Here is a 51,125-nt window from a genome sequence, read left to right on the forward strand (position 1 = left end):
CGCGGTCACGGCCGCCGGTGGCGTACGACTGCCCCGGCGGCGTGGGCGGGCCGACCGCCCGGCGAGGCCGACCGGCGACCGGGTCATGCCCGCCCCGCGGCGGCGACCGGACCGCCGCGACGCCCTCCTGACTCCCGTGTCCACCTCACCGACAGAAGAACGATGACAGGCCTCATATCCCGCGTCCTGGCCCGCCGGTCCGCCCGTACGTCCAGCGACGAGACACCCGACGGCGGGACGCCCGAGAGCACCTGGCGGCTCTGGCAGGACCTGTCCCCGCTGCTGCGGCTGCTGATCCTGACCCAACTCGCCTTCAACATCGGCTTCTACGCCGTGCTGCCGTTCCTCGCCGAGCACCTCGGCACCGCCATCGGCATGGCGGGCTGGCTGGTCGGGTTCGTGCTCGGGCTGCGCACCTTCAGCCAGCAGGGGCTGTTCGTGGTCGGCGGCTGGCTCGTCGACCGGTGGGGAGTGCGCCCGGTCGTGCTGGCCGGCTGCGTGCTGCGGATCGCCGGGTTCGCGTGGCTCGGGTACGCGCAGGCGAGCTGGGCCGTGATCGGCGCCGTGGTGGTGATCGGTTTCGCCGCCGCCCTGTTCTCCCCCGCCGTGGAGTCCGAGGTGGCCCGCCAGGCCGTGCTCTGGGAGGAGGCCGGGCACGGCTCGCGCACCCGTGTCCTGGCCCTGTTCAGCGTGGCGGGCCAGGTCGGGGCCTTCGCCGGACCGCTGCTCGGCGGACTGCTGCTGGCCGTCGACTTCCGAACGGCGTGCCTCGCGGGTGCCGCGGTGTTCGTGCTCGTCCTCGCCGGGCACCTGTGGCTGATGCCGCAGCACATCCCCGGCAGAGTCCGGACCCTGGAGAAGGGCGGGGCGCGCGTGCTGCTGCGCAACCGCCGTTTCCTCGCCCTGTGCTGTGCGTACGGCACGTACCTGCTCGCCTACAACCAGCTGTATCTGGCCCTGCCGGACGAGGTGCGGCGAGCGGCGGGTTCCCAGGCGCCGCTGTCCTGGCTGTTCGCCCTGTCCTCGGTGCTGGTGGTGTGCGCGCAGCTGCCGGTGACCCGCTGGGCGGGCGACCGGCTCGACCTGCGCCGCTCCATGGCCGCCGGGCTGCTGCTGATCGCGTCCGGTTTCGCGGTGGTGGCGGCGGCGCGCCCCGCCGGCTGGACGGGTGCCGCCGGGCTGCTGCCGGCCGCGGGTTTCGTCGTGCTGCTCACCGTGGGGCAGATGCTGGTCGTGCCCGCCGCCCGCGCCTGGGTGCCCGACCTCGCCGAGGAGGGCCGGATCGGCCTCTACATGGGCGCGCTGTCGTCGGTCTCGGGCCTGATCGTCCTCGCCGGCAGCGCGGCCACCGGCTCCCTGCTCGACACGGGCCTCCCGGCCGCCGTGCCCTGGCTGGTCCTCGCGGCCGTACCCGCCCTGGCGGTGGCACTGCTGCCGCGCCGTGAGGAACGGCCGCAGGGGACGCAAGCGGCGGCCTGACGGCACGCGGAGGCACAAGGGGCGGGCGCGCTGACCGCAAGCGCAGACACGGGGAGGAGGCAGCGGCGGCCCGACCCGGCGGCTGAAGGCGCCGGGGAGAGCCGCGGCAACCACACGCGCCGCACCGTCACCCCGGCGGGACACTCGCCCGCTCCCCGATTTCCGGGACCGTACCGTCCCGCGACACCGCACCGGGGAACGGTGGTCACGCGGCGCCAGTATCCTGGGTCGGCTGCGGCACCCCCCACCAACCCCCGCTCGGACGCGGGGAGTTACGGCCTGCGGCGAGGACCTTCCCACGAGCATAGGACGAGGACGAGTGCTGCTAGCGGGCCGCTACCGGCTGGACGTTGAGATCGGGCGCGGCGGAATGGGAGAGGTCTGGCGTGCGTACGACGAGACGCTCGCCAGAGCGGTGGCCGTCAAATTGCTGCTGCCCCAGGACACCGACGCCACGGCGGCCTCCCGGTTCCGTCTGGAGGCCCAGACGGCCGGGCGTCTGAACCACCCCAATCTGGTGGGGGTCCTGGACTTCGGCGAGTACGACAACCGGCTGTACCTGGTGATGGAGCTGGTCGAGGGCGACAGCCTCGCCGGGGTGCTGTCCGTCTCCGGCGCGCTCCCCGCCGAGCGGGTGGCACAACTCGCCGCGCAGGCCGCCGCGGGACTCGCCGCCGCGCACCAGCAGGGCATCGTGCACCGCGACATCAAGCCCGCCAACCTCCTGCTGGACGCGGGCGGCACGCTGAAGATCGGCGACTTCGGCATCGCGCGCTTCCTCGACGACCCGGGCGCCGCGCTCACCGCGACCGGCCAGATCGTCGGCACCGGCCTCTACCTCGCACCCGAACGGGCCCTGGGCCGGCCCGCGGGCCCCGCCTCCGACATGTACTCCCTGGGGTGCGTGCTCTACCAGCTCCTCAGCGGCCGCCCGCCGTTCCAGGCCGACACCGCCGTCGCGCTCCTCCACCAGCATCTCGACAACGCCCCCGTGCCGCCCCGCGAGCTCGGTGTCGCCGGTCTGCCGCCGGCCTTCGAGAGCTACCTCCTCGCCCTGCTCGCCAAGCAGCCCGAGGACCGGCCCACGGCGCAGCAGGCCGCCGAGTGGTTCGCCGGCGGCGCCTGGCGGGGGCTGCCCGAGCCGCTGCCGGAGGCGGCGTCCCCGATGCCGTCCGCCGGGCCGGGGCCATATGCGGCAGCCGGATCCGGCTCCCCGACCACTTACGGGCTGCCCACGGGGTCTCGCACCGCCCCGGGCGGGCGTGCACGTCGCGCCGCGCCCCGCAGCGGTTTCGGCGACCACCGGAGAACGGCCGCGGTGGTGGCCGCGGCGGCCGTCTTCCTCGCCGCGATGCTCGCCGGCGTGCTGTGGTTCTCGCCCGACAACACCGCGACGGAGGGCACCGAACCCGACGCGTCCCCGTCCGCGAGCAGCCCGGCCGCCTCGCCGACCGCCGGCTCCGCCGACCCTCTGGCCTCCGCCCCGGCGGCCGCCACCACGCCGACCGCCGGCACAGTGGCCGATGTCACCCCCTCCACCACGGCACCCGGTTCCCCGGCCCCCGACGCAACGACGCCCGGCCCCACGGGCCCGGCGCAGGAGACGAGCGACAGTTCGCCGGAGAAGGCGGACAAGCCCAAGCAGGAACAGCCTCCCGGGTCCTGGGGGAACGGGGAGGACGAGGACGACGAGGGTGACGACTGAGCCGTACTGCGCCGGTGTGCGAGCGGTCGCCCCCTCACGCGCCCCCGTGCGCGCCCCCTCGGCTGGCTTGTCATGGCCCTTATCTCGGCATTACTGTCACCACGCCTTGGTGAACGGGAAATCCGGTGTGATGCCGGTGCGGCCCTCGCCACTGTGATCGGGAAGTCCGGCTCCGGCCCTAGCGGGCAGCCACTGGGTCCTCATGGACCCGGGAAGGCGGAGTACGGGCGGTGGGACCCGTGAGCCAGGAGACCGGCCAAGGCGCGTCAACCATCCACGAGGTGCTGGAGAGGGTCTGCTGAGCCATGCACATTGCCGAGGGTTTCCTGCCTCCGGCGCACGCGGTCGCCTGGGGCGTCGCGTCTGCGCCGTTCGTCCTCCACGGAGTCCGGTCGCTCACCCGTGAGGTGCGCGAGCACCCCGAGAGCACCCTGCTCCTCGGCGCCTCCGGCGCCTTCACGTTCGTCCTGTCCGCCCTGAAACTGCCGTCCGTCACCGGCAGCTGCTCCCACCCCACCGGCACGGGCCTGGGCGCCATCCTGTTCCGGCCGCCCGCCATGGCGGTGCTGGGCACCATCACCCTGCTCTTCCAGGCGCTGCTGCTCGCGCACGGCGGTCTGACGACGCTCGGCGCCAACGTCTTCTCCATGGCGATCGTCGGGCCCTGGGCGGGCTACGCGGTGTACCGGCTGCTGCGCCGCTACGACGTGCCGCTGATGGTCGCCGTGTTCTTCGCCGCGTTCGTCGCCGACCTGTCCACGTACTGCGTCACCAGCGTGCAGCTGGCGCTCGCGTTCCCCGACCCGGGCAGCGGGTTCCTGGGCGCGCTCGGCAAGTTCGGCTCCATCTTCGCCGTCACCCAGATCCCGCTCGCGGTGAGCGAGGGGCTGCTGACGGTGCTCGTGATGCGGCTGCTGGCGCAGTCCAGCAAGGGCGAACTGACCCGGCTGGGTGTGCTCCTCGACAAGGAGGAGTCGCGCAGCGAGACCGAGGCGGTGGCCCGATGAGCAGGAACACGAAGATCAACCTTCTGCTGCTGCTCGCCGTGGCCGCGCTGGCCGTGCTGCCGCTCGCGCTCGGCCTCGGCGACCACAAGGAGCAGCCGTTCACGGGCTCCGACGGTGAGGCGGAGACGGCGATCACCGAGATCGAGCCGGACTACAAGCCCTGGTTCTCCCCCCTGTACGAACCGCCGTCCGGTGAGATCGAGTCGGCGCTGTTCTCCCTCCAGGCGGCCCTCGGCGCCGGTGTCCTCGCCTACTACTTCGGCCTGCGCCGGGGCAGGCGGCAGGGTGAGCAGCGGGCGCGCGAGCGGGACTCGGAGAACCCGGCGGCCGGCACCGCCGAGGAGTCCACGGCCGAAGGGGCCTGAGCCGGGTGCTGCCGATCGACGCGGCGGCGCACAGCAGTCGCTGGCGCCGCCGCCATCCCGTGGACAAGGCCGTGCTCGGGCTGGGTCTGACCCTGCTGGCGATCTCGCTGCCGCCCTGGCCGGGCGCGGCCCTGGTGCTGCTGACCGCCCTGGTGGTGCTGCTGGGTCCGGCGGGCGTCCCCGGGGGCCGGCTGTGGCGGGCCTACCGGGTGCCGCTCGGTTTCTGCGTGACCGGCGCACTGACGCTGCTCGTGCGGGTCGGCGGGCCGGGCGGCTTCGTCTCCCTGGCCGGTGACGGGCCGGTCCGGGCCGGGGAGTTGCTGCTGCGCACCTCGGCGGCCTCCCTGGGGGTGCTGCTGTTCGCGTTCACCACGCCCATGTCCGACCTGTTGCCGCGGCTGGTCCGGGCCGGGGTGCCGGCGCCGGTCGTCGACGTCGCGCTCGTGACGTACCGGATGAGCTTCCTGCTGCTGGACTCCGTGCGCCGGGTCCGTGACGCGCAGGCCGCCCGGCTCGGGCACACCACGCGGGCCGCCGCCTGGCGTTCCCTGGGCGGTCTCGGCGCCACCGCGTTCGTCCGGGCCTTCGACCGGGCGGTCCGCCTCCAGGCCGGTCTCGCCGGGCGCGGTTACGACGGCACCCTGCGCGTCCTGGTGCCCGAGGCCCGTGTCTCCGTCCGCTTCACGACGGCCAGTTGCGTACTCCTCGCGGCGCTGGCCGTCCTCACCTTCGTACTGGAAAGGCCGCTGACATGAGCGAGCCCGCCCTCGTCGCCCTGCGGGGCGCGTCCTTCGCCTACGAGGACGGCCCGGCCGTGCTCAGCGGCCTCGACTTCGAGATCCGCGAGGGGCGCGCGCTCGCGCTGCTCGGCCGCAACGGCAGCGGCAAGACCACGCTGATGCGGCTCCTCAGCGGCGGACTGCGGCCCCACGAGGGCCGGTTGACGGTCGACGGGCAGCCGGTGACGTACGACCGCAAGGGCCTCACCCGGTTGCGGACGACCGTCCAGCTGGTGGTGCAGGACCCGGACGACCAGCTCTTCGCGGCGTCCGTCGAGCAGGACGTGTCGTTCGGGCCGCTGAACCTCGGTCTGGACGACACGGAGGTGCGGGCGCGGGTGGCGGAGGCGCTCGCCGCCCTGGACATCACCGCCCTCGCCGACCGGCCCACCCATCTGCTCTCCTACGGGCAGCGCAAGCGCACGGCCATCGCGGGCGCGATCGCCATGCGGCCCCGTGTCCTCATCCTCGACGAGCCGACGGCCGGACTCGACCCCGACGGCCAGGAACGGCTCCTCACCACGCTCGACGGACTCCGTGAGGCCGGCACCACGGTGGTGATGGCCACCCACGACGTCGACCTCGCCCTGCGCTGGGCCGACGACGCGGCGCTCCTCACCCCGTCCGGGGTCCGCACCGGGCCCGCCCCCACGGCCCTGGCCCGCACCGACCTCCTCCGGGAGGCGGGCCTGCGACTGCCGTGGGGAGCCGCCGCGGCGGAACTCCTCCGCGCGCAGGGGCTGCTGACCGGCACGGAGCCGGGGCCGCGTACTCCTACGGAACTCGCCGCCCTCGCGACCGGACGGCCGGGCACGCCCGGAGGCTGAGGGGCGCCCTCTCCGTCGCTGCCGTCAGCGCAGGACCGGCGGTGTCCCGTCGGCATGCCGCAGGATGGTGCGGACGGTCGCGCGTGAGGGGGCCGGCCGGAGCGCGGTGTTCCGCACGGCGACGGCAAGGGGGAGCTGCTGCCGCGACCGGGCGCTCGGTGATGGCGCGCAGCACGGTCGATCCGCTGCAGGCCGGGCCGGGGTGCTGGGAACGCAGTCGGCTGCCCGCTCCGTCGGCGGCCACGGCCGGATCCGCGGCGGCGGCACTCCGACGGTCCACGCCCGCCGGCACCGCCCGCAGCGGGAGTTGGCGGGGGGACGCCGGTCAGCAGGAGGGGTAAACGCTTGTCCGCCCTCGCGGCGCGGCACTACGTTGCCGGTGTGGATCTCTTCTCACGCTCCTGGACGGCGTTGCGCGCGGCGGTCGCCGAGTTGGCCGACGAGGACTTCGCCCGGCCGTCCGGCTGTACCGGCTGGCTGGTGCGGGACCTGGTGTGCCATCTGGTCATCGACGCGCAGGACGTCCTGATCACCCTCGCCACCCCCGCCGACGGGGAACCGACCCGTGACGCGCTGACCTACTGGGAGATCTCCGACACGCCGCCGACCGGAGACGACCCGCTCGACGCGCTGACCGTCCGGCTGGCCGCCGCGTACGAGGATCCGCACCTGCTCACGTTCCACCTGGACGACGTCGGCTCCGCCGCGGGCCGTGCCGCGGAGCTCGCCGACCCGGGGCTCCGGGTCGGCACGCGCGACGAGGTTCTCACCGTGGGCGACTACCTCTCGACGTACGTCATGGAGTGGACGCTGCACCATCTCGACCTGATCGCCCACCTCCCGGACGCCGCGCCGCCCCCCGCGGAAGCACTCGCCCGGTCCCGCGAGATGCTGGAGCAGATCGCCGGGAGCGCGTTCCCCCCGTCGTTCTCCGACCGGGACGCGCTCCTCGTGGGCACGGGGCGGCGGGCACCGACCGCGGCAGAGCGGGCCGAACTGGGCAGACCCGGCTCCAGGTTCCCGCTCTACCTGGGCTGAGCGGGTAACCGGCGGGTGGCGCTGCGATACGTGGAGATGCCCAGCGCGAGCAGCCAGTAGCTGAGGATCGCGCCCATCGACGCGGTGGTGCCCCAGCCGTTCGCCGCGTAGAAGTGCGCCGGGTCGTTGCCGAAGAACAAGGACGGCACGAAGAGCAGATTGACACCAGCCAGGACGTAGGCGGAGCGGCCGGTCCAGCGCGGCAGCAGGTGCGTGCGGGAGATGCCGAAGCCCACCGTGGCCAGGAACAGCGCCAGCAGCACCCGGCCGATCGACCCGTAGAGGATGTAGGTGCCGCTGACGGTGATGGTCGGATCGATCGGCCGGTCCGCGGCGATGACCGCGCCGGCTTCCAGCCCGCTGGAGACCAGGGTGACCGTCCCGTAGACCAGACCGGTGGCGAAGGCCATCGAACCCACCCACTCGTAGGCCGGGTTCACCCGTTTGACCAGCTCACGGAAGGCCGTCACGAACACGATCAGGAACACCAGCGCGAAGATGCCGAGCAGCAGCCTGGTGAGGACGTTCGCGTCCGGCGGCGGGCCGGAGTAGATGAAGTACAGCGGCACCTCGATGATCAGGGCGGCCGCGGCGGCGATGCCGGCGAGGCCCGTCAGGCGCCTGGCGAAGGTCTCGTTCATGGGTCCCCCGAAATCCGGTGGCGGATCGCTCGTCGGCCGGTCGCCGACGACACACATGCTGCCGCCCCCGGCACGGCCGGTCCCTGGGCCTGGACACCCGATGCGGGGGTGGCTCTACCGACACCCCCGTGCACTCACGTCCGGCACTGCCCGGCCGGCCCCGCACCACCGCCCCGTACCGCCCCGAGTCCGCCGACCGTGCCTCTTGGCGCTCCCTGCGCACCACCGCCCGGCCGGAAAACTCTTGGACGCCGCGGTCGCCGTCGCGGGACACTTCCGGACTCGACCCGAATCTCCACACATCCGTTGCGGCGATGGCCCCTGCCCGCACCAGCGCGTGGCGGGCGGCCACAGAACGACACAGGGGTGGGATGGAAACGCCTGGAACGCGCAGGGTTCAGCCGGGCAAACGCTCGGTACTTCTCGCACTTCGTTACTACGGACGGGAGTTGGCCCGGCTCCGCCGGCTGACGGCACCCGCGATGCTGCTCATGGCGCTGGGCAACATCGGAATCAACTACGTCGCGCCGCTGATCGTCGCCAAGCTCGTCGGCGACATCGCCGACGACAGGGACGTCACCGTCGACTCGACGCTGCCGTACGTCCTCGGCTTCGCCGGGGTCCTGCTGTTCGCCGAGGCACTGTGGCGCGTCGCCCTGCACTGCCTCAACCGCCTCGACGCCCTCGGCATCGAGCACCTGTACGTGATCGGGATGGACGAGCTGTTCGCCAAGGACGCCGCGTTCTTCCACGACAACTTCGCCGGTTCGCTGACCAAGCGAGTCCTGAGCTTCGCCTCGCGTTTCGAGCAGTTCGTGGACACGCTGACGTTCCAGATCGTGGGCAGCTTCGTGCCACTGGCGTTCGGGGCGGTGGTGCTGTGGCGCTACGAACCCCTGCTCGTGGTCGGTCTGCTGGTGATGATCGCGCTGACCGGGGTCCTGGTCGTGCCCCTCGTCCGGCGCCGCCAGGCGCTGGTCGACCAACGTGAGGAGGCGATCGCCCGGGTGTCGGGCCACGTCGCCGACAGCCTGATGAACATGGACACGGTGCGGGCGTTCGCCGCGGAGGAGCGCGAGGCCGCCGAGCACCGCTCCCGGGTCGCCACCTCACGCCGGCTCACGCTGCGGTCGTGGGACTACGGCAACCTCCGCATCGACACGCTGGTCGCGCCGATGTCGGTGCTGACCAACGCGCTGGGCCTGCTGCTCGCCCTCACGCTCGCCGGGGACGGGAACGGCGTGGAGGCGATCGTGGTGGCCTTCACCTACTACAGCAACGCGACACGGATCATGTTCGAGTTCAACCAGATCTACCGCCGGCTGGAGAGCTCGATGACGGAGGCCGCGCAGTTCACCGAGCTGCTCCTGACGCCTCCCACCGTGCTCGACCCGCCGTCGCCGGAACCGCTGCGACCCCGGTCCGCCGGCATCCGCTTCGAGAAGGTGACCTTCGCGCACCGGGGCGGACGGCCGTTGTTCGAGGGTCTCGACCTGGACGTGCCGAGCGGGGCGAGGGTCGGCCTGGTCGGCCGGTCCGGCGGCGGCAAGACCTCCCTCACCCGGCTGCTGCTGCGGATGACGGACATCGACGGCGGCCGCATCCTCGTCGGTGGTCAGGACATCAGCCGGCTGCGCCAGGCAGACCTGCGCGGCCAGATCGCGTACGTGCCGCAGGACCCGGCGATGTTCCACCGCACCCTGCGGGACAACATCGCGTTCGCCCGGCCGGACGCCACCGAGGCCGAGGTCCGCCGCGCGGCCGAGGCGGCCCATGTCACGGAGTTCGCCGACGCGCTGCCGGACGGCTTCGACACCATGGTGGGCGAGCGCGGCATCAAGCTGTCCGGCGGTCAGCGCCAGCGCGTCGCCCTCGCCCGGGCGATCCTGCGCGACGCGCCGATCCTGCTGCTCGACGAGGCGACCAGCGCGCTGGACTCGGAGAGCGAAATCCTCGTGCAGGAGGCGCTGTGGCGGCTCATGGACGGGCGGACCGCGCTGGTGGTGGCGCACCGGCTGAGCACGGTCGCCTCCATGGACCAGCTCGTCGTCCTCGACCGCGGACGGATCGTCGAGCAGGGTACGCACCAGGAGCTGCTGGCGCTCGACGGCGCGTACGCGAAGCTGTGGCAGCACCAGTCGGGCGGGTTCCTCGACGACACCACGGGGCGGGCCGAGGTGCTCTGAACGCGGCGCTGGTCCGGAGGCCGTCTCTCCTCGCCCGAGCGGAGACGACCTTCGCACGCGCCCTCGTCAGTGGGCGAAGGGCGGCTCGAAGCAGCCGGTCTCCGGGTACGGCCCGTTGGCCCGGGCCTCGAAGTTCGACTTCTGCACGAACGCCGTGACGCAGGCGTCGTCATGAACGCGCAGCGCCACCCGTGCCCCCTCGGGCGTCACGTAACCGTCGTCCTTCCAGCGCGGGGACATCCCGGTGACGGTGAGCGTCCCGCCGAGCCGCTTGCCGTCCTTGGTGACGCGCTCCTCCTCGTAGCCGAGCCGGAGCAGGGCCGCCCGCACCGTCGCGGGGTCCCATTTCCGCTGCCTCCAGAGCCTTTCGAGCACCGGCCTGATGCGGCCGGCCTCCCGCTCGGCGTCCTTCGCGTGGGCGGGAGACATCTCACGCGACCGGCGGGACGCGTTGTTCTCGTTGTAGTGCGGGGCCCCGTCACCGGCTCCGGGCTCCACGTACGGCGAGGCGGCACCCTCGGCCACGCTGGGAGTGGCGGCCCGGGCCGTCGGGTCCGAGGCGTGCAGGTCACCGCATGCGCAGAGGGCGGCGACGAGAACCAGGGCGACAGCGGCAAGCGGACCCCGGCCGAGGGGTGTTGAGGCGGACATGGAGGGACCTTCTCATGGCGGCCGACCATTCGAATCGGTAGGTGCGCGGACGCGACTGGGTACGCGTACTCAGACATGGGGCCGGGAAGGCGACTGTGTGCCATGGCGTCCGACGATCCCCTGGCCCGGCGCTGCTCCGTGAGACTCGCGGACATCGGCGGGCGTGCGCTGTGCTCACGACGCTGTACGGCACGGGCTGACCCGGCACGCTCGTCGTGCGCCCACCTTGGGCATCGAGGATCCTGGACACAGCAGGCAACCGCCGGATCCAGCCCGGCCGACGACAGGGCAGCAGCGCCATGACGATCGACGTGTCCGCGGAGCGCGTGATCCCGCTCCCGCCCGAACGGGTGGCCGAGTACGCCATGGACTGGCGCCATGACGCCGAGTGGACCCAGGGCATCCGCACCGCGGAGCTGACCCGGGAGGCGGATGAAGGCGGCTTCGGCGTGAACGCCGAGATCACCCGGACGGCATACTTCCTCGGCCGCCGCATCCACTACGTGCTGCGCGTGGCCGCGTACGAACCGCCCCGCCTGCTGGACATGATTTCCGTGGCCGGACCGATGCCCATGCACGTGACGTACGCCTTCGAGCCGGACGCACGCGGCACCCGCGCCCGCATTCGCGTCCGGGGCGGCGAAGGCGGCTTCTACCGGCTGGCCGCGCCACTCATGGCCCGGCAGGTCCGCTCCTCCCTCCGCAAGGACCTGCGCGACCTCGAACAGCGGCTCATCGGACGGTAGCGGTGTCCGGACGCTCCGGCGCCCGGGACGCAGGACGGGGCGGGACCCCGCGAGGAGGTCCCGCCCCGTCGTCAAGGGGTCATGCTGCAAGGGGCCGTGCGATCAGAAGCGGTCCGGGGCACGCTCCGGGAGAGGAGACCCGGGGAGCACGTCCCGCTTCTGGTTCTTCCGTGCCTCCGCGTTCGAGTCGGCCGTCGCCTCGCAGGTCACGTCCTTGGCCGGGAGCCTGCCGGTGAGCAGGTAGGCGGTGACCGTGCCGTCCGTGCACGCGTTGCCGCTCGGGTAGACGCCATGGCCCTCGCCGCCGCGGACGGTGACCATCTTCGAGCCCTTCAGGTCGGCGTGCAGGGCCTGACCGCTGGGCAGGGGGGTCTGCGAGTCCCACTCGTTCTGGACGACCAGGGACCCGACCCTGTTGTGCACCTTGGTCGCCGGTTCCACGGACTTGTCCCAGAACGCACAGGGCTTGATGCTGGACGCGAAGTCACCGAAGAGCGGGTAACGGCCCTTGTCCTCGATGGCGTCCCGCCGGTAGCTCTCGGCATCGCGGGACCACGCGGCCGAGTTGTCGCCGCACACCACGGCCCAGAAGCTCGCCGTCATGTTGTCCGTCGGCACCTCGGCGGCATCGGCCGTGGCGCCTGCCGTCCGAGTCCCCTCGGACCCGGTGAACGCCGCGAGCTTCTTCGCTGAGGCGGGCCGGCCGGCCGCGGCCTCCTTCAGCTCCACGAACGCCTCGGTGGCGTACTGCGGGCTGAAGAACGCCGCCCGCAGGCCGCTGCGGATGTCATCACCGGTGATCGGCTGGCCCTCCACCTCGATGGGCTTCTCGTCGGCCTGCGCGACCAGGTCCCAGAAGGTCCGGTCGACCTTTTTCGGGGTGTCACCGAGGCCGTACTGCTCCGAACGCTCGGCGGCCCACTCGGTCCACCGGTCGAACGCGGGCTCTGCGCCCTCCGCCCACCACTGGATCATCCCTCGCCAGGCGCGCGCCGGATCGACCGCGCTGTCCAGCACGAACCGGTCGGCCCGGCCCGGGAAGAGCTGCGTGTAGACGGCGCCAAGGTAGGTGCCGTACGAGTAGCCCACGTACGAGATCTTCTTCTCGCCGAGGACCGCCCGGAGCAGATCCATGTCGCGTGCGGTGTTGCGCGTGGTGATGTGCGGGAGCTTGTCGCCGGCCTTCTCCTCGCACTTGTTCGCGACGTCACGTGCCCAGGCGACGTCCTTGTCGAACGTCTCCTCCTTGTACGGCCGCAGCCAGTTCTCCTCCTCCGGCTCCAGAGCGCAGGAGACCGGGCTGCTCCGCCCCACGCCGCGCGGGTCGAAGCCGATGAGGTCGTACTTCTGCCGTGCGGACTCGGGGAGGCTCTCCCGCATCCCCAGCGGCATGTAGAGCCCCTGCCCCCCTGGGCCGCCGGGGTTGGAGAACAGGACACCGTGGCGCTTGCCGGGTGTGGTGCTCTTGATCCGGGATATGGCTAACTCGATCCGCTTGCCCCCGGGTGCCCGGTAGTCCAGCGGGACCTTGATCGTGGCGCACTGGAACTCCGCCGGGGAGTCGGTGTCGCACCGCTTCCAGCGCGGCTTCTGCTTCATGTACGGGTCCAGCGCGCCCTTGGATGCGGTCGAGGAGGCGGTCGACGGGGTGGCGGCCGGAGCCGCGGTGGCCGTCGAGGTGACGAGCGCGGGAGCCAGCGTTGCCGTGACACTCACGGCCAACAGGGGCGCGAGACGTCGTCTGCGCACGATATCGATCCTTCCTGTCATACGTTCGGACAGGAAAGATCTTTCAGTGGTCGGCCAGGCCTGCGGATCCCTCACCGGGCTGTACTTCGCCTCCACCCCAGGAAGGAGACAACAGCCGTGAGTGGTCCCCGAGTTGTAGGTGACCGGGTGTCAGGGAACCGCCCTGCCGCACCTCTCGTGCGCACCGCCGACGGGCAGTCCCGTCGGCAACGGGCCGTGCCGCTGGTCGAGTGACTGCCGCGGCACCGGTCCGGCGCGGGAGCCGCGGTCCGGCGCCCACGAGGTCAAGCATGGCTGGCGCTCAGCCCCCTCCCGGAGAGTGATCTACCGCTGAGGGGGGACCTGCGTATGCACCATCGACCGCCCCGGAGGCACAGGTGACCTTCAACCCCCTCGAACAACGCGGTATCCCCCTGGACCGCCAGATCAGGAACTGGCGCGAGCTGAACGTGGCTCCCATCGATCCCGATCACTGCGACCCCTACACCCGCTGCCGGATCATCACGATGAACGGCATCGAGGTCGAGGCGATCATGTTCAGTCACCAGCTGGCCCGCAACACCGTCGATCCCGAGGTGAAACGCCGGCTGGCCGAGACGCGCTACATCGAGGCACAGCAGCAGAAGGCGGTGAACTGGCTGCTGCCCGGGGTGTCGTCGGTGCTGGAGACGACCATCGCCTACGAGCAGGTGGCCGTGGACCTGACCGCGTGGGTGGCGCGGATGGAGCCGGACCCGTACCTGAAGCAGGCGTACCAGTTCGGCGTACTGGAGGACTTCGACCATCTGTACCGCTACGCGAACCTGTACGAGATGATCGAGCACCGCAAGGCGGACGCGATCGTCCAAGGCCTGACCGAGGTCATGCCCGGCCGGCCGACGAAGTACCACCACCGCCACCCGGTCGACAACGTCCGCGACCCGTACGCCAAGGACGAGACGAACCCCTTGTCGAAGCTGCACGCGCTGACGATCATGTCGGCGGAACAGCAGACCATGAACTTCTACATGAACACCGGCCCCACCTACATGGAGCCGATCGCCCGTCAGCTCTACCAGGAGATCGGGCTCATCGAGGAGGAGCACGTCACCCACTACGAGTCGCTCGTGGACCCGGGTGAGACGTGGTGGGAGCAGCTGGTCAACCACGAGTACAACGAGTGCTACCTCTACTACTCCTTCATGGAGCAGGAGAGCGATCCCAAGGTGAAGGCGATCTGGGAGCTCCACCTGAACCAGGAGCTGGAGCACCTGCACATCGCCTGTGACCTGATGCGCCGGCACGACGGGCGTGACCCGGAGTCGGTCCTGGCGCCGCGGCTGCCCGACGTCCTGACCTTCGAGCCGAACAAGGCGTACCTGCGGGAGCTGCTCGACACGCAGATCGACCTGACGACGCTCGGAGCCGGATACGTCCGGGAGGCGCACGAGCGGTTCGAGAAGCTGCAGGAGCAGATCCACGGCGGTGAGGCGCCGCCCAGCGAACGGGTGATGACGCAGCACGACGAGATGTTCGGGCGGGAGTACCGCGTCGAAACCGAAGGGGAACACCCCGATCCCGCCCTGCGGGAGAAGTGAGGAGACCGGTCATGGAGCTTCACACGCCGCAGGCCGGCGACGACGCCGTCCCGGACGTCGACGTGGTGGACCTGCTCATGCGCCAGCACGGGGACATCCGCAACCTCTTCGACGAGGTCGAGGCCGCCGAAGGCGACGCCCGGCAGGAAGCCTTCCGCCGCCTGGTGCGGCTCCTCGCCGTCCATGAGACGGCGGAGGAGGAGGTGGTGCACCCGTTCGTCCGCCGCAGCGTCGCCGGCGGTGAGGACGTCGTGGAGGACCGCCTCGCGGAGGAGCGGTCGGCGAAGGAGACGCTGAGCGCCCTGGACGGCCTGGACACAGACGACCCCAAGTTCCTGCCGCAGCTGCTGGCGCTGCGCACCGCGGTCCAGGAACATGCCCGCGCGGAGGAACGCTACGAGTTCATCCACATCAGGCGCAGCGCCGATGCCGGTGCACTGGCGTCACTGGCCAAGGGGGTGAAGGCGGCCGAGGCCATGGCGCCCACTCGGCCTCACCCGGGCGTGGAGTCCGCCGGGGCCAACGTGGCGCTCGGTCCGGTCGCCGCCCTGATGGACCGGACCCGCGACGCCGTTCGCGCGGCCATGGGCCGCGACTGATCGTCTCACCGGCACATCAGCGACCTGGTCCCTGCTTGGGCAGGGACCACGGGGCCACCCGCCGCCTCGCGCGTGGTGCCCGTCACGGGCCGGACCAGCCGCTCTCCCACTCCTCTCGCCCCTCCTGGGGCTTTCTCTGGGGCTCTTCCTCGGGCTTCTCGGTCTCCTCGTCCGCGCGGTCCCCCTCAGCCTGCGACGGGGTGGTCCGTGGCGCGTCGCGACGACCGGCCTCGTCCGGCTCCGGACGCGTCTTTGTGACCTCCTGGCGCTCGCCCTCTGCCTGGGACGGGGTCTGCTCACTCATCGTCGGCCTCCTCGGTGCGAACGCGGTGTGCTACTCCTGGCGTGCCTGTTGATGCTCTTGCCCGGGGCGGAGCGCAGCCAGGCGGCGATCCAACCGGTCTGCATCGCGGCGTCGAGGAGGTACGTGGGCCGGATCCGGCCCTTCGGGACGTAGATGAGATCGATGGCCAGCAAGGTCAACGCGGTGCCGAGACCGATGCGGCGTGCCTGCGCCGGGCCCTGCGGGGACGGCGCGGCCGCGAGCTGGGAGACTCCGGCGGAGACCAGCAGGCCACCCGTCGTCATCTGGAGCCAGACGTCGACCTTCGGGCCGAACACCCACTCGAAGCTGCGCAGGTGCAGCAACGGCCACAACCCGCCCACGACGTTGAACGCGCCGTGCGCCATCGCGACCGTGTGCGCCCGTTCGGGCGCTCTGGCCTCGATCATGTGCCGTCCCTTCGCCTGCGTGGCGACGGCCGGGTACCCGGTCGGCCCGGCAGGAAACGAAGGTGCCTCGGCCGGGCATGCCGAGTCGGCGTGTGCCCCCCGCCGGCGCGCGGCTCGCTGCCCACGGCGGACGTCAGAGTTGATGGGCGCGGGTGCCGCGCAACCGGCCCCGGGTGTCCAGCAGCAGTCGGGCGTGCTCGGGCAGCCGGTCCAGCGGAACGGTGTCGTGGTCCTGCACCAGGATCGTGAGGTCCGCGTCCGCGGCGGCGCCCAGTGCGTCGACGGACCGCTGCACCGGTTCGCCGCCCGGCGACCAGGCGTCGACGAACGGGTCGTGATACGTGACGTCGGCGCCGCTCTCCCGGACCAGCCGGGCGATCGCGGCGGCCGGGGTGGACCGCAGGTCCCTGCTGTTGCGCTTGTAGGTCACCCCGACCAGCAGCACCCGCGCGTCGCGCAGGGCCCTTCCCCGCTCGTCGAGCAGGTGCTCGGCGCGCCGCACGACGTGCGCCGGCATCCCGGCGTTGACCTCCTGCGACAGCTCGACCAGCCGCAGCGGGATCCCGCCGGTGCGCGCCCAGTGCGTGAGATAGACGGGATCGACCGGGATGCAGTGCCCACCCACACCCGGTCCGGGCCGGAACTCCTGGAAACCGAACGGTTTCGTGCGCGCGCAGTCGAGGGCCTCCCACACATCGACTCCCAGTGCCCGGGCGGCGACGGCGAGTTCGTTGACCAGGGCGATGTTCACGTTGCGGTAGGTGTTCTCCAGGAGTTTCGCCAGTTCGGCCTCGCGTGCGGAGCCTGCCTCCACGACTCGGTCGCACAAGTGCCGGAAGAAGTCGGCGGCGACCGCTGTGCACCTTGGGGTGCAGCCACCCACGACGCGCGGGGTGTTCCGCACACCGAAGGTCTCGTTGCCCGGGTCGATGCGCTCGGGTGAGAAGGCGAGGGAGAAGTCCGTTCCGGCACGGAGTCCGGAGGCCTGCTCCACGATGCCACGGACGACGTCGTCCGTGGTGCCCGGGAAGGACGTCGACTCCAGGACGACGAGGGTGCCGGGCTTCAGACGGTCCCCGAGACCGGAGGCGGCGCGCCGCACATGGGAGAGATCGGGTCCGCCCGTGTCGTCCAGAGGTGTGGGGACGCAGATCACGGCGACCGAGGCCTCCGCCGACAGGCTCTCGTCGGCGGACGCCCGGAAACCGGCGTCCAGCATGGCGGCGAGGTCGGCATCGTTGACGTCGGGGACGTGCGAGTGGCCCGCGTTCAGGGATGCGGCGACGGACGGGTTCTCGTCGATCCCTGTGACACGCATGCCGGCGCGGCACGCCTCCCGGGCGAGCGGGAGACCGGTGTAGCCGAGTCCGATGACGGCGACGCTGTTCATCATGGTCTTCGTGTCCCAGTAGCTCGGAGTCAGCGGATGTCGGAGGTCCTACGGGCAGCCAGGAGCGCGAGGGTCCGGCGGCAGGTCTTTCCGCTGGGGCCGAGTGGCATCTCCTGGACCAGCAGCAGGAGTTCGGGGAGTTTTCGGCGCTCCAGTCCGCGCTGGGACTCCAGGAACGTCGTGAGTTCCTCCAGGTCCGGCGCCGGCGCGCCCGGCGCCTTGCGGATGCACGCGCACAGGCGCTCCCCCAGTTCCGGGTCGGGCACACCGACGCAGGCCACCTCGGCCACGGCGGCATGCGCGGCGAGTTCGCGTTCCACCTCCGCCGGGCTGATGTTGTAACCGCCTCTCACGACGATCTGCTTGATGCGGCCCAGTACGTGGAGCCTGCCCTGGTCGTCCAGGAACCCGCGGTCGCCGGTGCGCACCCAGCCGGTCGGGGTGCGGTAGCGGGCGTCGAGGCCGGGGTCGGCGACGTAGCACAGGGGTGTCATGGGGCCTCTGGCGCAGATTTCGCCGGGCTGTCCGGCCGGTACGGGGGCACCGGTGTCGTCGGTGATGCGGATCCGCGCCACGGCCGGGTCGGGACGTCCCGTGCCCGCCTCGGGCCGGAGCCCGGTGGCGGCGGTGTGGCAGTTCACGCCGTCGGATGATCCGTAGACGGTGATGACGGGGCGGCCGAACCGGGCGCGGCACGCCTGTGCGGTGGCGTCCGGGAGGGGCGCGCCGCTGGAGACGACGGCCTGGAGGCCGGTGAAGTCCTCCTGGGGCGTGGGGGGTTGTTCGGCGATGCGGTGCAGCATCGTGGGCACGCCGAAGACGTGGGTGGGACGGTGCTCGACGATCGCGCGGAGTGCCGCGGCCGGGTCGAAGGAATCCTGCACCAGCAGCGTTCCGCCGAGGGCGGCGAGGGTGACGCAGGTGCCGCAGGAGCCGAAGGAGGAGGCCAGCGGGACGAGCACGAGGTTGCGCATCGGGCCGTCCCCGGCGTGCAGGGCACGTACGTAGGTGGCGCGGCCGCCGGCCATCGCGTTGTGGGAGTAGGCCACCATCTTGGGTTCGGCCTCCGAGCCGGAGGAGACCAGAATGCGGGCGGGTGCTTCGGGGTCGACGGGACGCGGCACGAAGGGCCGCTGCGCGGGCGCATTGAGTGACTGCGCGGTCCGGTGGCCCTCCTCGAAGGTGAACACCGTTTGGAGGTAGGGCAGTTGAGCATGTGGCACCGCGTCGGAGGAGTGGGCGACGATGACCGCGCGGGCGCGGGCGCGGGCGAGCAGGCTCGCCGGGCCCCGGCTGCCGGGCCCCGGCGGATAGGGCAGTGCCACCGCTCCGATCGCGGCGACCGCGAGTTCCGCGGCCACCGCGTCGCGCCCGTTCGGCACCCGTACGGCAATGATGTCCCGTTCGCCCAGGCCTTCTTCGGCGAGCCGGGCGGCGATGTGCCGTACCCGGGTGTCGAGTTCGGCGTAGTCCGCCGTGCCCGCCGAGTCGATGACGGCCGTCCGGCCGGGGTGCCGCCGTGCGTGTCCGGAGAAGAGCGTGTACAGGTCACGGTCGGGGCAGTGGCCCTGTTCGGACCAGGCGCGCCGCACCGGGGCGGGCACCAGGTCACGGATCTCGACGCCGGCGTTCGATGTCCATCCGGCCCTCATGAGAACTCCCAGGGTGCGAGGGGGGCCGCGTACTCCCCGACGGTCAGCGCCGGAGCGAACCGCGGGTCGCGGGCCAGGTCCGCGAGGCTGGTGCACACCGGCGTGGCGGCCACGCCCGCTGCCGCCAGGTCGGGCAGCCAGTCGGCGGTGGACCGCGTCCGGGCCCGGGAGGCGACCGCGTCGGCGCCCGCCGAGGCGCCGAGGCCGAGCGCTCGCGCGAGGCGCTCCGGCCGCTCACGGGCCTGCGGTCCCAGCGAGATGTACCCGTCCCGGGTGCGCAGCGGTCGGTCCAGTGCTGCGGGCCGTCTCCGCCCGCGGGGCACGAGGGCGGCGGCGGAGTACAGGGAGGAGTCCACGCGACCGCCCCTTCCGGTACGCAGCCGTGCCAGCAGTGCCGCCAGGACGCCGTGCGCGCAGGTCAGTCCGCCGAGGACGTCGGTGAGCGTCATCAGGGAGGGCGCGGGCGGCTCGTCCGCGGGCCGCACGGCGGCGGCGAGGCCGCTGTGCGCCTGGACCAGGTAGTCGGTCCCCACGGGTGGCTCCGGCCCCAGGGCGTCGCCCCAGCCGGAGGCCCACGCGTACACCAGTCCGGGACGCGCCGCACGCAGGTCTTCGGCGTCCAGCCCGAGCCGGGCCGCCTTGCCCGGCGCCCAGTTGTGCAGGAACACATCGGCCTCGGACACCAGCTCACGGACGGCCCGCCGCCCCGCGTCCGTGGTGAAGTCGATCTCCATGACGGGCTTTCCGGCGCTGAGGGCGCTGAAGCGGGCCGAACACGTGCCTGCCATCGGAGGGATGCCGCGCATCGGGTCACCGCCCGGCGGTTCGATCCGTAGGACGTCGGCGCCCAGGAGCCGCAGGACATGGCCGGCCATGGGCCCCTGGACGCGTCGTGCCGACTCGACGACCCGCAGTCCCTCCAGGGGCGCCGCTGCCGTGCAGGCCCTGTCGATCGCGGTGCCGCCCGGTTCCGGGAACGGTGTGAGGGTCCACGGCGGCGTCACCGTGGGCGGCAGGGGGTCCCGCCGTACGGGCAGCACGGCGGCACCCGACCGGTCCGCCGCCGACCGGACGGCCGTGAACGAGGCACGCCGCACGGTCGCGGACAGTGCGGGAGGCAGCGCGCAGGTGGCGGTGGCGAACCGCTGCTGGAACGACCGCCATCCGCGACCGGTGTCGGCACGGTCCGCGCCGAGCAGCCGCCAGAAGTCCAGCCATCGCTCGGCGTCGAGGGCTTCGAGTTCGAAGCGCACGCCGTCGGCGGAGACGAAGGGGCAGCCGGTTACCAGCTCTTCGCCCGTGCGGGCGAGGCCGTCTTCTGGGTCGTCGCCGTCCGCGGTCGCTGCCGCGAGGTACTGGGCGAGGGCCAGCAGCGCGGCCTGGCCCACCGACGTCCGCACCCGCGTCACGTCGGCTCCGGCGGCCCGCGCGAGGAGTGCCGCGCAGACTCCCTGGGCCGCCAGGACGCCCGCCACCGTGGAGGCGTAGTCGACGGCGAGCGGGGCCGGGCGTCCGGCCACCCGGCCGTGGACGTGCATGATCCCACAGGCCGCCTGGACGGCTCGCTCGTCGGCCAGGGGGACGGAGAGCGGGCCCTGCCAGTCGATCTCCCAGCCGACAGTGGCGGTGGCGGGGTCGCCCACCAGGTCGAGGAGGTGGGCCGCGACCCCGGCGGCCACCGGCGCTGTGGCCGGGGCTGCGGCGCGCGGCACGCAGAGCGTCATCGGGCGTCCTGCGGGAGTGGCCGCAGGCCGTCGTCCGCCTCGTCGGCCTCGTCGGCCCGCGGGCGCCGGCCGTGTACGGAGTAGACGACGCTGGACGCGGCGCAGAACGACGGGTCCCGCATCACCGCCCGTACGTCCGCCAGCTGCGCCTCGGTCAGGCCCGCGGCCAGGAGTTCGTCCCGCAGGTGGTACGTGTGGTTGAGCTGCATGAGCAGGCCCGGCGACCCCGCGGCGCGCAGTTCGATGCGCGGTCGCGGGTCGATGTCGACGAGCCCCGCGGCACGCATCGCGGCCGGCGCGTGCCGGGCCCAGTGGGGGTCTCCCCCGCCGGCCCGCAGGACGGCGCACTTGGCGTCGAGGAAGGCCGCGTAGAGCCGCGCGGACTCCTCGTCCGGGGTGAGCAGGGGCGGTTCGTAGGAGGCGTCGAACTCCTCGATGTGCAGCCACCCTCCGGGCTTGAGGGCGCGCACCAGTTTGGCGAGGACGGCGAGCCGCTCGGGCAGGTGCTGGAGGACGAGCCGGGCGACGACGAGGTCGAAGGCGGCCTCGGGGAGCGGATCGCTCACCACGTCGTGCTCGACCGCGGTCAGGCACGGCCCTTCCTGGAGGTGGTGCGGCTTGACGTCGGTGGCCATGACCTCGCCGGTGGGGGCGACGCGTTCGGCGAGCCACCGGGCCACGCTGCCGCTGCCGGAACCGACGTCCAGGCACCGCCACCCGGTGGTGACTCCGGTCTCGGCGAGCCTTGCGAAGGTCATGGGGTCGTAGGCGTCGGTGAGGCAGCGGTGCAGTTCGTCGCTGTGCACGCTGTCGTTGTCGAAGGCGTAGCCCGGGGCGGGGCCCTGGCTCTCGCGCATGTCGTCTCCCCCTTGTCCGGTGTCAGGTCCACCGGCCGGAGCCGCAGGTGCCGGTACGTCCGGTGAGGTGGTGCAGCAGCTCCCGGCGCCGCACCTTGCCGGTGCCGGTGCGCGGCACCTGGTCCCAGGTGAGTGCGACCGGTTCGCGCAGCGGCGGCAGGTCGCGCACCGCTTCCTTCCAGCGGGCCGGGTCCACACGGCCGTCGGCGGTGACCACGACGGGCAGCGGATCCCGGCCGGGTTCGGCGAGGACGACGCACTCCAGGGCGTTCGGCAGCCGGGCCTCCAGGAGGTCCTCGGTCCGCAGGCAGCTGAGCTGCGGGGTGCGGTCGACCTCTCGGTCGAGGAGTTCGATGCTGCCGTCGCGGTTGCGCGCGCCGATGTCGCCGGTGTTCCACCAACCACCGTGGCGCTTGGCCGACCAGCGGTCCTCCTCTCCGACGTAGCCGAGGGCGCAGGCGGCGGTCCTGGCCAGGACCAGACCCGCGTGCCCCGACGGCAGGGGCCGGAAGGTGTCGGGGTCGACCACCCGCAGCCGTGTCTTCACGGGCACCGGACGTCCGAGGTTCCGGGTTCCGGTCCCGCCCGACGCCCGGCGGACGGACTGCCGGGTGTGGAAGCGGAAGGTCAGGGGGCCCGTCTCGGTCTGCCCCCATCCCTCCATCCACACGGGACTGCGGTGCCGGCTCGCACCGAGGTACGCGCGGACGGTGGGGGGATGCACGGCGTCGTACGTGCTGATGACCATGCGGACGCGCCGGAACGGGTTGTCCAGTCCCTCGGTCAGCGGCTGGAAGCGCACGAACGAGGCGGGCAGCGCCTCCAGGACGGTCGGCGGATGGGCGCGCAGCACGGGGTCGGCGAGGTTCGGGTCCTGCGTGGTGATGATCGAGATCGCGGCGGGGCCCCTGCACAGGGCGCTCGCGGTCCAGCAGAACGTCCTGCCGTGGGCGAAGGCGCTCGCGTTGGCGAGGACATCGGTGCGCCGCAGGCCGATCCGCGGCAACCGCACGCACTCGAACCGCGCCAGCTTCCCGATGATCGTGCGGGTGGAGTGCACCACCAGCTTGGGCACACCGGTGGTGCCGGAGGTGTGGTTGATGATCAAGGGCTCGTCGTCGTGGCGGCGGTGAGGCCCGGGAGCGGTGTGTCCGCGTACGTCGTCCAGGCCCAGCGTCCCCGGCACGGCGCCGTCCAGCACCAGGGTGGCCCGTGCGGTCGAGGCCAGGTCGGTGCCCTCCTTCCGGCCGCGTGCCAGCACCTGTGCCGTCGTGACGAGCAGCGCGGGGCCGAGCCGCGCCAGCAGCGTGCCCAGCGCCTCCCCGGACAGGTGCGCGGACAGCTGCGCGGGTACGGCGCCGACGCGCACGGCGGCGCAGGCCAGCAGGTCGTAGTCCCAGTGGTTGTCCTTGACGATCGCCACCCGGTCGCCGGGACCGGCCCCGGCGGCGGCCAGCCAGCCGGCCGCCTCCCGTACGAGCGCGGCGAGGTGCGGGAGCGTGTGGTGGGTCCGGGCGCCCGCGTCGATGTCGAACGGCCGGTCCAGGTGGACGCGGGTGCCGACCTGTTGCTCGGCGCACTCGTCGAACAGGACGCCCATGTCGTGCGGTTTCACGAGACGTTCTCCTCGGTCGGGCGGGAGGCGGGGCGGGGCCGTCCGGCCGACCGCGGTGGCCGCAGCCGGCTGAGGACGCGAGAGGCGGCGAGCGCGCCCGAGCGCACGGCGCCTTCGCTGGCCGGCCGCAGCATCACCCAGTCCCCGGCGTACTCGACCGGCCGTACGGCACGCCGCATGAACGGCCCGCGTCGGCGCAGGGCGTCGGGAGTGGCCTCCGGCAGGCCGTGGGGGAAGGCGTGCACGAAGTGGCGCCCGGCACTCTTCTCCAGACCGGGGACGTACCAGGTGGCCGCGCGAACGAGCCGCTCGGCGGTCTGCCGTTCCGGCGCGGTCAGCAGGTCGGGGATGCTGCGGGCGTCGGCCATCAAGGTCAGCAGCCCCTTGCCGGCGGGCGCCCGGTCCGGGTGCTTGGCGTGGTCCACGATGATCGCGGAGAGCACGTCGTCCTCCGCGTCCGGTGTCAGCAGGACGTACAGCGGCTTGCGGCACGCAGGTGCGAGCGGCCGGTCCAGCAGGCAGCTGACCTTGAGCGTGGGGGTGAAGGTGCAGGCCGACAGGAACGACAGCTCGTCGGCGGGGGCGCCGGCATGCAGGCGCGCGGCGACCGGGGCGGGCACGCTGAGGACCACCGAGCGCGCCGTGACGCTGTCGTTCCCGACGCGCAACCGCACGCGGCCCTCCTCGGTGACGACCTCGTGCACCTGACTGCCGGTGACCACGTCCAGTCCTTCGGCCAGCCGCCGCGCGAGCAGGTCCATGCCGTCGCGGTACGTCCGCCAGCCGGTGGCCGGACCCACCTCCAGGAGCAGGCTGAGCATCGGTGCGACGGCGGAGCGCGCCGTGTCCCAGCCGAAGAAGCTTCCGGCGACCGGCTGCAACAGGTAGTCGTGCACGTCCCTGTGGTACCGGCGCGCGAACTCCCTGGCCGTCAGGGTCCCGGCCGGGGTCCGTTCGGGGTGGTCGGCGTCGAACTCCCGGCGGTGCGACGCCGTCCAGGCCAGGATCCGGGCGAGGTCGAACCGGGCTCGGGGCGAGAGCCCGGCGCCGGTGAGCACCGCGGAGGGGTCCGCCGCTCCCGGGTGGGCCCGTCCGCCGCGCCACACGCCGACCGACGTGCCGATCCGTGGCACGTCGCGGTGCGGCACGCCCAGCCGTGACAGCAGTTCCCAGGTCGCGCGGTAGCCCTGCGCCGAGATCTGCTCGGCGCCCTCGTCGATGGTGTATCCGTCGTGCCGGAAGCTGCGCATCCTGCCACCGACGTGCTCCTGCTGCTCGTAGACCCGTACCTCGAGGCCCGCGCGCCGCAGTTCGTGCGCGGTGGTCAGTCCCGCCATGCCCGCGCCGACCACGGCCACGTCGAGATCAGGGCTCATCCGGTGGCCCCCGCGCCGACGATCAGGTTCGCCGTGATCAGCAGCACGGTGCCGACCCGGTGTGCGGGGAAGCCGAGCTTGCGGGCGCGCATGATGTCCCCGTGGCGGAAGCCGGTGAGGAACTGCCGCACGCGCAGCGCGGTGACGGGCAGCATCAGGAACACGAACCACCACGGGGCGATCCCGGTGGCGGAGGCGACGGCGCCGGTCAGGAACTCCGCCGCGGAGAGCGACCCGATGAAGACGGCGTTGCCCTTGGGCGACACCAGGCACGCCACGGTGCGACGCCCGACGGCCTGGTCCCCGGGGATGTCGTTGGTGTTGGAGTACACACCGAACAGCAGCGGTCCGAAACCGAAGAGCACCCCTTGCACCAGCACGAATCCGGAGAAGTGGCCTGCCGCGAGCCCGTACGCGCCCATCACCAGGGCCGCGCCCAGCCCGGCGAGGAAGATCTCCTGGAAGCCGCGGTAGCTGATCTTCAGCCCGTAGGAGTACTGGACGGAGACCACGAACAGGACCACGACCAGCGCCACGGTCCAGGTGGGCCGGTGCGGGGCGGTCGCCACGGCGGCGGCCCACAGGGCGGCGCCGGCGGCGGCCGTGGCCCACCCGAAACCGAGCGCTTCGCGCAGGGTCAGGGTCCCCGCCACCAGCGGCTTGCGCAGCTTGTTGCGCAGCGGGTCGTCAGGACCGTAGTTCGCGGCGTCGCTGCCGTCGCGATAGCCGGTCACGTCGTCGAGGGCGACCATCGCCACGATGACGCAGACCGCGCCGGCAAGGAACAGGGTGAGCGTCACGATCGTGGTGGGCCGCAGACCGGAGACGGGCAGCAGCACCGCGGACAGTGCCACGGCGACGCTCGGGTAGTAGTCGTAGACGTCGAGTTTGCCCAGCCGGGCATAGCTGCGCAGTTTGCTCTCGGGACGTGCCGTTTTGGACGTGAGCGGTCCGGCCTCGGTGCGGGTCGTCATCTGCTCCGCTCCTTCGAGTGGTTCGGTCAGCGGCTGCGGCTCAGCCCGGCGTACGCGCAGACCGTGTCCGCGATGTGCTCCACCTGGGCGTCGGTGAGGCGGGGGTGGACCGGGATGGCCAGTTGGCGTCGGCTGGCGCTCTCCGCGTGCGGCCAGCGCCGGCCCGCGGGCGCGAACCGGGTGAAGGCGGCCTGGTGCGGCAGCGGGAGCGGGTAGTAGACGTGGCTCTCGATGCCCCGGTCGGCCAGATACCGCTTCAGTTCGTCCCGCTCCTCGACGAGCAGCGAGTACACGTAGAAGCAGCGGCCGTTGCGGCCCGGCGGAGGGGGCAGCACACCGCGCTCGGCGAGCGGTGTGAAGCGTTCGGTGTAGTGGTCGGCGATGCGGGCCCGGCGTTCCAGCAGGTCGGGAAAGCCGCGGAGCCGGTGGAGCTGGAAGGCGGCGAGCACTTCGTCGAACCGGCTGTTGTAGCCGGTTCGCGGGTAGACGAACCGCTCTCTCTGCCCGTGGTTGCGCAATGACCTGACCGTGCGGGCCAGTTCGGGGTTCATGGTGACGACGGCGCCGCCCTCGCCGGCTGTTCCGAAGGTCTTGACCTGGACGAAGGAGAACACTCCGGCCTCGCCCCAGGTCCCGGCGGGGCGGCCGTCGAGGACACCGCCCTGCGCGACCGCCGAGTCCTCGACGAGGCGCACTCCGTGCCGCCGGGCGATCTCGCTCATGCGGGGCATGTCGGCCATCACCGAGAACATGTGCGCGGGCATGATGGCCCTGGTCCGGTCGGTGATCGACCGTTCGACCTGGTCCGGGTCGGCCACTATCGTCCACGGGTCGATGTCCGCGAACACCGGCGTCGCCCGCAGCCCCGCCACGGTGTTGGCCAGCGGAGCACAGCCGTAGGCCGGTACGACGACCTCGTCGCCGGGTCCGATGCCCATGGCGTGCAGGACGAGGGTCAGCGCGGAGGTGCCGCTGGAGCAGGCCACGACGTCGGCGGCGCCGAGCGAGTCGCGCAGGGCCTCCTCGAAGCGGGCGGTGTGCTCGCCGAGCAGGAACCTCTGCTCCGGTGCGGTGCCGATGTCGTGGACGAGGTCCATGAGCTGCTGCCGGTCGTCCTCGAAGAGGTCCGGGGGAAAGAAGGGAACCGTCACGCCGGCCTCCCCGTCGTGAAGCGGCGGACGAGGTCGCACACCGTGTCGACGTCGTCGAGGCTCATGTCGGGGTACAGCGGGAGGGCGACGGTGCGCTCGCAGGCCCTCTCGGCATGCGGGAAGTCGCCGCGCCGGTACCCCAGATGGGCGAAGCACTCCTGGAGGTGCAGCGGGGCCGGGTAGTACGTCTCGGTGCCCACGCCGTGCTCGGCCAGGTACCCGGCCAGTTCGTCGCGCCGCTCGACCTCGACGAGGTAGACGTAGAAGACGGGGTCGGTCCGCGCGGTGCGGGGCACCACGGTGGGCAGCCGGAGTACGCCGGGCGTGCCGGACAGCCGTTCGGTGTAGGCGGCGGCGAGCCGGGCCCTGCGCGTGATGTCCTCGTGCAGTCGGGTCAGTTTGGCGAGGAGGACGGCCGCCTGGATGTCGTCCATCTTGCTGTTGACGCCGTTGACGGTGGTCTCGTTGCTGATGCCCGGGAAGTGGGCGAGCGTCCGGCCGAAGCGCCCGTGGTGACGCAACGCCGCCGCCGTCTCGGCGAGTTGGGGGTCGTCGGTCAGGATCGCGCCGGCGTCGCCGATGGCCCCCAGTGTCTTGGTGGGGAAGAACGAGAGCACGCCACCGGATCCGAGCAGTCCGGCATGGACGCCGTTCCACCGCATGCCGATGGCCTCGGCGCTGTCCTCCACCACGGTCAGCCGGTGGTGGTGCGCGATGTCGAGCAGCGCGTCCATGTCGGCCATCTGGCAGAACAGGTGGACGGGCATGATCACCCGGGTGCGTGGAGTGACCGCGTCGGCCACGGACTTGGGGTCGATCGTGTAGGTGACGGGGTCGATGTCGGCGAAGACCGGGCGGCCGCCGGCCAGTACGACGGAGGAGGCCGAGGCCACGAACGTGAAGGCGGGGACGACGACTTCGTCTCCGGGCCGCAGGCCGCAGGCGCGCAGAAGCAGGACGAGGGCGTCGGTGCCGCTGTTCACGCCGACCGCGTAGCGTGCGCCGGTCCACCGGGCCAGTGCCTCCTCGAACCGGGCGACCTGCCGGCCGTGCGAGAACTTGCCGTCGTCGAGGACTTCGGTGAGCCGGGACCGGATGTCCGGCCAGAGCGCTTCGAAGGTCCGGGCCTGGGTGAAGAAGGGCACCTGTACCGAGGTGTCGTGCCCGGTGCCGGTCGCCCGGCCGCGCCTGCCGTCCCTCGGTCCGGGGGATGCGCTGGACATGGTTCCTTTCGTCGCGCCGAGGCGCATCGGAGTGCCGGCGAGGGGTGACGCCGGCGCTCCTCGTGGGCCGGGGAGCGCCGGACGCGGGAGGGGTGGGTCGCGGACGGGTCAGAGCAGGGAGAACTCCAGCTCACCGGAGTGGTAGCGGTGTACGGCCGCGATCAGCTCGTCGACGGACAACTGGCCGTCGCCGTCCGTGTCGATCAGCTTGAACGCCGTGCCCGCCGTGGACTCGTTGCTGCCGATGGCCACGATCCAGCGCTGGAACTCCTGCGGGCTGACGTGACCGTCACCGTCGGTGTCGCACAGGTCGGCGATCGCGCTGATCGTCGGACGCAGCACCTGGTCGAAACCGGCCTGCCCGCGGTCGAGCACCTGCTCCCCTGCCACGGCGCTGAACTGGTCGAAGCCCAGTGCACCGTCGTGGCCGACTCCGGCCTGTCCCGCGAGGTGATCCCACATACCGAGGTACGCGTCGGTGAGGGCCCGGCCCTTCGGGGAACTCTCGGTTTCCCCGAATGCGAGCAGAATGCGCTTTGCCTCGCCTTCCCAGTCACTGCGATCGATGGTGCCGTCGCCGTTCTTGTCCCACATGTCGAAACGGCGACGCAGCCGCTGCTCCTGTACGGAAGTGCTCACGCTTCTTCCTTTCGTCTTCCTTTTGGGGACCTGCGCTTCAGATAGTTTCCTGAACTGGTTTCGCCAACCCACTCTTACGAGTGAGAAGAAAGGGGCGGGGCATTTATATGCCCGCACCATCACTTCGCCGACTCAGCAAAACCACCATCCCCGCCACGATGATCGGGGTGACTTGGGAGATGAGTTGACCGACCACGTCCACGGTCTCGAAGCGCCCGAGATGCGCCACGTGGAATATCAGGTGCGGAATCGTGAAGGTGAGGCAGCCGAAGGCCGCCGCCCGCACCAGAGACCGCTCGGGACGAACAGCGGCCCACAGCAGAACCGTCGTCAGGCCGAGCGACAGAGCACCCAGATCACGCAGGAGGTGTTCGTTGTAAGGGGGGAATTTGGTCACCCACGCGAAAGCCGGGAGAGGAAACGCGTCGTGGAACGATCGAGGCGCGCACAGAGCCCACGCGCCGGGCACCCCCTGCCCCAGGGCCAGCAGCACCAGCGCGGCGCGCACCCGGAGGCGCCCGGTCTCCGGCGCCGGTCCCGCCGACGCGGCCCGTCGGCCGGTTCCGCGGGCCTCGGCGGCGGACAGGGGCCCGCCCTCGGCACCCGCGGGACTCATCAGTGTCCGCGGGCGGGGGCCCGCTCCGAGCCGCCCTCCTGCGGAGCGGTCGCCGCCGTGGGTCCGCGCGTCAGACACCCAGGAGCGGGGCGTCGAGCTCACCCGCGTGGTACTTGCCCACTGCGGCTACGAGTTCGTCGACGGACAGCCGCCCGTTTCCGTCGGTGTCCACCTGGCGGAACGCCTCGTCCGCGTCGATCCGGTCGCTGCCGATGGCCCCGAGCCACTTCCGGAACTCCTGCGGATCGACCTGCCCGTCGCCGTCGATGTCGCACAGGTCGACCATCGCGCGGATGCTGGGCCGGAGCACGGCGCTGAAGCCGACGGCGCCCTTGCTCAGCATCTGCGCGTCGGCGATCTCGACGAACTGCTCGACCGTCAGGGCCTCACCGGCGTCGCGGCCGGCCTGTTGCATCATGTAGTCCCACATGTGCGGGTACGCGTGCAGCAGCGCCTGCGCCTTGGGGGAGTTCTCCTCTTCACCGAAGGCCTCGACGATGCGCCGGGCCTCCGCCTCCAGGTCGCCGCGCTCGATACGCCCGTCCCCGTCCGTGTCGTACAGCGCGAAGCGCTGCCGGAGCCGCTCGGCCTGGGCGGTCTTGTTGGACATCTCACTCCTCGTCGTCGAAAAACTGCGGAGAAATCCGCCTGTCTCGCACTCGGAACCGCGGGAATCCGAAAAGGATGCTTTTTCGGATTGCTCGAGGGTGATTCAGCCTCGCTGCAAGATACATGAGTACTAGCAGCCTTCCGGGCCTGTCAACGGAGATAAGTGCCCCGGAAGAGCGCAGAAACATTTCTTCCGCTCACCGATCACCGCGCCACGGCCGATTGTTTTCGTCCACGGGTTCGGCCTCGAGGCCGGAGTCGCCAGCCTGAGCCGCATCGACCGGTCCGGCCGGACGCCAGAGCCATCTCCGCCGTGAATTTCAGCCATCCTGCCGTGGGACTCGGAAAGGGCGCCCCCGCGCACTGCGGGCCACCATCGGATACGATGCGCCGAGGCCGTGACAATCCTTTCTCCGCGCATTCCGTGAGGACTTCAGCGCGCGTTTCAGGGACGGACGGGATGGGTATGCAGAAGAATTTCGATTCCATTCTCCAGCCTGCGCCCGGTGCGCCCGACGTCGCATTCGCACGCGAAATCATACCGGTGTGCGACTTTCGGAAAGACTGCGCGAAAAAAGGGGTCGAGCCGTGCTGTACACGTTGATCGTCGGCCTGGGCCGCTCGGGCCTGGGGCTGCATGTGCCGGTGCTGTCGCGCGCCCGCTCGCAAGTCCTCGGCACCTTCGCCGATCACCCCATCGTGGGAGTGGATCCGGGCAACACCGCCCGTGCCGAGCAGCGGGATCTGCTGATCGCCGATTCCCTGCGCCGGGCGCGCGATCTTCTGGACCCGGCGCGGACCGTCGTCCATCTGTGCACTCCCCCCGCCGTGCGCGCCGAGGTGCTCCGCGAGGTGGCCGCGCTCGGGTTCTCGCGGATCCTCATGGAGAAGCCGCTGGCCGGTGACCTGGACACGCTGCGGTGCGTCCTGCGGCTCGCGCGGGAACAGGAGCTGCGCCTGTCCGTGGTGGCGCCCTGGCTGCACAGCACGCTGACCCGGCGTCTCGTCCACCTGGTGGGCAACCGGGGGCTCGGCGCTGTTCGTGCCGTGTCCGTCACCCAGCACAAGCCCCGGTTCCGGCGCTCCCTGAGCACCAGCAGTCACACGTCCGCCTTCGACGTGGAAGCGCCGCACGCGGTGGGTCTCCTCCTGCGCCTGCTCGGTGACGCGCAGTTGCGCGGCGCGCACTGCGCCGACCTGCGCGTGGGACCGACGACGGTGCCGGACATGGGTGGTGCCCACCTCGAACTGCTGCACACGGGTGGGATCCGCAGCACGGTGCTGTCCGACCTGTCCGCACCGGTGCGTCAGCGGCGGATCGTCCTCGGCATGGACGACGGAAGCGTCGTCGGGCACTACGCGGTCGGCCAGGACGACGACTTCGCACAGTTGGAGATCACACGTGACGGCCGCACGACCCGCGAGGTCTTCCGTGACGACTCCCTCACGGCATGTCTGACCCATGCCTATCGCGGCTACGCCGAGGGCGGCGACGGGGCCGGCGACCTCGGCCTGCACGTGCGGACGGTGGAGCTGCTCGACGAGGCGAAACGACTGGCGGCCCTGTCTCCCACCCGCGCCCCGCACCCTCGCAAGGAGGCACTGTCGCATGGGCGTTGACCTGTCCGGAGCGGGCTCCGGGGAGTCCGGGCGCGGCGTGACCGAGGACTCCCCCAGCCCCCCGCACCCCCCGAGCGGACGGGCGGCTCCCGGTATCCGGTTCGCGGGCATCGGGGACGAGGCCGCCGCGGATCTCACCGGGCAACTGGACGCGTTGCGCCGACTCGGCTGGACGGCGATCGAGTTGCGGACCGTCGACGGTGTCGCGGTCGCCGACCTGGACGACCGGGCCTTCGCCGCCGTGGCCGACCGGATCGGGGCAGCCGGTCTCGACGTCGTCTGCGTCGATTCCCGGATCGCCAACTGGAGCCGCCCGATCACCGGGCCCTTCGAGGACGACGTGCGGGAGCTGCGGCGGCTGGCCCGGCGGTGCGCCACCCTGGGCACCCGGTTCGTCCGGGTGATGTCCTACCCCAACTCCGGCCTGCACGAGGAGGAGTGGGGCAGGCGGGCGCTGGACCGGATGGCCCGGTTGGTCCGGCAGGCCGAGCAGGAGGGACTGGTGCTGCTGCACGAGAACTGCAGCGGTTGGGCCGGCACCCGGGCCGACCGGATGCGGGAGCTCATCGACCGCGCCGGCGGACCCGCGCTGCGGCTGCTGTTCGACATCGGCAACGGAGTGCCGTACGGCTACGACGCCCGCGCGCTGCTGGACGAGATCATCGACCACGTCGCTCACGTGCACGTCAAGGACGCCCGGACCGGACCGGACGGCCAGGTCAGGTACACAATGCCGGGCGACGGGGAGTCCGCCGTGCGCTCCTGCCTCAGGGCCCTCGCCGACCACGGTTACACCGGGGCCTGGTCCATCGAACCGCACACCCATCTGCAACCGCACCAGGGCCAGGACACCACCGGCGCTGACGGTGTCGCGGCGTTCGTCCGCTACGGGCGGTGCCTGGAACGGCTCGTGCGGCAGGAAACCCTCTCCGACCGGGCTCCCGCCGGCGGGGGGCGGCATGGTTGACGTCCCGGCCCGGCCCCCTGTCCCGGCCGGATCCGCCGCCCACTCGCCTCCCGCGGCTTTGCCGGTGCCCGCCCGGCTGACACCGGCCGATCACGACCTGCTGCTCGACCTGCTCGGCACTCCCACGGCAGGCCCCCTGGAGACCGGCCCCGACGGTCCCGCCGTGCGCCTCTGGGAGGCCGGCCGGGCCTATGCGGTCGCCGCCGCGACACTCGGTCTTAGGGTGCTGCACCACGCCCCGCCGGATCCGGCAGCGCTGCGCCGGGACGACGTGCCGCTCACGGTCCGGGAGGCGGCCCTCGACGAGACGTTCCTGGTTCGGCAGCCCAGCCTGGTGCTGCGCCTCGGCCCCGAACTCCCGCGGCAGGACACGGTGATGTTCAACGTCCACCTGGACACGGTGGCCGGCTGGTGGCCGGCCCGTTTCGACGGCCGGCGTTTCACCGGCCGGGGAGCGGTCGACGCCAAGGGCCCCGCCGTCGCCCTGCTCGCCGGCATCCGGGCCGCTCGCGCCGTTGAACCGGCCCTGGGCAGCCGGGTCGGTGTGCTCGTCCAGGCAGTCGCCGGGGAAGAAGGCGGTGCCATGGGTACGTTCGGCACCAGGCCGCTGGTGGAGGACGGGTTCACCGGCGGGCTGAACCTGTTCTGCGAGCCCACCGGGCACCGCTTCCTGCCGCGTTCGACAGCCTCCATGACGGCTGTGGTCCGCGTCGAGGGCGAGGACGCCGTGGACGACCGCCCCGCGGCCGGTCACAACGCGACCGTGCTGCTCGGGCACATCAGCCACTACCTGGCCCGAGCCCTGCCACCGCGGATCGGCGACGGCAGGGTGTGCGTGGCCGGCCTGCACACCGGCGAACGGCACAACCGGGTCTACGGCACCGGCCGCCTGCTGCTCAACCTCTCCTACGGATCCCGGTCGGCCGGCCGGGCCGCCGAGGCCGCGCTGGAGCAGACGCTGCGCGAAGCACTCGCCGACTTCTCCTCCGGGGTCGCCGGCACCCCCGACCTGGCCAGGACGGCCGCCGACGCGACACGGATCACCTCCCTGCACTGGCACAAGCGCGGCCTGCCCGCGCTGGACGGCCGAGGCCGCGCGCCGTGGGCCGAGGAACTGCTGGAACGACACGCGGGCCTGGTGCGCTGGCCCGACGAGGAGCCGGCCTTCACCTGCGACGCGATCTGGATGGCGGACGTACCCGACAGCTACACGGCGGTCTTCGGCCCCGGCGACCTGGACACCAACCACGCGCACGCCGCCGGCGAGTACGTCGACCTGGACGACCTGGACCGCTACGCCGACGAGATCGCCCGCGTTCTCGTCGCCCGGGTCCGCCACGGGCCGCCCGGCGACGGTGCCGGCGAACCATCTGACGCCCACTCAGCTGCCGTGCCCGGCGCGGCCGCGGACAGGATCGCTCCTCGATGACCTCGACGGTTTCCACCACCTCCACAGCGTCAGCGGACGCAAAAGCCACGGCTGCCACGCCGCCCCGTTCCGGGCCGTACGCCGTCCCGCCCGAGGCCTCCGCCACTACCGGCGACGTCGCCGTCCGGGTGCCTTACCCGGACCTCCTGGCGTTCGTGACGCAGGTCTTCTGCGCCAGGGGACTGCCCGAGGACCGAGCGGGGGCCGCCGCAGAGGCACTGTGCCACGGCGACCTGACGGGCTTCACCAGTCACGGCGTCACCAACCTCATCCGGCTCTATCTGCCCCTGCTCGACTCGGGCCGCTGCGACCCGCGCGCGGAGCCGCGCGTCGTCACCGACCGCGGTGCCTCGGTGCTCCTCGACGCCCGCCGGGCGCTCGGTCTGTGGGCCGCCACCGAGGCGATGGACCTGGCGGTCGAACGCGCCCGCCGGTACGGAGTCGGCATGGTGTCGGTGCGGGGAGCCACACACTTCGGCTGCGCGGGTCACCACGCCCTGCGCGCGGTACGGCACCACATGGTGGGCCTGGTCACGGCCAACTGCGGCCGGCAGCGGATCGTCCGCCCGGTCGGCGGACGCTCCCCCATGCTGGGCACGAACCCGCTCGCGCTGGCCGCCCCGGCCGGCGACCGGCCGGCGTTCGTCCTGGACATGGCCACCACGGTCGCCCCCACCGGCAGGGTCCGGGCCGCCGCACGCGCCGGGCAGAGCGTGCCCGCGGGCTGGCTCCAGGACGACGACGGCGCGCCGGTGACCGACCCTGCCGCCTTCGACCGCGGCCAGGCACACCTGCGCTGGCTCGGTGGCGACCCGGACACCGGCGCCTACAAGGGCTTCGGGCTCGGTCTGCTGGTCGAGGTACTGTCCGCACTCGTCCCCGGAGCCGGAATCGGCCCACAGGAGGAAACGGCGGAGCCGGCCGGCCCGGACGACGACATCGGCTGTTTCCTGCTGGCCGTCGCCCCCGGGCGCCTCAGGCCCGAGGCGGAGTTCCGCACCGACGCGGCCGGCTTGTTCGGTGCCCTCCTCGGCTGCCCACCGGTCCGAGCGGACGAACCGGTGCGCTATCCCGGCTGTCCGGAGGACGCCCGCTCCAGGGAGCGGCGCGCTCACGGCGTCCCGCTGGAGCCGGTCCTGCACCGGGAGATGCTCGATCTGGCCCGGAGCAGCGGTCTCAGCTTCCCGGAACCCGTCCCACCGACGGCGGCGGGGAGCCCGGCATGACACTTCCGCGCATCGGCCTCATCGGACTCGGTGTCATCTCCCGCTTCTACCTGGCCGCGTTCGAAAGCACCGCGTGTGCGCGGCTGGTGGCGGTCTGCGACCCCGACGAGAACCGGCTCGCCGCCGCACCGCCCCACGTACCGCGTTACCGGGACCACCGCGAGCTGCTGCGGGCCACGGACCTGGACGCCGTGGTGGTCAAAGTGCCGAACGACCTGCACTACCCGGTGTGCAGGGACGCGTTGGCGGCCGGGCGCGCGGTGTGCGTGGAGAAGCCGCTCGCCACGCGTGCGCACGACGGCCGCCATCTCGCGCGGCTCTCGCGGCGGAACGGCACCGTACTGTTCACCTCCTTCCACCGCCGCTACAACAGGGAGGTCGACGCGCTCCGCCGGCGCATCGCCTCCGGCGCCCCGATCGTGTCGCTGACGGTGCGCTACGAGGAGACGATCGAGGAACACGCCGGCCGGGACCGCTGGTATCTCGACCCGGAGCGCTGCGGGGGCGGCTGTGTCGCCGACAACGGGCCCAACGCGTTCGATCTCGTTCGCCTGTTCCTGGGCGACGTACGGGTGACCGAGGCCACCGTGCACCGAGATGCGCGCGGCGTCGACCGGCAGGCTCAGGTGCTGCTGACCGCCCCGTCCGGCGCGGCGTCCCGGGTGGTGCTCGACTGGTCGCGTCCCGGCGAGCGCAAGACGGTCGGGGTGCGGCTCGCCGACGGGACCGTCGACCAGGCCGACATGCTCGCGGGCCATCCGGAGTTCAAGGGCTCCCTCTGGCACGAATACGCAGGCGTGCTGCGGGACTTCACCGACGTCCTGGCCGGCCGCCGCCCGAACTGCCCCGACGGTCTGGCCGCCCTGGAACTGGTGGCCGCCACATACGCGTGCGACGGCCTCGCTCGCCCCCACCCCCGACAGGAGGTACGCCACCCATGACACCCGGAGAGGACGGTGCCAAGCGCGCCGTGCACGGGCGGCTGGTGAAGGTCCTCACCCACCGGCGTGACGACCGGGGGATGACTCTGGAAGGGTTCGCCAGCCGGTGTGTCCGCCGTGGAGAGGTGCACGAGTTGGTGACCACGGACCACACGGAGACATCCGGCGGCGCCCGGATCGACCGGGTCGGATTCCTGGGCTTCGTGGAGATCGGATGCGCCGGCGTCATCGACCGGGGCGACGAGGTCTGGGCCGGCGGGCGCATGGTGGGGACGGTCCTGGGATTCGACGCCTGCCATTTCCCGAACCACTACAACATCCTCATCACAGCGCCCGAACGCCTCACCGGCCCGCAGCTCGGACTCGCCCCCGAAGCGGAGGTCAGGTTCGAGCAGCGCGCTCACGTGCCGCCCCTGCCGTAAACCTGGCCCATGCCCACAAGCCTCGCGCACAACTCGTTCGGCAGTTCGATGCACGCGCGACATGCCCTCGTCAAGCATGCCCTTTCAGTCGAAAAATACTGACGATCTGGCGCTCTCCCCGACGGCCTGATTGAGTACCCCTCGTGACACCAGCAGCACCAACCGTCACACCACACAGGGGAGTCGCGGAGCGCTCGCGCAGCGACTGAAACACGGGGGAACGTCATGCGCACCACACATGCGGGGTTCCGCTGCGCCGGACCGGCCGATCAGGGCCGGGCCATGGCCCACTGAGCTCACCGACCGACCGGGCTCCGACCTGTGCGCCGACCGGGCGCGATCCGGGCCTCGCGAACCAGCCGACCGACCCGTTGGAGGTCGGCGCCGCCCCCGCTGCCCAAGCCCCGCGGCGACGGGGCGCTCTCCTCTGACTTCACTCCGGATGCCGAGCCCGGCGCGACCTTTGTGTCGGCCGTGGCACACCACCGGGCCCTCACACACCAGGAGAAATGTCATGCGCGCAACACGCACCCGCACCGCCGTCGCGAGTCTGCTGGCCGGAGCACTCCTGGCCGCGGCCGGCCCGGCCGTCGCCCACGCCCAGTCGCCGCAGAGCAGTGACCCGGCGCCCCAGAAGATCGCCGTGAGCACCGCTCGGCTCGTGAACCTCAAGTCCGGAAAGGCACTGCAGGCCGTGAGCACCGCCAACGGCGCCAAGGTCGTTCAGCAGCCCACGACCAGTGGCCAGTCACTGCAGATCTGGGAGGTGTACCTCTTCGGCGACTACTACACCTTCGAGAACCAGGCGGCGGGGCGGAACCTCGGCATCAACGGCGCGAGCACCTCCGCCGGTGCGGCGGCCATCATCGCGACTCCGTCCAGCGACATCAACCAGGACTGGTTCGCGGATTGGAACGGCTACGGCGGGGAGTACTTCGCCATGGTGAACCGCAAGAGCGGCCTGTGCCTGGGCATCTCGGGTGCCAGCACCGCCAACGGCGCGCAGGCCGCCCAGTTCCCCTGCGACGACTCGGCCAACCAGGGCTGGGCGATGCACTAGAGCAGGTACGGGCGTTCCGTCCCCCTCGAACTGACTGGCCACTCTCACCACTGAACCCCCCACGAGCACAGGGAGTCATGCCATGCTCGCAACACGAAGGAGCGCCGCCGTCGCGGCCCTGCTGGCCGGAGCGCTGCTGGCGGCAGCCGGCCCGGCGATCGCCCACACTCCGTCGCAGCAGAGCGACGACCCGACGCCGAGACGTGCCCTCGCCACCATCAAGATCAAGAACCTCAAGTCCGGGAAGTACCTGCAGGCCGTGAGCTCCGCCAACGGGGCCAAGGTCGTGCAGCGATCCGGCAACGACAGCTTTCTGCAGCTCTGGGAGACCGTCCTTTCGGAGGGCGGCACCGTCTACAGCTGGGAGAACTGGCAGTCGAAGCTGAACCTCGGCATCGACCGCGCCAGCACTTCGGCGGGCGCGGCGGCCATCACGGCGACTCCGTCCGGCGACCTCAACCAGGACTGGTACAAGGACTGGGGCGTCTATGACGGGACGTACTACGCGATGAAGAACCGCAAGAGCGGCCTGTGCCTGGGCATCTCGGGCGCCAGCACCGCCGACGGCGCGGCCGCCGCCCAGTTCCCGTGCGACGGCTCCGCCAACCAGGGCTGGGTCACGATCTCGTAGCGACCGCCAGATCATGGTGGCGAGGTCCCGGACCGTTTCGGTCCGGGACCTCCGTTGCTCCCTGGCGGCACGGACTCCCGCCCCGGCCGCCGAACGCGCCGCGCCACCTTTCGCCCCACCGCCTGCCCCGGTGCCTCGATGTAACGGTAGGTCATTACGCACAGGGGCAACAGCACGGCGTAGAAGGCCAGTTCGAGCAACGGCTTGTTCTCCCGCCAGCGGCCGATCGTGCCGTCGGTGACCGCCAGCAGGACCGGATGCACCAAGTAGACCGAGTAGCTGATCGTCCCGAGCCACATCAGTGGGCGCGGTATCAGACGCCGGCGAACCGCCAGCCCGACGCCGAACGTGAGCACGGCCAGGAGGAACGACAGGATCCAGGCGCGCCGCGTGAAGTGGGACCCGTCGCCGTAGGCGTAGGCCGCCCCTACCGCGCAGGCCACCACGACGACCGCGGTGCAAGCCGCATACCTCCAGGTGCTCTCACCGCTCTCGGCTCGGTACACGGCGGTGCCCAGGAACATGACGGCAAGAATCACCAGTCCCTCCCACATGGGGACCGTGCTGTTGAAGGCGACCAGCACGAGCCCCAGCACCCCGCCCAGCACGCCCCCCGACACCCGTAGCGCGGCTGATGTGCCGCTCGCACAGCAGATGGCGACCACCATGGCGATCGCGGCGACGGCTACCAGCGGGCCGGTTCCGACCGCGTCGGTGAGAGCGGACACGGGCAGTGCACTCGCCACGGTCACGCTCACTGCGGCCAGCACGGCCAGGGTCACGGCGACCGGCGCCGACCGCTGGTGAAGCCGCAGTGAGAAGAGAGCCACCACCAGCAGGTAGAAGGCCATCTCGTACGAGAGTGTCCACAGGACGAGCAGGAGGTTGGGCGTTCCCAGCAGTTCCTGGAGCAACGTGACATGGGCGGCGGCCACCGTGGCGAAGCTCTGCCCGTCGAAGTCACGGATCTGCGCGACCCCCACCACGTTGGCGACAAGGACCGCGGCGACGACGGCCGCCCACAGCGGATAGATGCGGAAGACGCGTCCGATCCAGAAGGTCCGGACACAGCCCCGCCGTTCGAGCGAGGCGGGGATGATGTAACCGCTCACGAGGAAGAACACCATGATGCCGTACCTACTGGTGTTGAATTCCGGCATCAACTCGGCCCGGAATTCCGCCATGAAGGCGTACGACGAGTGGTCGAACACCACGACGAGCGCCGCGATACCGCGCAACGCGTCCAGCCAGCCCAGCCGCGCTGGATCCGCCGGCGTCCGAGGTGCGGGTGATCGTTGCGGTGCAGAGGGTAACGGCCGCAGCGCAGGCTCGACGCGGTGGGAGGCTTCCATACCCGTCTTCACGTGCGGCGCCCCGCCCATGTTCATCTGTATGCCGATCATTCTTCGGCCCACCCGGTCCCCACGCGTCGGCATGTCAGCCGTCGGCCGGAATTGGCCCTGCTGAAAATCGAGCATCGAATTTCCGCCAAGGGCCGGAAGGCGGGTTGGGATGTCGGGCCCTGTTCGGGGCGGGAAGACCCTTCACCTGGTGCTGATCTGAACGCCTGCATGTCGTGTGCCATCCGTCAAGAAAGTGCTTTCAGTCGATTATTCGAACGATCTAGCGATTCATTTGTACCTCTGATTGAGTACTCGCGGTCACCCCAGTAACACCAATCGTGAGGAGAAGTCTCATGCGCACATCGCGTACCAGGAACACCGTCGCGGCCGTTGCCATCGGAGCGTTGATGGCGGTCGCCAGCCCGGCGATCGCTTCCGCACAGTCGCCGAGCGACTCCTGGTCCCCGAACCCGCTACAGCTGTCGACCCTCGACGCACGGGCAGCAGCAGCCCCGATCGTCGGGCTCAGGAACGCGAAGTCCGGTAAGTTCCTGCAGCCGACGGGCAACAGCACGGCGAACGGCGCCAGAGTCGTCCAGCAGCCCGGAAACGACCAGAACTCCTCCCAGTACTGGGACATGATCCAGGACGGCGACTTCTTCAGCTTCGAGAACGGACGCTCGGGCAAGAACCTGGGCATCGACGGCGCCAGCACCGCCAACGGCGCGGCGGCGATCATCGCGAATGGGTCCGGCGACGCCAATCAGGACTGGGTGATCATTCCCGTTTCGGGCGGGCCGACGGACGATGCCAGGCTACAGAACCGCAAGAGCGGCAAGTGCCTGGGCATTTCGGGCGCCAGCACCGCCAACGGCGCACAGGCTGCCCAGTTCACGTGCGACGGGTCGGAGAACCAGCGCTGGATCCTCGACCTGCTGTGATCGAGCGGCCCGCCCCGGCTGTCCGGTCAGAGCGCGAGCCACTCCCCTTGTAACAGCCCGCCAGCACGGCAACTCAGCACAAGGGTTGAAGAGTTGCCCTGCGACAGTCGCACGGTAGGCAGCTGCCATCGGAGGTCCCGGCCCGTGGGGTCCGGGACCTCCGGTGCTCCGGGCATGAATCCGGCGCCCTCGCCTGCGTCGCCGTCGACGGCCAGGGTGCGGCCGTCGGGGCCGGCGGCGAGGGTCCGGGGTGCGGGCGAGGCGCGGCACGAATACCTCCAGTGAGGTCCGTGCGGCTGCTGGTCTAATACGCGGATGGAGAACCTCCCGAACGCGGAAGCCCCACTCTCCGACCCATGGCTCGCATACTTCGCCGACCGCGGGCACACGGGTGTCCGCCGTATCGGCGCTGGTGTCGAGGGCGTCGTTTACAGGCTGGGCGAGGGCCGGGCCGCCAAGGTGTGGAGCGGTCGGCCGCCAGCCGACTTCGATCTCGTCCGCCAGGTATACGCGGACCTTGCGCAGCATCCGCTGCCGTTCTCCACCCCGGAGATCTTCGACGTCGAGTACCAGGAGGACGTCCTGGTGACGTACGAGCGTGAGCTGCCCGGAGACCCGATGCGGGTCGACTCCGCGCACACGGCCCATGAGCGCGAGCTGCCCACCCAGCAGAGCGACGCGTTGATCGCCGTTCTGCGCGGTCTTGCCGCCGTGCCGGGCACCGACGCCATGCGCCAGTTGACCGTCCAGGGTGACGACCGTCCACTGTGGCGGGATCACGACTGCTTCCGCGACGCGCTCGCGGCCCTGGCCGCCCGGGCCGCAGCCCGGCACGGTGCCGCCCTGGCTGCCTACGTGCCGGACTTCGAGGCGGGAGTTGAACGCACGCTGAAGGCACTGCGCTCGCTCCCCGACGCCCCGGTGACAGCGATCCATGGCGACCTCGTCCCGCCCAACATCCACATCGACGCGACCGGCCGGCCCGTCGCGGTGCTTGACTTCGGCTTCTACACGACCGCGGGCGATCCGGCCTTCGAGGCCGCCGTCGCCGCCGCCATCTGGGACATGTACGGGCCGCACGCCGAGGAGCACACTGCGGAACTCACCAGGCTGTTCGCCCGCGAACTCGGGTATGCGCCAGCGACCCTCACCGCCTATCAGGCCGCATACGCCCTCACGACCTACGACCTTTTCGGCCTGGACGACCGTGACGGGCACTTCCGGTGGTGCACGGAACAGCTACGCCGCAACGCCGTGTTCAGCGCCTGACGTGGGCGTCCGTCAGAGCCACTCGGTGATGGCAGCGACGAGGACGGTCGCCTCGTAGCGGAACGCCGGCTTGTCGTATCCCGTGGCGATGATCCGTCCCGCCCCGAACTCCCGGGCAAGCTGGTGTCAGAACTGGTTGCGCTGGCGCCCCACACCGCTGTGACCACTCGGTGACCGAACGCAGGGCCTCGCGGGCGTCGTGGCCGAGCGGGGTGAGGGTGTAGCTGCCGTTGCACAGCACCTCGGCGAGTCGAGCTTCTTGGAGCTCTGTGCGCCTTCAGTGAAGATCCGACTGGACCTCGGTCATTCGATGCCTTCGACGATGCGGAAGTCGCGTTCGACGCCGTCGGAGAGGGCGACCAGCGCCTCCTGGTAGGCCGCACTCTCGTGCACCGCGACGGCCTGCTCGAAGCTGTCGAACTCGACCAGGACGGTGCGCTCGGCGATTCCGGCGTCATGCGCCACGACCCGACCGCCACGGACGAAGGTCCGACCACCCCCGGCCTCGACGGCCAGGCGGGCCAGCTTGTTGTAAGCAGCCAGCTTTTCAGGATCTGAAATGGTGCGGTAGACGCTGACCCAGTAGCCCTTGGGCATGGAACCTCCAGTGTGGGGATGAGTGCATCTGCCTTAAGGGTTGGTCTCGGACGAGCGTCGGCGGGCGAGAGCGAGGCTTGTCAGCGTCGTGATCGCCATGGCGCCGATGCCGACCAGCGCCGCGGTGGTGTAGGCGCTGTCGTCGGGGAAGAGGTGGCCGGGGCCGGTGCCCGCGGCGAGGATCAGGCCGCCGATGGCGCTGCCCAGGGAGTATCCGACGCTGCGGACGACGTAGTTGAAGCTCATGGCGCTCGACGTCTCGCTCTTGGGGGTGACGGCCAGGATGACGCCGGGCATCGCGGCCGAGAAGCCGCCGACTCCGAAGCCGAGCACGCCCATCGCCGCGAACAGTTCGGCCAGGTCCGACCGGGCCGCCGCGAACAGGGCGAACCCGCCGCCGACCACGACGGCGCTGCCCGCCAGGAGCAGGGGGTCGGCGACCCGCTTCCGGACCCGCGGCGTGAGCTTGCCGGCGACGAACCCCAGCGCCGAGAACGGGATGAGGACCAGCCCGGCGACGAAGGTCGTCAGCCCGAAGCCGTAGCCGGCGCCGTGCGGCGTCTGCGCGTACCGGGTGATGAGCGTCAGCAGGAGGTACATGCCGATCCCGCCGACGAACATGGCGAGGTTCGCCCCGGCGACCGCCGGATGCCGCACCGCCCGCACATCGACCAGGGGTGTCGTGCTGCGCAACTCGACGACGGCCCAGACGCAGAGCAGTACCACCGCGACGGCGGCGAGGCCCGCCGCCACGGCGAGGTGCCGGCTCCACAGATTCCGTTCGCCGGCGAGGAACAGCACCAGGAGCAGCGCAGCGGCCAGGACGACCGCGCCTGCCACGTCCACGTGGGCGGAGCGGCCTTCGGGGGCTTCGGGCATGGAGCGCCACGCGGTCAGGAGGGCGGCGGCGGTGACGACCAGGCCGAGGCCGTAGGCGGCCCGTACCCCGCCGAGTTCGGCGAGCAGTGCGGCCAGCGGGTAGCCGACACCGGCCCCGATGATCGAGACCACCGAGATCAGGGCGACCACGGCCGCGCTGCGCTCCTCGGGGAGGTGGTCCCGGGCCACGCCCATCATCAGCGCCGTCAGCCCGAGCCCGATGCCCTGGGCCGCCCTGCCGGCCAGCAGCCACGCGAACGGCAGCGGCAGCACGGTGAGCGCGCTGCCGGCGACGACGACCGCCAGCGTGGCGAGGATCGTGGCCCGCCGGTGCGGGCCGGCTCCGAGCCGGCCCAGGACCGGCGTGGCGACGGCGCCGCTGAGCAGCGCGACGGTCAGCGTCCACTGCGCGCTGTCGAGCGAGACGTGGAACGAGGTCGCCACGCTGGTGATGAGGGGCGTCCCGAGGCTGGCGACCGCCGCCACGACCAGAGCGATGAACATCAGGGCGGGGACCAGCAGCCGCGCCTCGGAACGCGCCACCGGGAACGCCTTCACCGCGGCCCCGCCGACCGGCTGCCCGGTCACTGCTTCGGCGCTTCGCGGTCCTGGCTTTCGAGCTCTGCCAGATGCTTCAGCGCCGGAAGGGCCGCCACCAGCGCCTCGATCTCGTCGCCGGTGAGCTCGCCGATCAACCGCTCGAACGCGTGGACGCCCGCCTGGCGCCGCGTCCGGACATAGGAGGCGCCGGCCTCGGTCAGGCACACCAGCGTGACCCGCTTGTCGGACGCGTCGCCCCGCCTCTCGACCAGGCCGGACTGCTCCATCACCCGGACCAGGGCGGTCATCGCGGGCTGGGTGACGCCCTCGACCGCGGCCAGATCGGTGATGCGCCGGGGGCCGGTCCGGTCCAGGGTGGCCAGGGTCGCGGCGGACGTCAGGCTCATGTCCCGGGGCAGGCGTCTCACGGCCCTGGTGGCCAGGCCGTAGAGGGCTGCCCCGATGGCGGCGGACGCGCCAGGAGCGGTGTCTTGACGACTCACGCTCGAAGCATAGCATTTTTATATTCACAGTTTATGGACTGGCCGGCTGGCGCGGGCGGCCTCGATCCGCACCCGCGACGGCGGCCGGCCATCGCGCTCGGTGCGCGGCCGGAACCTGCCGCGACCGTCGACCAGGAAGTGCTCGTCCAGTCCCCCCTGCTTCGGGCAGGATCCGTTTGAAGACGGACCCTAGGTGCAGCTTGGTGGTGAACCCGCCGCGCGAGCGTCCCAGCCCGTGATCGCGGGGCTCGACGAGGACACCGCCCGGTGGTTCCTTCTACAGGTCACCTTGCTTGCGGGCCTCGGCTGCATGCGAACCGGCACACCGTGTCATTCCGGAAAGATACGAAACTCGAATTCGGGACGGTCCCACGGCACTGCGGGCGGGTTCGCGAACACGGTCCCCGTCCGCACCGCACCGACGCGGTGGTAGAAGTCCTCGGCGGGAAGGTGCGACACGACCTTGACACGGTCGAGCCCGGCGGCGCGGGCCTCGGACTGCATGTGGGCGACGAGCAGCCGCCCAATACCCCGTCCCTGCACCTCGTCGGCGACGAACAGCAGGTCGAGCTCCGGCGGAGCGAGGACGAGCGAGTAGAACCCGAGGACCCGGCCGCCATACTCGTCGGCGCCGACGGCCACGAAGGCGCGGTGGGCCTCGATGTAATCAGGACCGACCCGGTAACCCGCGACTGCGGCTGCGTACTTACCCTCATAGGCGCCTGAGCCACGCACGAGCCGTGTGAGCCGTTTGGCATCCCGCGCGACGGCCCTCCGTATCGTGATCGGCTGGCCGATCAGGGAAGTGCGTGAACTCATCGGGTGAGTATTTCGCACCGTGGGGTGCCTTCGTCCGGCGGGTCGGCTGCTCGGCAGGGGTTCGCCCGTCGACGGGGTGGCCCGCCACACTGCTCACCACGACGAGGCTGGCGCCCCGGGCGGCGAGAGGAGGCTGCCGCTGCCCTGCACCGTGCCGTTCATGGACCAGCTGTGGCCCAACGCCAAGGTCCAGCAGCGAGTCGGCACGTGCGGCCGTCGGCCGGGTCCGCGTCTGGGGGGATGTGGTCGGGTGCCGGGGTCGGACCCCGGACCAGCTTCGTGGGTAACGTTTCCCGAAGGGTGTGACCAAACCTTGGAGAGCGTCCCGCATGGCGTCAAGAGGGCCGCATGCTGCGCAGCTGTTGCGGATGACCCGGTTTCGATCCGCGATGTCGACACGGGACGATCACGCCGCCGCCTTACTGAACCGTGGCCGGATCCGTACACTCTCCGGCAACGTTCCCCATTCACCGGAGGGCACTGGCATGGAACCGTCGGCACCGCCTCGCCGCGTCACGATCGTCGACGTCGCGCGTCACGCCCAGGTGTCGACGACGGCGGTCTCCAAGGTGCTGCGCAACGCCTACGGAGCCAGCCCCGAGATGCGCGCGAAGGTGCGCCGGGCGATCGACGAGCTGGGCTACCGGCCGCTCGCGGCCGCTCGCGGCCTGCGCGGCCAGACGTACACCATCGGCGTGACGCTGCCCGACATCCGCAACCCCTTCTTCCCCGAGATCCTCGACGGGATCACCGGCCGGCTCGCGGACACCGACTACCAGGTCTTCCTGGGGCCTGGCGGCTGCAACGACGAGCAGGCGGAGGCACGCGTCACGGAAGCCATGATCGACCGCGGGATGGACGGCATCATCCTGATCGCCCCCGTGTCGTCGCGCCCCCGACTCGAGCACATCGCCTCAGCCGTACCGACCGTGGTCGTCGGCCGCCACGGGCACTCCCCGGTGTACGACACCGTGACGGACGACGACGTGGCGGGCGCGTCCATGCTCGTCGGTCACCTCGTCGACCTCGGTCATCGCCGGATCGCCCACATCGAGCACCACGAAACCGACCCGACCCGCAGCGAGGAGATGCCCAACGCCCAGCGCGCGGACGGCTATCGGCTCGTCATGCGAGCCCACGGTCTCGCGGAGGAGATCGATGTCGTCTCCACCAGCTACACCCAACAGGGCGGTTACGAGGGCGCCAGGCAGCTGCTCGCGCGGCCTCGCCGGCCCACGGCGGTCTTCGCCGGTGCGGACATCGTTGCCATGGGAGTGCTGGAGGCCTTCGCCGAAGCCGGGTTGTCGGTGCCGGGCGACGTCTCGGTGGCGGGGTACGACAACACGACCTTCGCCTCCTTCGGCCCGATCTCCCTCACGAGCGTCGACCAGGCGGGCCGCGAGATCGGCGGCAACGCCGCGCGCCTCCTCCTGGAGCGGATCGCCGACCGCGGGAAATCATCGGTACAGGTCAAGCTCTCCCCCTCTCTCGTGCCGCGACGGACCACCGCTCCTCCTCCGGTGTAGACCGGCAGCACCAAGGAGAGGTGCCCTCTCAGCCGGCCTGTGCCGTTTCTCCCAGGAGCCGGCCTCGGCATCTGGCCGATCGCGCGCGGGCCACCCCGATCGCGGGCCGGCAGCGCCACCACCGCGGCGGGCCCGCCGCCCGCGCTGCCACCCGCGAGGATGATGCGATCGGGGTCGCCGCCGATCTCCTTCGCGTGCTCGGCCGTCCGCAGCAGGCCCCGCGTAGCAGTCCTCCACCGGAGCCGGGTGCGGATGCTCCGGAGCGAGCCGGTACTCGACGCACACCACGACCAGTCCCAGCTCCTCGGCCGAGTCGAGGGGAACCCCGGCCGGTGGGTGCCGGTCACCATGTCGCCGCCGTGGATGTCGTGACGACCGGACGTGGCTCGGTCACGCCGGCGGGCCGGCGGATCAGCGGTGCGACAGCCGGCGCGCCCGGCGGCCCGGGGAACCGCCCACACTCCGTGGGAAGAAATATCCATAAATAATGTTCACCGGTAGACTGTGAGACAACGACACGCCAAGGTCGCCGAAGGCTCACCCACCAGCCCGGCAAGCCCCCTTCAGCCCTTCGAACCCGAGGAGAACCGCATGGCGTCCTACTCCGGTCGTGGTGTGCACGGACAGGTCGTGCACTCACTCGGCGCGCGCATCGTCAGAGGTGAGATCGCCGAGGGCGAGATCCTGGACATCGGCGCCCTCGGAGCGGAACTGGACGTGAGCCTGACCGTCATGCGCGAAGCGCTCAAGGTCCTCGCGGGCAAGGGTCTGACCGACGCGCGGCAAAAGCGCGGCACCTTCGTCAGGGAACGGGCCCATTGGAATCTTCTCGACGCCGATGTCATCCGCTGGCGCATGGAGGCGGGTGACGGCACCCGACTGCTGCGCGACCTCGCCGACGTGCGCGCCATCATCGAACCCGCCGCAGCACACCGGGCCGCTCTGCACCGCACGGACGCCGACCTGGCCGCCCTCGAAGCCGCCCTGGAAGCCATGGGACAGGCGAAGGCGGACTCCGCGGCCGCTGCCGAGGCCGACGCGGCCTTCCATCGCGCGCTGCTCGCCGCCACCGGCAACGAACTGCTGCGGCGGATGGACATGCTCCTGGAACCCGGCCTGAAGGAACGCGACCGTATGGTCCACAGCCACGGCGGCGCCGACGACCCCGTTCCCAGTCACCGCGCGGTACTCGACGCCATCCGCGCCCAGGACCCGACCCGCGCCGAACTCGCCATGCTGAACCTGCTCGCCAAGGCTCTCGCAGACCTCGACCAGCTCGCCCCTGCACAGGCTGCGGCGCACTCGTGAGGACAGACCTACCGTGCGCGAAGTATCTGATCAACGCCACCATCGTCGGGACCGATCGAATCGTCGGTTGATTTCTTGAGGGCAGAGGGCGCGTATGGACATCCGGCAGCTGGAGTACTTCCTGGCGATCGTTGATCGTGGGGGGTTCAACCGTGCGGCGTCGGCTCTGTACGTGTCTCAGCCGTCGCTGTCGCAGGCCGTGCGGGCGCTGGAGCGTGATCTCGGTTCCGAGCTGTTCCATCGCATCGGGCGCAGGGCTGTACTGACGGAGGCCGGAAAGGCCTTGATCGAGCCTGCCCGGGAGGCTGTGCGGAGTCTGGAGACGGCGCGGGCGAGTGTCGCGGCGGTGCATGAGCTGCGTGAGGGGCGCCTGGATGTGGCGTCGATGCCGTCGCAGGCGGTGGAACCGCTGACGACCTTGGTCAGTGCCTTCAGTCACCGGTATCCCGGCGTCTCGGTGGCCATCAACGCGGCGTTCACTTCGCGCGATGTGATCGACATGGTGCGCACGGGTGTCGTGGAGTTGGGGCTTCTTGCATCCGCCGGTCCTTTTTCCGACAGGGAAGTCGTCTCCCATGCGCTGGGGCGGCAGCGTTTTGTGCTGGTGGTGCCGGCCGACGGCCCGTTCGCTGACCGGACCGCGGTGGAGTCCCGGGAGCTTGCGGGACACCGGCTGATCGTCGGGCAGCCGGGTACCGGGATGCGCGCCTACGTCGACGCGCTGAGGGAGCAGGGCGTCGAGTTCGCCGTCGCCGTCGAGACCGAGCACCGGGTGTCGCTGATGCCTCTGGTGCTGGCCGGGGTCGGGCTCGCGGTGGTCACGGACTCCTGGCGGGACCTCGCCGGGCGGCTGGGCGTCCGTGTTCTGGACATCGAGCCGGAGAACACCTTGGACATCGCCCTGGTCAGCCGCCGCGGCAGCCTGTCGCCCGCAGCCGCCGCGTTCGTCACGGTCGCGACCTCAGCCGCCGACCTCTGATAGGCGCCGCTTATAAGGGAGATCCGCTATGCGTCTTGGACGCCCCACGGACCGCCCTGCTGCAATCGACGGCATGACGACGAACCACCGCATTGCCCTGATCCCCGGCGACGGCATCGGCGCCGAGGTCCTGCCCCCAGCACGGCAGGTGCTCGACGTTCTCGGCCGCCGCCACGGCTTCAGCCTGTCCTACACGTCGTACGACTGGTCGTGCGAACGGTACCTGCGGGAGGGCGCCATGATGCCCGCCGACGGGATCGACCAGCTGCGCGACAAGGACGCGATCCTGCTGGGCGCGGTGGGATACCCGGGGGTGCCCGACCACGAGTCGCTGTGGGGGCTGCTGATCCCGATCCGGCGCAGCTTCCGCCAGTACGTCAACCTCCGGCCCATCCGTGTCTTCGAAGGCATCGACAGCCCGGTGCGCGGCGCCCGGCCGGGCGAGGTCGATGTCGTCGTCGTGCGGGAGAACATGGAAGGCGAGTACAGCGAGGTCGGCGGCCGGCTCAACCGCGGCTTCCCGGACGAGATCGCCGTGCAGGAAGCCGTGTTCACCCGGGCCGGCGTCACACGCGTGCTGGACTACGCCTTCACGCTCGCCTCCCAGCGCGGCGGCCGCCTGACCTCCGCGACCAAGTCGAACGGCATCGTGCACACCATGCCGTTCTGGGACCAGCTCGTCACCGAGCGGGCAGCCTCGTTCCCGCAGGTCGCCTGGGACCAGGAGCACATCGACGCGCTCGCGGCCAAGTTCGTCCTCGAGCCGGCCCGCTTCGACGTCGTCGTCGCCTCCAACCTCTTCGGTGACATCCTCAGCGACCTCGCGGCCGCCGTCGCCGGATCCATCGGCATCGCCCCGGCGGCCAACCTCAACCCCGAGCGCGACTTCCCCTCGATGTTCGAGCCCGTGCACGGCTCGGCACCCGACATCGCGGGCCAGGGCATCGCCAACCCGCTGGGCGCGATCTGGTCCGCGGCCATGATGCTCGACCACCTCGGCCATCCCGCCGCGGCCAGGGACATCACGGACGCGATCGCCTCGATCCTGGCCAAGACCGATATCCGCACCCGTGACCTGGGCGGAACCGCGACCACCGCCGAATTCACCGACAAGCTGATCGAGCTCCTCTGAGCCGTCTCCCCCTGCCTCAACGCGGCACACAGCCTGGGTTGACCTGCAGTTTTCCCGGGCTGACAGTGAACGCCATTCCCAGCCGGGCAAACCGGAAGAAAGGAGCGACCTCATGAGCATCCGGAAGCGCGTCGCCGTGATCGGTGCCGGCAGCATGGGCAGCCAAGCCATGTGGCGACTGGCCGCCCGCGGAGCCGAGGTCGTCGGCTACGACCGGTACGCACCGGGCCACGACCGCGGCGCCGCCGGGGGCGAGAGCCGCATCTACCGAGCCGCCCACCTCGGCGAGCCCGGGTACATTCCGCTGCTGCGGCTCGCGGACCGGATGTGGGAGCAGCTCCAGGCGGAGACGGGCCGGTCGCTGCGACGCCGCAGCGGCAGCCTGGTGATGGGAGAGGGCGCCTCACCGTCCATGCGCCTCCTCCTCTCGACCAGCGCCGCCCATGGACTGGATCACGAGGTACTGGACCGGGAGGAACTCGCCCGCCGCTACCCGCAGCACCGGCTCCCGGACGGACACACCGCCGTTCTCGACCGGTTGGGCGCCGTCATCAGACCCGAGGCGTCGATTCAGGCCGCCGCCGCCCGTGCCGAACAGCTGGGCGCCCTGCTGCACCGCTACACCACGGTGCGCGAGGTCGTCCCCGCGGCGGGCGGCGGGGTGCGGGTGGTCACCGACCAGGGCACGGACCACGTGGACGCCGCCGTGGTGACCGTCGGCCCCTGGATCAACACGCTGCTCCCGGACCTTCCCCGGACCATCGAGGTCCGCCGGGTGGTCTGCTCCTGGCACCTGCCCACCCGCCACGACTGGTTCGCGGGCGGTGCCCCTCCCTTCGTGCGCGCCACACCCCACGACTGCTTCGGGATCCCGTCGCCCGACGGCATCTCCGTCAAGCTCGGTCTCTCCTTCAAATACCATGCGCCGGTGCCCGAGCCCGAACGGCTCGACCGTACGGTCCGCCCCGAGGAACTCGGCATCTTCCGCGAGCTCATCGGTGAACTCATGCCCGACCTGAACCCCGATCCCATCAGGATGTCGGCCTACATGGAGGGCTACACGAAGTCCGGAAACCCGCTCGTCGG

Annotated in this window: 48 protein-coding genes, 2 pseudogenes and 1 riboswitch; of the genes and pseudogenes, 26 read left to right on the forward strand and 24 right to left on the reverse strand. The window is 71.4% G+C overall.

Going from position 1 to position 51,125, the window contains the following annotated elements:
- Positions 1-162: 162 nt before the first annotated feature.
- From GTY47_RS34640 to GTY47_RS34670, 7 genes are all read left to right on the forward strand, one after another.
- Positions 163-1,479, forward strand: coding sequence for an MFS transporter (locus tag GTY47_RS34640; protein ID WP_010040792.1), 1,317 nt, complete (start codon positions 163-165; stop codon positions 1,477-1,479).
- Between the two features lie 319 nt (positions 1,480-1,798).
- On the forward strand, positions 1,799-3,184 hold the full coding sequence (locus tag GTY47_RS34645; RefSeq protein WP_029181239.1) for a serine/threonine-protein kinase: 1,386 nt from the start codon (positions 1,799-1,801) through the stop codon (positions 3,182-3,184).
- Positions 3,185-3,252: 68 nt separating this feature from the next.
- A riboswitch (cobalamin riboswitch) is annotated at positions 3,253-3,460 on the forward strand.
- A gap of 29 nt (positions 3,461-3,489) precedes the next feature.
- Positions 3,490-4,191: an energy-coupling factor ABC transporter permease gene (locus GTY47_RS34650; protein ID WP_010040795.1), complete on the forward strand. Its 702-nt coding sequence runs from the start codon at positions 3,490-3,492 to the stop codon at positions 4,189-4,191.
- A complete protein-coding gene (locus GTY47_RS34655) occupies positions 4,188-4,556 on the forward strand; it encodes an energy-coupling factor ABC transporter substrate-binding protein (RefSeq protein WP_010040797.1) in 369 nt (122 codons plus the stop codon). Before GTY47_RS34650 ends, GTY47_RS34655 begins: the two co-directional genes overlap by 4 nt.
- A gap of 5 nt (positions 4,557-4,561) precedes the next feature.
- Positions 4,562-5,311 (forward strand): cobalt ECF transporter T component CbiQ, encoded by a 750-nt coding sequence (cbiQ, locus tag GTY47_RS34660; protein WP_010040802.1) that lies wholly within the window; start codon positions 4,562-4,564, stop codon positions 5,309-5,311.
- Positions 5,308-6,162: an ATP-binding cassette domain-containing protein gene (locus GTY47_RS34665; RefSeq protein WP_010040804.1), complete on the forward strand. Its 855-nt coding sequence runs from the start codon at positions 5,308-5,310 to the stop codon at positions 6,160-6,162. The genes cbiQ and GTY47_RS34665 overlap by 4 nt, the downstream gene beginning before the upstream one ends.
- 381 nt (positions 6,163-6,543) lie before the next feature.
- Positions 6,544-7,200, forward strand: a complete 657-nt coding sequence (locus GTY47_RS34670) for a maleylpyruvate isomerase N-terminal domain-containing protein (protein ID WP_010040806.1) — start codon at positions 6,544-6,546, stop codon at positions 7,198-7,200.
- On the opposite strand, the gene GTY47_RS34675 is transcribed toward GTY47_RS34670, so the two are convergent.
- Positions 7,188-7,841: a hypothetical protein gene (locus tag GTY47_RS34675; RefSeq protein WP_010040808.1), complete on the reverse strand. Its 654-nt coding sequence runs from the start codon at positions 7,839-7,841 to the stop codon at positions 7,188-7,190. The genes GTY47_RS34670 and GTY47_RS34675 overlap by 13 nt on opposite strands.
- A 371-nt stretch (positions 7,842-8,212) precedes the next feature.
- On the opposite strand from GTY47_RS34675, the gene GTY47_RS34680 reads away from it, so the two are divergent.
- Positions 8,213-10,027: an ABC transporter ATP-binding protein gene (locus GTY47_RS34680; RefSeq protein WP_078602846.1), complete on the forward strand. Its 1,815-nt coding sequence runs from the start codon at positions 8,213-8,215 to the stop codon at positions 10,025-10,027.
- Positions 10,028-10,093: 66 nt separating this feature from the next.
- On the opposite strand, the gene GTY47_RS34685 is transcribed toward GTY47_RS34680, so the two are convergent.
- Positions 10,094-10,678 carry a hypothetical protein gene (locus GTY47_RS34685; protein ID WP_010040812.1) on the reverse strand — a complete coding sequence of 195 codons (585 nt, stop codon included), beginning with the start codon at positions 10,676-10,678 and terminating at the stop codon, positions 10,094-10,096.
- A 299-nt stretch (positions 10,679-10,977) separates the two neighbouring features.
- On the opposite strand from GTY47_RS34685, the gene GTY47_RS34690 reads away from it, so the two are divergent.
- Positions 10,978-11,424 (forward strand): SRPBCC family protein, encoded by a 447-nt coding sequence (locus GTY47_RS34690; protein ID WP_010040814.1) that lies wholly within the window; start codon positions 10,978-10,980, stop codon positions 11,422-11,424.
- Positions 11,425-11,526: 102 nt separating this feature from the next.
- On the opposite strand, the gene GTY47_RS34695 is transcribed toward GTY47_RS34690, so the two are convergent.
- Positions 11,527-13,194 (reverse strand): alpha/beta hydrolase, encoded by a 1,668-nt coding sequence (locus tag GTY47_RS34695; RefSeq protein WP_050810247.1) that lies wholly within the window; start codon positions 13,192-13,194, stop codon positions 11,527-11,529.
- A 356-nt stretch (positions 13,195-13,550) separates the two neighbouring features.
- Here GTY47_RS34695 and GTY47_RS34700 point away from each other — a divergent pair, with 356 nt between their 5' ends.
- Together GTY47_RS34700 and GTY47_RS34705 are read left to right on the forward strand one after the other, a co-directional pair.
- Complete coding sequence (locus GTY47_RS34700; protein ID WP_010040819.1) at positions 13,551-14,750, forward strand: hypothetical protein; 1,200 nt, start codon at positions 13,551-13,553, stop codon at positions 14,748-14,750.
- Positions 14,751-14,761: 11 nt separating this feature from the next.
- On the forward strand, positions 14,762-15,349 hold the full coding sequence (locus GTY47_RS34705; protein WP_010040820.1) for a hemerythrin domain-containing protein: 588 nt from the start codon (positions 14,762-14,764) through the stop codon (positions 15,347-15,349).
- Positions 15,350-15,431: 82 nt separating this feature from the next.
- Here GTY47_RS34705 and GTY47_RS34710 read toward each other — a convergent pair whose 3' ends face one another.
- From GTY47_RS34710 to GTY47_RS34775, 14 genes are all read right to left on the reverse strand, one after another.
- A complete protein-coding gene (locus GTY47_RS34710) occupies positions 15,432-15,653 on the reverse strand; it encodes a hypothetical protein (RefSeq protein WP_010040822.1) in 222 nt (73 codons plus the stop codon).
- Positions 15,650-16,081, reverse strand: coding sequence for a hypothetical protein (locus GTY47_RS34715; RefSeq protein WP_010040824.1), 432 nt, complete (start codon positions 16,079-16,081; stop codon positions 15,650-15,652). Before GTY47_RS34715 ends, GTY47_RS34710 begins: the two co-directional genes overlap by 4 nt.
- Positions 16,082-16,214: 133 nt before the next feature.
- Positions 16,215-17,474, reverse strand: a complete 1,260-nt coding sequence (locus GTY47_RS34720) for a nucleotide sugar dehydrogenase (RefSeq protein WP_010040825.1) — start codon at positions 17,472-17,474, stop codon at positions 16,215-16,217.
- Positions 17,475-17,500: 26 nt separating this feature from the next.
- Positions 17,501-19,123, reverse strand: coding sequence for a class I adenylate-forming enzyme family protein (locus tag GTY47_RS34725; protein ID WP_010040826.1), 1,623 nt, complete (start codon positions 19,121-19,123; stop codon positions 17,501-17,503).
- Positions 19,120-20,847: a CoA transferase gene (locus tag GTY47_RS34730; protein WP_010040827.1), complete on the reverse strand. Its 1,728-nt coding sequence runs from the start codon at positions 20,845-20,847 to the stop codon at positions 19,120-19,122. The genes GTY47_RS34725 and GTY47_RS34730 overlap by 4 nt, the downstream gene beginning before the upstream one ends.
- Positions 20,844-21,704, reverse strand: coding sequence for a methyltransferase domain-containing protein (locus GTY47_RS34735; protein ID WP_010040829.1), 861 nt, complete (start codon positions 21,702-21,704; stop codon positions 20,844-20,846). Before GTY47_RS34735 ends, GTY47_RS34730 begins: the two co-directional genes overlap by 4 nt.
- 22 nt (positions 21,705-21,726) lie before the next feature.
- Positions 21,727-23,319, reverse strand: a complete 1,593-nt coding sequence (locus GTY47_RS34740; RefSeq protein WP_010040831.1) for an AMP-binding protein — start codon at positions 23,317-23,319, stop codon at positions 21,727-21,729.
- Positions 23,316-24,695 (reverse strand): NAD(P)/FAD-dependent oxidoreductase, encoded by a 1,380-nt coding sequence (locus tag GTY47_RS34745; protein WP_029181241.1) that lies wholly within the window; start codon positions 24,693-24,695, stop codon positions 23,316-23,318. Before GTY47_RS34745 ends, GTY47_RS34740 begins: the two co-directional genes overlap by 4 nt.
- Entirely contained in the window at positions 24,692-25,669 is a 978-nt protein-coding gene (locus GTY47_RS34750; RefSeq protein ID WP_010040833.1) for a UbiA family prenyltransferase, read from the reverse strand. The genes GTY47_RS34745 and GTY47_RS34750 overlap by 4 nt, the downstream gene beginning before the upstream one ends.
- 26 nt (positions 25,670-25,695) lie before the next feature.
- Positions 25,696-26,820 (reverse strand): DegT/DnrJ/EryC1/StrS family aminotransferase, encoded by a 1,125-nt coding sequence (locus tag GTY47_RS34755; protein WP_010040834.1) that lies wholly within the window; start codon positions 26,818-26,820, stop codon positions 25,696-25,698.
- A complete protein-coding gene (locus GTY47_RS34760; RefSeq protein ID WP_010040835.1) occupies positions 26,817-28,043 on the reverse strand; it encodes a DegT/DnrJ/EryC1/StrS family aminotransferase in 1,227 nt (408 codons plus the stop codon). Before GTY47_RS34760 ends, GTY47_RS34755 begins: the two co-directional genes overlap by 4 nt.
- 108 nt (positions 28,044-28,151) lie before the next feature.
- Entirely contained in the window at positions 28,152-28,682 is a 531-nt protein-coding gene (locus GTY47_RS34765) for an EF-hand domain-containing protein (RefSeq protein WP_010040837.1), read from the reverse strand.
- 103 nt (positions 28,683-28,785) lie between these two features.
- Positions 28,786-29,190, reverse strand: coding sequence for a hypothetical protein (locus tag GTY47_RS34770; protein ID WP_010040839.1), 405 nt, complete (start codon positions 29,188-29,190; stop codon positions 28,786-28,788).
- Between the two features lie 178 nt (positions 29,191-29,368).
- Positions 29,369-29,908: an EF-hand domain-containing protein gene (locus GTY47_RS34775; RefSeq protein WP_010040842.1), complete on the reverse strand. Its 540-nt coding sequence runs from the start codon at positions 29,906-29,908 to the stop codon at positions 29,369-29,371.
- A gap of 587 nt (positions 29,909-30,495) precedes the next feature.
- Between GTY47_RS34775 and GTY47_RS34780 the strand changes: the two genes are divergently transcribed.
- The 8 genes from GTY47_RS34780 (at position 30,496) to GTY47_RS34815 (ending at position 38,203) form a co-directional block, all read left to right on the forward strand.
- Complete coding sequence (locus GTY47_RS34780; RefSeq protein ID WP_010040845.1) at positions 30,496-31,527, forward strand: Gfo/Idh/MocA family oxidoreductase; 1,032 nt, start codon at positions 30,496-30,498, stop codon at positions 31,525-31,527.
- Complete coding sequence (locus GTY47_RS34785) at positions 31,517-32,494, forward strand: sugar phosphate isomerase/epimerase family protein (protein WP_010040847.1); 978 nt, start codon at positions 31,517-31,519, stop codon at positions 32,492-32,494. The genes GTY47_RS34780 and GTY47_RS34785 overlap by 11 nt, the downstream gene beginning before the upstream one ends.
- A complete protein-coding gene (locus GTY47_RS34790; RefSeq protein WP_173937335.1) occupies positions 32,487-33,923 on the forward strand; it encodes a M20/M25/M40 family metallo-hydrolase in 1,437 nt (478 codons plus the stop codon). The genes GTY47_RS34785 and GTY47_RS34790 overlap by 8 nt, the downstream gene beginning before the upstream one ends.
- On the forward strand, positions 33,920-35,149 hold the full coding sequence (locus GTY47_RS34795; protein ID WP_010040851.1) for an Ldh family oxidoreductase: 1,230 nt from the start codon (positions 33,920-33,922) through the stop codon (positions 35,147-35,149). The genes GTY47_RS34790 and GTY47_RS34795 overlap by 4 nt, the downstream gene beginning before the upstream one ends.
- The gene (locus GTY47_RS34800; protein ID WP_010040854.1) at positions 35,146-36,090 is read left to right on the forward strand and encodes a Gfo/Idh/MocA family oxidoreductase; all 945 of its coding nucleotides are present in this window, start codon (positions 35,146-35,148) and stop codon (positions 36,088-36,090) included. Before GTY47_RS34795 ends, GTY47_RS34800 begins: the two co-directional genes overlap by 4 nt.
- The gene (locus GTY47_RS34805) at positions 36,087-36,512 is read left to right on the forward strand and encodes a hypothetical protein (protein ID WP_010040857.1); all 426 of its coding nucleotides are present in this window, start codon (positions 36,087-36,089) and stop codon (positions 36,510-36,512) included. Before GTY47_RS34800 ends, GTY47_RS34805 begins: the two co-directional genes overlap by 4 nt.
- A gap of 514 nt (positions 36,513-37,026) precedes the next feature.
- Positions 37,027-37,572, forward strand: coding sequence for an RICIN domain-containing protein (locus tag GTY47_RS34810; protein ID WP_010040858.1), 546 nt, complete (start codon positions 37,027-37,029; stop codon positions 37,570-37,572).
- A gap of 82 nt (positions 37,573-37,654) precedes the next feature.
- Positions 37,655-38,203 (forward strand): RICIN domain-containing protein, encoded by a 549-nt coding sequence (locus tag GTY47_RS34815; RefSeq protein WP_010040859.1) that lies wholly within the window; start codon positions 37,655-37,657, stop codon positions 38,201-38,203.
- A gap of 11 nt (positions 38,204-38,214) precedes the next feature.
- On the opposite strand, the gene GTY47_RS34820 is transcribed toward GTY47_RS34815, so the two are convergent.
- Complete coding sequence (locus GTY47_RS34820) at positions 38,215-39,459, reverse strand: acyltransferase (protein ID WP_267880841.1); 1,245 nt, start codon at positions 39,457-39,459, stop codon at positions 38,215-38,217.
- Between the two features lie 440 nt (positions 39,460-39,899).
- On the opposite strand from GTY47_RS34820, the gene GTY47_RS34825 reads away from it, so the two are divergent.
- Entirely contained in the window at positions 39,900-40,487 is a 588-nt protein-coding gene (locus GTY47_RS34825) for an RICIN domain-containing protein (RefSeq protein WP_010040863.1), read from the forward strand.
- Positions 40,488-40,802: 315 nt separating this feature from the next.
- On the forward strand, positions 40,803-41,756 hold the full coding sequence (locus tag GTY47_RS34830) for an aminoglycoside phosphotransferase family protein (RefSeq protein ID WP_010040866.1): 954 nt from the start codon (positions 40,803-40,805) through the stop codon (positions 41,754-41,756).
- A 303-nt stretch (positions 41,757-42,059) separates the two neighbouring features.
- On the opposite strand, the gene GTY47_RS34835 is transcribed toward GTY47_RS34830, so the two are convergent.
- From GTY47_RS34835 to GTY47_RS34850, 5 genes and pseudogenes are all read right to left on the reverse strand, one after another.
- Positions 42,060-42,353, reverse strand: coding sequence for a DUF1330 domain-containing protein (locus GTY47_RS34835; RefSeq protein WP_010040868.1), 294 nt, complete (start codon positions 42,351-42,353; stop codon positions 42,060-42,062).
- Between the two features lie 33 nt (positions 42,354-42,386).
- Positions 42,387-43,820: an MFS transporter gene (locus tag GTY47_RS34840; protein ID WP_010040870.1), complete on the reverse strand. Its 1,434-nt coding sequence runs from the start codon at positions 43,818-43,820 to the stop codon at positions 42,387-42,389.
- Complete coding sequence (locus tag GTY47_RS34845; protein ID WP_231911200.1) at positions 43,817-44,275, reverse strand: MarR family transcriptional regulator; 459 nt, start codon at positions 44,273-44,275, stop codon at positions 43,817-43,819. Before GTY47_RS34845 ends, GTY47_RS34840 begins: the two co-directional genes overlap by 4 nt.
- Before the next feature lie 190 nt (positions 44,276-44,465).
- A pseudogene (locus GTY47_RS41455) lies at positions 44,466-44,588 on the reverse strand (IS5/IS1182 family transposase); the annotation flags it as partial.
- A gap of 17 nt (positions 44,589-44,605) precedes the next feature.
- Positions 44,606-45,094, reverse strand: coding sequence for a GNAT family N-acetyltransferase (locus tag GTY47_RS34850; protein WP_010040874.1), 489 nt, complete (start codon positions 45,092-45,094; stop codon positions 44,606-44,608).
- Between the two features lie 485 nt (positions 45,095-45,579).
- Between GTY47_RS34850 and GTY47_RS34855 the strand changes: the two genes are divergently transcribed.
- Complete coding sequence (locus tag GTY47_RS34855) at positions 45,580-46,620, forward strand: LacI family DNA-binding transcriptional regulator (protein WP_010040875.1); 1,041 nt, start codon at positions 45,580-45,582, stop codon at positions 46,618-46,620.
- Between the two features lie 71 nt (positions 46,621-46,691).
- On the opposite strand, the pseudogene GTY47_RS34860 reads toward GTY47_RS34855, so the two are convergent.
- Positions 46,692-47,068: pseudogene (locus GTY47_RS34860) on the reverse strand (alpha/beta hydrolase fold domain-containing protein); the annotation flags it as partial.
- A gap of 143 nt (positions 47,069-47,211) precedes the next feature.
- On the opposite strand from GTY47_RS34860, the gene GTY47_RS34865 reads away from it, so the two are divergent.
- The 4 genes from GTY47_RS34865 to GTY47_RS34880 all read left to right on the forward strand — a co-directional run.
- Positions 47,212-47,928 carry an FCD domain-containing protein gene (locus GTY47_RS34865; protein WP_010040880.1) on the forward strand — a complete coding sequence of 239 codons (717 nt, stop codon included), beginning with the start codon at positions 47,212-47,214 and terminating at the stop codon, positions 47,926-47,928.
- Positions 47,929-48,022: 94 nt separating this feature from the next.
- Positions 48,023-48,907, forward strand: coding sequence for a LysR family transcriptional regulator (locus GTY47_RS34870; RefSeq protein WP_010040882.1), 885 nt, complete (start codon positions 48,023-48,025; stop codon positions 48,905-48,907).
- A gap of 73 nt (positions 48,908-48,980) precedes the next feature.
- Positions 48,981-50,039, forward strand: coding sequence for a tartrate dehydrogenase (locus GTY47_RS34875; RefSeq protein ID WP_010040884.1), 1,059 nt, complete (start codon positions 48,981-48,983; stop codon positions 50,037-50,039).
- A 112-nt stretch (positions 50,040-50,151) separates the two neighbouring features.
- Positions 50,152-51,125, forward strand: a 974-nt coding sequence (locus tag GTY47_RS34880) for an FAD-dependent oxidoreductase (RefSeq protein WP_010040885.1), incomplete at its 3' end; no start/stop codon positions are given.

Source organism: Streptomyces sp. SID5464 (assembly GCF_009862985.1).
Classification (GTDB): domain Bacteria; phylum Actinomycetota; class Actinomycetes; order Streptomycetales; family Streptomycetaceae; genus Streptomyces; species Streptomyces chartreusis_D.

Excerpts from the sequence above, each read along its gene's own strand:
- GTY47_RS34695 (WP_050810247.1), bottom strand. The coding sequence starts at position 13,194 with ATGACAGGAAGGATCGATATCGTGCGCAGACGACGTCTCGCGCCCCTG.
- GTY47_RS34830 (WP_010040866.1), top strand. The coding sequence starts at position 40,803 with ATGGAGAACCTCCCGAACGCGGAAGCCCCACTCTCCGACCCATGGCTC.
- GTY47_RS34775 (WP_010040842.1), bottom strand. The coding sequence starts at position 29,908 with ATGTCCAACAAGACCGCCCAGGCCGAGCGGCTCCGGCAGCGCTTCGCG.
- GTY47_RS34705 (WP_010040820.1), top strand. The coding sequence starts at position 14,762 with ATGGAGCTTCACACGCCGCAGGCCGGCGACGACGCCGTCCCGGACGTC.
- GTY47_RS34685 (WP_010040812.1), bottom strand. The coding sequence starts at position 10,678 with ATGTCCGCCTCAACACCCCTCGGCCGGGGTCCGCTTGCCGCTGTCGCC.
- GTY47_RS34665 (WP_010040804.1), top strand. The coding sequence starts at position 5,308 with ATGAGCGAGCCCGCCCTCGTCGCCCTGCGGGGCGCGTCCTTCGCCTAC.
- GTY47_RS34735 (WP_010040829.1), bottom strand. The coding sequence starts at position 21,704 with ATGCGCGAGAGCCAGGGCCCCGCCCCGGGCTACGCCTTCGACAACGAC.
- GTY47_RS34810 (WP_010040858.1), top strand. The coding sequence starts at position 37,027 with ATGCGCGCAACACGCACCCGCACCGCCGTCGCGAGTCTGCTGGCCGGA.
- GTY47_RS34785 (WP_010040847.1), top strand. The coding sequence starts at position 31,517 with ATGGGCGTTGACCTGTCCGGAGCGGGCTCCGGGGAGTCCGGGCGCGGC.
- GTY47_RS34875 (WP_010040884.1), top strand. The coding sequence starts at position 48,981 with ATGACGACGAACCACCGCATTGCCCTGATCCCCGGCGACGGCATCGGC.
- GTY47_RS34865 (WP_010040880.1), top strand. The coding sequence starts at position 47,212 with ATGGCGTCCTACTCCGGTCGTGGTGTGCACGGACAGGTCGTGCACTCA.
- GTY47_RS34655 (WP_010040797.1), top strand. The coding sequence starts at position 4,188 with ATGAGCAGGAACACGAAGATCAACCTTCTGCTGCTGCTCGCCGTGGCC.
- GTY47_RS34855 (WP_010040875.1), top strand. The coding sequence starts at position 45,580 with ATGGAACCGTCGGCACCGCCTCGCCGCGTCACGATCGTCGACGTCGCG.
- GTY47_RS34750 (WP_010040833.1), bottom strand. The coding sequence starts at position 25,669 with ATGACGACCCGCACCGAGGCCGGACCGCTCACGTCCAAAACGGCACGT.
- GTY47_RS34835 (WP_010040868.1), bottom strand. The coding sequence starts at position 42,353 with ATGCCCAAGGGCTACTGGGTCAGCGTCTACCGCACCATTTCAGATCCT.
- GTY47_RS34715 (WP_010040824.1), bottom strand. The coding sequence starts at position 16,081 with ATGATCGAGGCCAGAGCGCCCGAACGGGCGCACACGGTCGCGATGGCG.
- GTY47_RS34690 (WP_010040814.1), top strand. The coding sequence starts at position 10,978 with ATGACGATCGACGTGTCCGCGGAGCGCGTGATCCCGCTCCCGCCCGAA.
- GTY47_RS34825 (WP_010040863.1), top strand. The coding sequence starts at position 39,900 with ATGCGCACATCGCGTACCAGGAACACCGTCGCGGCCGTTGCCATCGGA.
- GTY47_RS34745 (WP_029181241.1), bottom strand. The coding sequence starts at position 24,695 with ATGAGCCCTGATCTCGACGTGGCCGTGGTCGGCGCGGGCATGGCGGGA.
- GTY47_RS34710 (WP_010040822.1), bottom strand. The coding sequence starts at position 15,653 with ATGAGTGAGCAGACCCCGTCCCAGGCAGAGGGCGAGCGCCAGGAGGTC.
- GTY47_RS34760 (WP_010040835.1), bottom strand. The coding sequence starts at position 28,043 with ATGTCCAGCGCATCCCCCGGACCGAGGGACGGCAGGCGCGGCCGGGCG.
- GTY47_RS34850 (WP_010040874.1), bottom strand. The coding sequence starts at position 45,094 with ATGAGTTCACGCACTTCCCTGATCGGCCAGCCGATCACGATACGGAGG.
- GTY47_RS34650 (WP_010040795.1), top strand. The coding sequence starts at position 3,490 with ATGCACATTGCCGAGGGTTTCCTGCCTCCGGCGCACGCGGTCGCCTGG.
- GTY47_RS34675 (WP_010040808.1), bottom strand. The coding sequence starts at position 7,841 with ATGAACGAGACCTTCGCCAGGCGCCTGACGGGCCTCGCCGGCATCGCC.
- GTY47_RS34805 (WP_010040857.1), top strand. The coding sequence starts at position 36,087 with ATGACACCCGGAGAGGACGGTGCCAAGCGCGCCGTGCACGGGCGGCTG.
- GTY47_RS34720 (WP_010040825.1), bottom strand. The coding sequence starts at position 17,474 with ATGATGAACAGCGTCGCCGTCATCGGACTCGGCTACACCGGTCTCCCG.
- GTY47_RS34730 (WP_010040827.1), bottom strand. The coding sequence starts at position 20,847 with ATGACGCTCTGCGTGCCGCGCGCCGCAGCCCCGGCCACAGCGCCGGTG.
- GTY47_RS34640 (WP_010040792.1), top strand. The coding sequence starts at position 163 with ATGACAGGCCTCATATCCCGCGTCCTGGCCCGCCGGTCCGCCCGTACG.
- GTY47_RS34800 (WP_010040854.1), top strand. The coding sequence starts at position 35,146 with ATGACACTTCCGCGCATCGGCCTCATCGGACTCGGTGTCATCTCCCGC.
- GTY47_RS34815 (WP_010040859.1), top strand. The coding sequence starts at position 37,655 with ATGCTCGCAACACGAAGGAGCGCCGCCGTCGCGGCCCTGCTGGCCGGA.
- GTY47_RS34870 (WP_010040882.1), top strand. The coding sequence starts at position 48,023 with ATGGACATCCGGCAGCTGGAGTACTTCCTGGCGATCGTTGATCGTGGG.
- GTY47_RS34790 (WP_173937335.1), top strand. The coding sequence starts at position 32,487 with ATGGTTGACGTCCCGGCCCGGCCCCCTGTCCCGGCCGGATCCGCCGCC.
- GTY47_RS34795 (WP_010040851.1), top strand. The coding sequence starts at position 33,920 with ATGACCTCGACGGTTTCCACCACCTCCACAGCGTCAGCGGACGCAAAA.
- GTY47_RS34680 (WP_078602846.1), top strand. The coding sequence starts at position 8,213 with ATGGAAACGCCTGGAACGCGCAGGGTTCAGCCGGGCAAACGCTCGGTA.
- GTY47_RS34725 (WP_010040826.1), bottom strand. The coding sequence starts at position 19,123 with ATGAGGGCCGGATGGACATCGAACGCCGGCGTCGAGATCCGTGACCTG.